General features: G+C 46.8%; 57 protein-coding genes and 4 pseudogenes (2 of these 61 only partly in view). 12 read left to right on the top strand and 49 right to left on the bottom strand.

The window, feature by feature from the left end; translation table 11 throughout:
* From PLA01S_RS07600 to PLA01S_RS07620, 5 genes are all read right to left on the bottom strand, one after another.
* Positions 1–1,272, bottom strand: the 5' portion of a protein-coding gene (locus PLA01S_RS07600; RefSeq protein ID WP_127591314.1) for a glycoside hydrolase family 3 N-terminal domain-containing protein. The gene continues 1,020 nt to the left of window position 1, outside the view; 1,272 of the gene's 2,292 nt are visible here — the first part of the coding sequence; it begins with the start codon at positions 1,270–1,272; its stop codon lies off the left edge, out of view.
* A gap of 302 nt (positions 1,273–1,574) precedes the next feature.
* Positions 1,575–4,691, bottom strand: coding sequence for an alpha-amylase family protein (locus tag PLA01S_RS07605; protein ID WP_127591316.1), 3,117 nt, complete (start codon positions 4,689–4,691; stop codon positions 1,575–1,577).
* Between the two features lie 3 nt (positions 4,692–4,694).
* Entirely contained in the window at positions 4,695–6,068 is a 1,374-nt protein-coding gene (locus PLA01S_RS07610; RefSeq protein WP_127591318.1) for an alpha-L-fucosidase, read from the bottom strand.
* Between the two features lie 356 nt (positions 6,069–6,424).
* Complete coding sequence (locus tag PLA01S_RS07615) at positions 6,425–7,942, bottom strand: extracellular solute-binding protein (RefSeq protein ID WP_127591320.1); 1,518 nt, start codon at positions 7,940–7,942, stop codon at positions 6,425–6,427.
* A gap of 125 nt (positions 7,943–8,067) precedes the next feature.
* Positions 8,068–10,344, bottom strand: a complete 2,277-nt coding sequence (locus PLA01S_RS07620; protein WP_127591322.1) for a helix-turn-helix domain-containing protein — start codon at positions 10,342–10,344, stop codon at positions 8,068–8,070.
* Between the two features lie 460 nt (positions 10,345–10,804).
* On the opposite strand from PLA01S_RS07620, the gene PLA01S_RS07625 reads away from it, so the two are divergent.
* Together PLA01S_RS07625 and PLA01S_RS07630 are read left to right on the top strand one after the other, a co-directional pair.
* Complete coding sequence (locus PLA01S_RS07625; protein ID WP_100538391.1) at positions 10,805–11,731, top strand: ABC transporter permease; 927 nt, start codon at positions 10,805–10,807, stop codon at positions 11,729–11,731.
* Positions 11,732–11,768: 37 nt separating this feature from the next.
* On the top strand, positions 11,769–12,647 hold the full coding sequence (locus tag PLA01S_RS07630; protein ID WP_127591324.1) for a carbohydrate ABC transporter permease: 879 nt from the start codon (positions 11,769–11,771) through the stop codon (positions 12,645–12,647).
* A gap of 232 nt (positions 12,648–12,879) precedes the next feature.
* On the opposite strand, the gene PLA01S_RS07635 is transcribed toward PLA01S_RS07630, so the two are convergent.
* The 5 genes from PLA01S_RS07635 to PLA01S_RS07655 form a co-directional block, all read right to left on the bottom strand.
* Entirely contained in the window at positions 12,880–13,284 is a 405-nt protein-coding gene (locus PLA01S_RS07635; RefSeq protein ID WP_127591727.1) for an NUDIX hydrolase, read from the bottom strand.
* Positions 13,285–13,452: 168 nt separating this feature from the next.
* On the bottom strand, positions 13,453–14,247 hold the full coding sequence (locus tag PLA01S_RS07640; protein ID WP_127591326.1) for a hypothetical protein: 795 nt from the start codon (positions 14,245–14,247) through the stop codon (positions 13,453–13,455).
* Between the two features lie 152 nt (positions 14,248–14,399).
* Complete coding sequence (locus PLA01S_RS07645) at positions 14,400–14,807, bottom strand: DinB family protein (protein ID WP_246059386.1); 408 nt, start codon at positions 14,805–14,807, stop codon at positions 14,400–14,402.
* A 241-nt stretch (positions 14,808–15,048) separates the two neighbouring features.
* Complete coding sequence (gene dhaK, locus PLA01S_RS07650) at positions 15,049–16,809, bottom strand: dihydroxyacetone kinase subunit DhaK (protein ID WP_127591328.1); 1,761 nt, start codon at positions 16,807–16,809, stop codon at positions 15,049–15,051.
* 1 nt (position 16,810) lies between these two features.
* Positions 16,811–17,947, bottom strand: a complete 1,137-nt coding sequence (locus tag PLA01S_RS07655; protein WP_127591330.1) for a glycerol dehydrogenase — start codon at positions 17,945–17,947, stop codon at positions 16,811–16,813.
* Between the two features lie 204 nt (positions 17,948–18,151).
* On the opposite strand from PLA01S_RS07655, the gene PLA01S_RS07660 reads away from it, so the two are divergent.
* Positions 18,152–19,198: a PocR ligand-binding domain-containing protein gene (locus PLA01S_RS07660; protein ID WP_127591332.1), complete on the top strand. Its 1,047-nt coding sequence runs from the start codon at positions 18,152–18,154 to the stop codon at positions 19,196–19,198.
* Positions 19,199–19,286: 88 nt separating this feature from the next.
* On the opposite strand, the gene PLA01S_RS07665 is transcribed toward PLA01S_RS07660, so the two are convergent.
* The 10 genes and pseudogenes from PLA01S_RS07665 to PLA01S_RS07705 all read right to left on the bottom strand — a co-directional run bounded on the left by PLA01S_RS07665 (position 19,287) and on the right by PLA01S_RS07705 (position 27,949).
* Positions 19,287–19,865 (bottom strand): GNAT family N-acetyltransferase, encoded by a 579-nt coding sequence (locus PLA01S_RS07665; RefSeq protein WP_127591334.1) that lies wholly within the window; start codon positions 19,863–19,865, stop codon positions 19,287–19,289.
* A 1-nt stretch (position 19,866) separates the two neighbouring features.
* Positions 19,867–20,421 (bottom strand): nucleoside-triphosphatase, encoded by a 555-nt coding sequence (locus tag PLA01S_RS32470; RefSeq protein WP_272868141.1) that lies wholly within the window; start codon positions 20,419–20,421, stop codon positions 19,867–19,869.
* Positions 20,419–20,880: pseudogene (locus tag PLA01S_RS32475) on the bottom strand (NUDIX hydrolase); the annotation flags it as partial. The pseudogene PLA01S_RS32475 and the gene PLA01S_RS32470, both read right to left, overlap by 3 nt.
* Before the next feature lie 142 nt (positions 20,881–21,022).
* Positions 21,023–21,781 (bottom strand): ABC transporter ATP-binding protein, encoded by a 759-nt coding sequence (locus PLA01S_RS07675; protein ID WP_127591338.1) that lies wholly within the window; start codon positions 21,779–21,781, stop codon positions 21,023–21,025.
* Between the two features lie 4 nt (positions 21,782–21,785).
* Positions 21,786–24,104, bottom strand: coding sequence for an ABC transporter permease (locus tag PLA01S_RS07680; protein WP_127591340.1), 2,319 nt, complete (start codon positions 24,102–24,104; stop codon positions 21,786–21,788).
* A 69-nt stretch (positions 24,105–24,173) separates the two neighbouring features.
* The gene (locus PLA01S_RS07685) at positions 24,174–24,833 is read right to left on the bottom strand and encodes a TetR/AcrR family transcriptional regulator (RefSeq protein ID WP_127591342.1); all 660 of its coding nucleotides are present in this window, start codon (positions 24,831–24,833) and stop codon (positions 24,174–24,176) included.
* A gap of 237 nt (positions 24,834–25,070) precedes the next feature.
* Positions 25,071–25,445 (bottom strand): hypothetical protein, encoded by a 375-nt coding sequence (locus PLA01S_RS32950; RefSeq protein WP_127591344.1) that lies wholly within the window; start codon positions 25,443–25,445, stop codon positions 25,071–25,073.
* Between the two features lie 133 nt (positions 25,446–25,578).
* Complete coding sequence (locus PLA01S_RS07695) at positions 25,579–26,133, bottom strand: GNAT family N-acetyltransferase (RefSeq protein WP_127591346.1); 555 nt, start codon at positions 26,131–26,133, stop codon at positions 25,579–25,581.
* Positions 26,130–27,239 (bottom strand): sensor histidine kinase, encoded by a 1,110-nt coding sequence (locus PLA01S_RS07700; protein ID WP_127591348.1) that lies wholly within the window; start codon positions 27,237–27,239, stop codon positions 26,130–26,132. The genes PLA01S_RS07695 and PLA01S_RS07700 overlap by 4 nt, the downstream gene beginning before the upstream one ends.
* Positions 27,230–27,949 carry a response regulator transcription factor gene (locus PLA01S_RS07705; RefSeq protein ID WP_127591350.1) on the bottom strand — a complete coding sequence of 240 codons (720 nt, stop codon included), beginning with the start codon at positions 27,947–27,949 and terminating at the stop codon, positions 27,230–27,232. Before PLA01S_RS07705 ends, PLA01S_RS07700 begins: the two co-directional genes overlap by 10 nt.
* 180 nt (positions 27,950–28,129) lie before the next feature.
* Between PLA01S_RS07705 and PLA01S_RS07710 the strand changes: the two are divergent.
* The 3 genes and pseudogenes from PLA01S_RS07710 to PLA01S_RS07720 all read left to right on the top strand — a co-directional run.
* Positions 28,130–28,858: pseudogene (locus PLA01S_RS07710) on the top strand (ABC transporter ATP-binding protein); the annotation flags it as partial.
* Positions 28,854–29,552, top strand: a complete 699-nt coding sequence (locus PLA01S_RS07715; protein WP_127591354.1) for an ABC transporter permease — start codon at positions 28,854–28,856, stop codon at positions 29,550–29,552. The pseudogene PLA01S_RS07710 and the gene PLA01S_RS07715, both read left to right, overlap by 5 nt.
* A 33-nt stretch (positions 29,553–29,585) precedes the next feature.
* Positions 29,586–30,452 carry a DUF4097 family beta strand repeat-containing protein gene (locus tag PLA01S_RS07720; protein ID WP_127591356.1) on the top strand — a complete coding sequence of 289 codons (867 nt, stop codon included), beginning with the start codon at positions 29,586–29,588 and terminating at the stop codon, positions 30,450–30,452.
* Between the two features lie 106 nt (positions 30,453–30,558).
* On the opposite strand, the gene PLA01S_RS07725 is transcribed toward PLA01S_RS07720, so the two are convergent.
* From PLA01S_RS07725 to PLA01S_RS07740, 4 genes are all read right to left on the bottom strand, one after another.
* A complete protein-coding gene (locus PLA01S_RS07725; protein WP_127591358.1) occupies positions 30,559–31,311 on the bottom strand; it encodes a hypothetical protein in 753 nt (250 codons plus the stop codon).
* A 58-nt stretch (positions 31,312–31,369) separates the two neighbouring features.
* Positions 31,370–31,891 carry a GyrI-like domain-containing protein gene (locus PLA01S_RS07730; RefSeq protein ID WP_246059387.1) on the bottom strand — a complete coding sequence of 174 codons (522 nt, stop codon included), beginning with the start codon at positions 31,889–31,891 and terminating at the stop codon, positions 31,370–31,372.
* A 183-nt stretch (positions 31,892–32,074) separates the two neighbouring features.
* Positions 32,075–32,848 (bottom strand): SDR family NAD(P)-dependent oxidoreductase, encoded by a 774-nt coding sequence (locus PLA01S_RS07735; RefSeq protein WP_127591363.1) that lies wholly within the window; start codon positions 32,846–32,848, stop codon positions 32,075–32,077.
* Positions 32,849–32,902: 54 nt separating this feature from the next.
* Entirely contained in the window at positions 32,903–33,640 is a 738-nt protein-coding gene (locus tag PLA01S_RS07740) for an SDR family NAD(P)-dependent oxidoreductase (protein WP_127591365.1), read from the bottom strand.
* Positions 33,641–33,835: 195 nt separating this feature from the next.
* Between PLA01S_RS07740 and PLA01S_RS07745 the strand changes: the two genes are divergently transcribed.
* On the top strand, positions 33,836–34,438 hold the full coding sequence (locus PLA01S_RS07745; RefSeq protein ID WP_127591367.1) for a TetR/AcrR family transcriptional regulator: 603 nt from the start codon (positions 33,836–33,838) through the stop codon (positions 34,436–34,438).
* Between the two features lie 186 nt (positions 34,439–34,624).
* On the opposite strand, the gene PLA01S_RS07750 is transcribed toward PLA01S_RS07745, so the two are convergent.
* From PLA01S_RS07750 to PLA01S_RS07760, 3 genes are read right to left on the bottom strand one after another with little or no spacing between them, the layout of a single operon-like run.
* A complete protein-coding gene (locus tag PLA01S_RS07750; protein ID WP_127591369.1) occupies positions 34,625–35,164 on the bottom strand; it encodes a DinB family protein in 540 nt (179 codons plus the stop codon).
* A gap of 45 nt (positions 35,165–35,209) precedes the next feature.
* A complete protein-coding gene (locus tag PLA01S_RS07755; RefSeq protein WP_127591372.1) occupies positions 35,210–35,902 on the bottom strand; it encodes a DinB family protein in 693 nt (230 codons plus the stop codon).
* A gap of 16 nt (positions 35,903–35,918) precedes the next feature.
* Positions 35,919–36,467: an HAD-IIIA family hydrolase gene (locus PLA01S_RS07760; protein ID WP_127591728.1), complete on the bottom strand. Its 549-nt coding sequence runs from the start codon at positions 36,465–36,467 to the stop codon at positions 35,919–35,921.
* A 303-nt stretch (positions 36,468–36,770) separates the two neighbouring features.
* Here PLA01S_RS07760 and PLA01S_RS07765 point away from each other — a divergent pair, with 303 nt between their 5' ends.
* Positions 36,771–37,025 (top strand): excalibur calcium-binding domain-containing protein, encoded by a 255-nt coding sequence (locus PLA01S_RS07765; RefSeq protein ID WP_127591729.1) that lies wholly within the window; start codon positions 36,771–36,773, stop codon positions 37,023–37,025.
* A gap of 257 nt (positions 37,026–37,282) precedes the next feature.
* Here PLA01S_RS07765 and PLA01S_RS07770 read toward each other — a convergent pair whose 3' ends face one another.
* The 19 genes and pseudogenes from PLA01S_RS07770 to PLA01S_RS07865 form a co-directional block, all read right to left on the bottom strand.
* The gene (locus PLA01S_RS07770; protein ID WP_127591374.1) at positions 37,283–37,807 is read right to left on the bottom strand and encodes a GNAT family N-acetyltransferase; all 525 of its coding nucleotides are present in this window, start codon (positions 37,805–37,807) and stop codon (positions 37,283–37,285) included.
* Positions 37,808–37,903: 96 nt separating this feature from the next.
* Positions 37,904–38,551 (bottom strand): FusB/FusC family EF-G-binding protein, encoded by a 648-nt coding sequence (locus PLA01S_RS07775; protein WP_127591376.1) that lies wholly within the window; start codon positions 38,549–38,551, stop codon positions 37,904–37,906.
* A 278-nt stretch (positions 38,552–38,829) separates the two neighbouring features.
* Positions 38,830–39,100: pseudogene (locus tag PLA01S_RS32480) on the bottom strand (hypothetical protein).
* A gap of 108 nt (positions 39,101–39,208) precedes the next feature.
* Positions 39,209–39,616: an NUDIX hydrolase gene (locus PLA01S_RS07785; RefSeq protein WP_174819198.1), complete on the bottom strand. Its 408-nt coding sequence runs from the start codon at positions 39,614–39,616 to the stop codon at positions 39,209–39,211.
* Between the two features lie 41 nt (positions 39,617–39,657).
* Positions 39,658–40,128, bottom strand: coding sequence for a GNAT family N-acetyltransferase (locus PLA01S_RS07790; protein WP_127591380.1), 471 nt, complete (start codon positions 40,126–40,128; stop codon positions 39,658–39,660).
* Between the two features lie 96 nt (positions 40,129–40,224).
* Positions 40,225–40,464 (bottom strand): annotated as a pseudogene (locus PLA01S_RS07795) (GNAT family N-acetyltransferase); the annotation flags it as partial.
* 59 nt (positions 40,465–40,523) lie between these two features.
* Entirely contained in the window at positions 40,524–41,069 is a 546-nt protein-coding gene (locus PLA01S_RS07800; RefSeq protein ID WP_127591382.1) for a GrpB family protein, read from the bottom strand.
* A 107-nt stretch (positions 41,070–41,176) separates the two neighbouring features.
* Positions 41,177–41,671: an NUDIX hydrolase gene (locus PLA01S_RS07805; protein ID WP_127591384.1), complete on the bottom strand. Its 495-nt coding sequence runs from the start codon at positions 41,669–41,671 to the stop codon at positions 41,177–41,179.
* Positions 41,672–41,826: 155 nt separating this feature from the next.
* On the bottom strand, positions 41,827–42,537 hold the full coding sequence (locus PLA01S_RS07810; RefSeq protein ID WP_127591386.1) for an alpha/beta fold hydrolase: 711 nt from the start codon (positions 42,535–42,537) through the stop codon (positions 41,827–41,829).
* 52 nt (positions 42,538–42,589) lie between these two features.
* On the bottom strand, positions 42,590–43,405 hold the full coding sequence (locus tag PLA01S_RS07815) for a GNAT family N-acetyltransferase (RefSeq protein ID WP_127591388.1): 816 nt from the start codon (positions 43,403–43,405) through the stop codon (positions 42,590–42,592).
* Positions 43,406–43,428: 23 nt separating this feature from the next.
* Entirely contained in the window at positions 43,429–44,331 is a 903-nt protein-coding gene (locus PLA01S_RS07820) for a carbon-nitrogen hydrolase family protein (RefSeq protein ID WP_127591731.1), read from the bottom strand.
* Between the two features lie 52 nt (positions 44,332–44,383).
* The gene (locus PLA01S_RS07825; protein ID WP_127591390.1) at positions 44,384–44,911 is read right to left on the bottom strand and encodes a GNAT family N-acetyltransferase; all 528 of its coding nucleotides are present in this window, start codon (positions 44,909–44,911) and stop codon (positions 44,384–44,386) included.
* 194 nt (positions 44,912–45,105) lie between these two features.
* Entirely contained in the window at positions 45,106–46,275 is a 1,170-nt protein-coding gene (locus PLA01S_RS07830) for an alanyl-tRNA editing protein (RefSeq protein WP_127591392.1), read from the bottom strand.
* A 230-nt stretch (positions 46,276–46,505) separates the two neighbouring features.
* A complete protein-coding gene (locus tag PLA01S_RS07835) occupies positions 46,506–46,835 on the bottom strand; it encodes a GNAT family N-acetyltransferase (RefSeq protein WP_127591394.1) in 330 nt (109 codons plus the stop codon).
* A gap of 111 nt (positions 46,836–46,946) precedes the next feature.
* Positions 46,947–47,099, bottom strand: a complete 153-nt coding sequence (locus PLA01S_RS32485; protein ID WP_246059390.1) for a hypothetical protein — start codon at positions 47,097–47,099, stop codon at positions 46,947–46,949.
* A gap of 207 nt (positions 47,100–47,306) precedes the next feature.
* Entirely contained in the window at positions 47,307–47,564 is a 258-nt protein-coding gene (locus PLA01S_RS07845; protein WP_127591396.1) for a hypothetical protein, read from the bottom strand.
* A gap of 91 nt (positions 47,565–47,655) precedes the next feature.
* The gene (locus tag PLA01S_RS07850; RefSeq protein ID WP_127591398.1) at positions 47,656–48,159 is read right to left on the bottom strand and encodes a DUF4275 family protein; all 504 of its coding nucleotides are present in this window, start codon (positions 48,157–48,159) and stop codon (positions 47,656–47,658) included.
* Between the two features lie 62 nt (positions 48,160–48,221).
* The gene (locus tag PLA01S_RS07855; protein WP_127591399.1) at positions 48,222–48,815 is read right to left on the bottom strand and encodes an HAD-IA family hydrolase; all 594 of its coding nucleotides are present in this window, start codon (positions 48,813–48,815) and stop codon (positions 48,222–48,224) included.
* Positions 48,816–49,329: 514 nt separating this feature from the next.
* Positions 49,330–50,535, bottom strand: coding sequence for a macrolide family glycosyltransferase (locus tag PLA01S_RS07865; RefSeq protein ID WP_127591404.1), 1,206 nt, complete (start codon positions 50,533–50,535; stop codon positions 49,330–49,332).
* A 745-nt stretch (positions 50,536–51,280) separates the two neighbouring features.
* On the opposite strand from PLA01S_RS07865, the gene PLA01S_RS07870 reads away from it, so the two are divergent.
* From PLA01S_RS07870 to PLA01S_RS07885, 4 genes are read left to right on the top strand one after another with little or no spacing between them, the layout of a single operon-like run.
* Positions 51,281–52,444, top strand: coding sequence for an ABC transporter ATP-binding protein (locus tag PLA01S_RS07870; protein ID WP_127591406.1), 1,164 nt, complete (start codon positions 51,281–51,283; stop codon positions 52,442–52,444).
* Between the two features lies 1 nt (position 52,445).
* Positions 52,446–53,111, top strand: a complete 666-nt coding sequence (locus tag PLA01S_RS07875) for an ABC transporter permease (protein ID WP_127591408.1) — start codon at positions 52,446–52,448, stop codon at positions 53,109–53,111.
* A gap of 47 nt (positions 53,112–53,158) precedes the next feature.
* Positions 53,159–54,061 (top strand): glycine betaine ABC transporter substrate-binding protein, encoded by a 903-nt coding sequence (locus tag PLA01S_RS07880; protein WP_174819200.1) that lies wholly within the window; start codon positions 53,159–53,161, stop codon positions 54,059–54,061.
* 12 nt (positions 54,062–54,073) lie between these two features.
* The gene (locus PLA01S_RS07885) at positions 54,074–54,772 is read left to right on the top strand and encodes an ABC transporter permease (RefSeq protein ID WP_127591410.1); all 699 of its coding nucleotides are present in this window, start codon (positions 54,074–54,076) and stop codon (positions 54,770–54,772) included.
* 95 nt (positions 54,773–54,867) lie between these two features.
* On the opposite strand, the gene PLA01S_RS07890 is transcribed toward PLA01S_RS07885, so the two are convergent.
* The 3 genes in view from PLA01S_RS07890 to PLA01S_RS07900 are tightly spaced (at most 43 nt apart) and all read right to left on the bottom strand, a layout consistent with a single transcriptional unit that may run on beyond the window.
* Entirely contained in the window at positions 54,868–55,368 is a 501-nt protein-coding gene (locus PLA01S_RS07890) for an alpha/beta hydrolase (protein ID WP_246059392.1), read from the bottom strand.
* Between the two features lie 43 nt (positions 55,369–55,411).
* Positions 55,412–56,494, bottom strand: a complete 1,083-nt coding sequence (locus tag PLA01S_RS07895; RefSeq protein WP_127591412.1) for a Gfo/Idh/MocA family protein — start codon at positions 56,492–56,494, stop codon at positions 55,412–55,414.
* An 18-nt stretch (positions 56,495–56,512) separates the two neighbouring features.
* Positions 56,513–57,051 carry the 3' portion of a Gfo/Idh/MocA family protein gene (locus PLA01S_RS07900; protein ID WP_127591414.1) on the bottom strand. It continues 445 nt past the right edge of the window, so 539 of the gene's 984 nt are visible here — the last part of the coding sequence; the start codon falls outside the window, past its right edge; its stop codon occupies positions 56,513–56,515.

The raw sequence follows: 57,051 nt of genomic DNA on the forward strand, positions 1-57,051 counted from the left end.
GGCGTTGGGGCCAATGACGGCAATGGTTCCGCTGCTCGTATCCAGGGGCAGCAGGTTCCCCTCGTTCTTCAGGAGCACGATGCCTTCAGCCGCAGCCTGGTAGGCCAGTGCGATATGCTCTTTGCAGCCGATGACCTGCTCTGCCCAGGCTGGATTCACATAAGGCCGATCGAAGAGACCCAGACGAAACTTCAGTTCCAACACGCGGCCGGCTGCCTGATTCAGATCGTTCTCGGTGATCAGCCCTTGCTCCAGCGCTTGGTGAAGATGTGCCCGGAACATGGTCCCGGACATCTCCATGTCGACACCAGCCTTCAGCGACTGGGCTGCCGCTTCCATGCCGGTTCCGGCCGTATTGTGACCGCATGCCAACATATCGATAGCGCCGCAATCGGTAATGACGAAGCCGCCAAAACCCCACGCCTCGCGAAGAACGTCTTGCAGCAGGTACCGACTGGACGTGCAAGGGACTCCGTCGATTTCGTTATAGGCCGTCATGACCGACAAGGCACCCGCTTCAACGGCCTTGCGGAACGGCAGCAGATCGATTTCGTGAAGCTCCCGAAGCCCCATGTGAACGGGGGCTCCGTTGCGTCCCCCTTCGGAAGCGCCGTACCCTGCGAAATGCTTCAGCGTAGCCAGCAGGCTGGTATGCGAATCAAGGCGTTCGCCTTGCAGTCCCTGCACGGCGGCAACCGCGAATTCGGCCACCAAATGGGGGTCTTCGCCGAACGTTTCTTCGGTACGGCCCCAGTGGGGATCGCGTACCACATCCAACACCGGCGAATAGGTGGCCGCTCCCCCCTGAGCTCTTGTCTCGGCGGCAACGGCCCGGCTTATTCTGCGGAACAGCTCCGTGTTCCAGGTGCTGCCGATGGTGAGCGGTACGGGAAACACCGTTGCCCCGATTGCCATATGTCCGTGGGAGCATTCTTCCCCGAACAGAATCGGAACCCCTAGCCTCGAGTGCTCCATCGCGTAACGCTGAATCGCATTAACCGCTTCCGCCCCTTCCCGCGGGGACAGTCCGTTTGCCAGCGTCACCCCGGTCCACGGATCGGCCCGCAGCGTACCGTACAAAGAACCGATTCCTCCCTCCGCAAGCTGCGACTTGAATTCCTCGGTAAGCTTGATCGTACCGTCGTCGTTCCTTATGTAAGCCTTCCAGCCGAACGGCTGGATCAGCTGTCCGATTTTCTCCTCCGCCGTCATCCGCTCCAGCAAGTCCTCGACCCGCCGCGAAACCGGCCATGCAGCATCCTTGTAGTCCATAGCGCGCACACCCTTTCTTTTTGTTAAAAGCGTTCAAATGGATGACATGCTAACCGTTAATTGGAATGTTCCCACATCCTATTGGGGCTCTGGTTTAGGCTCTTCCCCATCGGATTCAAACGCCACATAGCCCAAGCAGCAGCCCTTCCGACGTTCCCGATGGAAGAAAAAGGTTCCCCGGCACGATCCGATCGGCCGGAGAACCTCCCTCTATGCGTATCGTGCAGAAGGCGACGCCGCACCGTGACTATCCAGGTCAACAGCAAGAACCCTCTTCCAACCGTTTGAGAGGCGAGTACGCCTCAAGATGGTTGGCTCTGCCGGATCCGTACCTCCTCCGGCCGGTATACGGTCCGCACTTGTCCCCCGGCATCGGTCGTAAACATCACGGTCCGCTCCCGTTCCAATTCGAAGGCGTAGACCGTCCCGGATGCCGGGTCCTTTACCTCAACTTCTGAGCTTGCCCCATGCTCGGAGACGAAAATGTACAAGCTTCCCTGCCCGAACGCCAGCTTGCGGCCGTAGATCCCGGGCAGCTCGCCTCCCTTCAGCCATTCCAGCTCCGACGAAACGGCTGCGGAGCGGATAGCTTCCGCGTACAGCGCCTGGATCGGCTCCCAGCGCTCGTTCATTTCGACCGGAAGCGGGCACCAGATGAACCGTCCCGAACCCAAGGTCACCGTGACGGGCTCTAGCGTCCCATCCAACCGGCCCGCCGGACGATCCACCGCCAGCGCGTTAATCTTCCGTTCGCCGAACGAAACGGCGAAAGGCTCTCCCGCCAGCTCCAGCGTTTCTTCCCGCAGAACGTTAGCATGGATGGTTTCGCCGATCTCCTGCTGCAGGCGATTCGGTGCCGGCCCCCAATACGCGTCGGTCCGAAGCGGGCCTGTCCACAAGATCGTGCTCCCTTCCTTTGCCAAGTCGAGGAGCTGGGCAAACGCGGCATCGTCGAAATTATGCGGGCTCGGCACGATGATCAGTTTGGCCGGATAGCGCTTTAAGTCCCCCAGCTGGTATTCACCGATGCCTCGCGGATGGACGTTCATGCCGAACGTCAACGCACGCATGGCCCTCGTCGTCGCTTCGTAGGCCAGCTTCCGGCTGGAAAAATCATTCGAATACGGGTAAACGACGGCGATATCCTCAAGCTGACGTTCATCGTCGAACAAGCCGGCTGCTTCCTTCATGAAGCGGCCGAAGTCATAGGACACATCGGCTTCGGGCTTCTGCGTTCCGTCCGCCCGAAGCGCCCCGATGTTGGATTCGTTGGCATTATCCATGAAGTAGTTAATATTCCAAATCCACTGCACGGCACCCGCGCCCCCGGTCGAAAACGAATACGCGTACTTCCGCTCCAGGATGCTGCGAAGCTCTTCCTCCGTCCGCTTGGCAATGCCATCCGGACGCTGCACGTGCATGATGCCCGTCTCCTGGATCAGATTCGGCTTGTCCGGCGTTTTCGTAAATATGCCGTCCCAAGCCAGGTGATCGTTCTGCCACCAGGAGTGGACCGTCGTGTAATCGACGGCGGGGCCGTAGAACGAAGGCGACGGGCGCTGGGAGCAGATGCCCTCATCCTGCCCGACCGTTACCAGCTGGCTGGGATCGGAGCGGCGAATGGTGCCGATGAGCTCGGACGCCCACCGATTATGCATGTCCATGGTGAACAGCGTGAAATCAATCCACGGTCCCCACTTCTTCGGCTGCAGCACGCTGTTGAACAGCTTGTCGTCCGGACTCGGCGTAGGCGCCGACTCGAATGAAGGAAGCTCGCCCGGCGTCATGTTCCAGCGCTCCTGAAGCAGTTCAAGATCCTCCCCGTGGCGCTGCCGGAGCCACTCGGCCCAGGCCTGCCGCTCGAACCGGTCCCCTATCGATACCGGCCCCTCGAAGATTCGCTTCGGATCGAACAGCGAAGGCTCGTTGATCAGGTCCCAATGCACGTTGGTCGTGCCCCTGTGACGTCCCACGATGGAGGCGACGAAGCGCTTTTGCGCTTCCACCGATCGCGGATCCAGGTAGGGGTTCACGCCTTCCCAGGCTTCGGGCGCAAACGAGAAGAACGTGAATGTCACTTCCAGCTCATGCCGTTTGGCTGTCAGGATAAAGGCATCGATCGCCCGCATGACGTCCTCGGCCGCATGGCCGTCGGCAAACATGATCATCCGGTATCCCGTCCATATGCCCGTCCGGATCAGGTTGATCCCTGCCCGCTTCATCTCCGCCATATCCGCATCCCAACGCTGCACGTTCGGCAGATGGAGAAATTTGCGCGCGACGTCGGAGGTCATGTACGTCATGCCAACGATCGGAACCGTCCGCCCGCCGCGGCGGAAGTAATCGCGCCCACATTCCAGCCGCTCTCCCGCCTGCAGCAGCGGACGGTCGACGCCCCATACCGCTTGGGTCAGGTTGCGGCGCTCCCCGGATTCGGACTCGGCTTCGCAAACGATCCGGTACAAGCCCGCTTCTAGCCGTACCGGAACGGACAAGCGAAGCTGCTGCAGATCCCGCTGTTCCATGCCGGCTTCCGGCTTCTCGTGTCCGGACCAGACGGTCTCGCCGTCGTCTTCCTTGATAAGGCTCACCGCAAAATGCCAGGTCTGCGCCGGGGCGGACGTCCGGGACAGCCTCTGCAGTTGGATCGTCAACCGCATCTGCTCGCCCGGCTCGTAGGAGGCATAGTTCGGCTTCAGCCACAGCTCCGTCACGCCTGTTCCCGCGTATTCGGCCAGATCCTCCAGGACGTCCATCCCTTTCGTCTCCCAGAACGATGCCCTCAGCTGCTGGTTGATCAGAATCCAGCGGCCCCCGGCGTAATCGCCCTTATGCTGCTCCAGCATGACAACCGGAGCGGACCGCTCGCGTCGATCACGGTCCACGCCGATCAGCAGCGGTGAGATGACGGCGTCCATCGGACCGCATGCCCCCATCTCGGCCGGAATGTCGCTCGCTTTGGTCGGGTGCAGCGTCAAGCCCCAGGTCGGCTCTATGCCGAACAAATCCTCATATCCCTGCAGGATCGGGTATTCGGCGGATGCCTTCAGCTCCCGGACGCGCGACACGTCAACCGCCAGTGCATCATGGATATCCATTCGCTGATGATAAGCCAGCTGCTCGCGTTCGGCATGCCAGCTTCCGTTCAGCTCTCGAACCGGCCTGCGGAAAGGCACGCCCCCGGCATGAACCAGACCGCCGCCGGCCTTCAGGTGGCCTTCGATGGCCGCCCAAGCCGCTTTCGGGAAGTACGGCCCGTGTAGATGAATCAGAGCGTCCCAGACGCCTTCCGTCAGCCGCATAGCCACCTCCGCAGCACCGGCGATCTCCGCCCAGCCCCGCAATTGCTCCAGTGCCTCTGCAGATGGGCGTTCACCTTCGTAAGGAAAATGCTCGTCGTAAAATACCAGCTTTCTCATCGCTTACTCCTTTCTCGCCCGCGGCTGGCCGTCGACGTATACGGATGTTCCGCGCGTTCGGGCCCAGTCGGCGATCCGGGAAGGGTCGCCGGTCCAGAGGCGGTCCACTCCCCATTGATTGGTCTGCGGCCGTTCCTCGCATTCGATGCGGATGACCGGGAACAGCTCGGTCGGACGTTCCCGCGGCAGCCCTTCGATCCACAGCACATCGCCCTCCTGTCGGAACGACAGCTCCTGTCCCGTTGTCAGCAGCGTCACCCGTGATACCGGCGTCACCAGATCCGCCAGCCTCAGCACCGGCCTCCCATCCCAGAAGCGGATGATGAGATACAACTTGTTGTCTTTCATCGTCTGCCGCCCGTAGGTGATGAACTCTGTGAGGTTCCCGCCGTCGGAGCCGTAGATGGCCTCGCCGTGAACGTCCAGCCACTCCCCGATCTTCAGCGCCCGCTCCACGAAGGCCGGCGGAAGCTGCCCGTCGGGCTGCGGTCCGACGTTAAGCAGCAAATTGCCGCCTACGGTGCCCCCTTTTTCCGCGCACTCGCACAGCATGTCGAGCAGGACGTCTGCCGGACGCCATCGTTCGCCGTTCGTGTACCCCCACAACCTCCACGTGGTGACCTGGCTGGATTCCCACAGCCGCTTCTGATCCGGGACGATGACATGCTCCGGCGAACCGAAGTCGCCCAGCACCTCGGAATCGCCCGAGCCGCCGCCGCCGTCCGCATGCAGCTTCTCCTCCTCGGACAATCCAAGACGGTTGTTGACCAGGATGTCCGGCTGAATTGACTTCATCCGTTCCACCAGATTGATGCTGTCCAGGTCCTCCGCGGTTCGCGGCCAAACCCCGTCAAAAAAGAAATGGTCGATGCGCCCGTATTTCGTGACCAGCTCTTCCACCTGGGCATGCAAATACTGCTTCATCGTATCCCAGCCCTCCGGGTCCTTCTCCGGTCCGTCGAAGTATGCCGGAATCCGCCAATCGATCCAGGAGTAATATAAGCCGACCCGAAGTCCTTGTGCCCGGAACGCATCGGTAAATTCGCGCACCAGATCCCTGCCAGGCGCCTGCCTTGCGCTGGAATAATCCGTTGTGGCCGTATCCCACAAGCAATAACCGTCATGATGCCTTGTCGTCAAACAGGCATATTTCATGCCCGCCTTGCGCGCCGTGTATGCCCACAGCTCGGCGTCAAAGAACACCGGATTCCACTCGCAGGCTTTCCGCGCGTATTCGGCCTGGTCTAAATGCTCCCGGAACAGAACCTGCTCGCCCCGCCCGTATTGGGCATAAGGCCCGAAATGAATAAACATGCCGTACCGGCTTTCCGTAAACCATTGCCAGCCTTCCCGGATGGCTTGTGATTGCTTGTTCATTGAACAACGTCCTCCTTATGCTGCTCCGCTCTTATTGTGCGGTCAGCCTTGATCGTAATTGTCGTTTCTAGATCCAAGAGAAGCCTCGAGGCTTCGTATGACCTTTACTCTAGCCCGGGAATCCCTGTCTTGAACACTTTACTTTTGAGAGAAAACTTCGAATTTAGCTAATATCGGAGAATTGAAGCCGTAAGGCGGCGCCATGATCACTCCTGAATCCCCTTAGACTCGACTCGAAATTCCACACGACCTTCTTCATGGCTAAAGCAAGAAAAAAAGCAATTCCTTCCCGGCACTGGCCGGGAGGAATTGCCCTGTCTAAATATCATGTTCATTGCCGCTGATCGCACCTGAGCTTACGATTGACCGGCTCTCCATTCATCGAATTGCCGTTTGTATTCCGCCACGACTTCATCCAGACCGGCGGACTTCATTGCAGCCAGCATTTTATCGTAGGCGTCCTCGTATTTCACGACCCCGTGCATGACCGGATAAACGCTGGTCTTCAGCTCGGCAATGCAGTTAGCGTACTGCGATGCTACGTTGGTCGGATCGAAGGTAAAGCCGATTGTGATGCTGTTCACGGCATCGTCCGCAACCGTCGTACGGCGCTCCAGTCGAGCAGGATCCGTATTCGTCGGGTAACGGTTCATCTCGACGTGGCCGAGCAGCCAGTACGGAAGCTCATAAGCCGGGGAACCGTTCTCGTTCTTGGCCAGATAATCTTTCGTATTCTTGCCGGTATCCTTCCAATGCACGTCCTTCACGCCGCTTTGTACGAGATCCATGTTCTCCTGGCTGCTGTACACCCAATTCAAAAATTGAATGCCGGCCTCCGGATGCGGAGACGTGGCCGAGATCCCGTTGGAATTCCGGATCGCGTAGGATCTAAACTTCGGCTGGTCGGCCAAATAGTAAATATCCAGCTTCGCGTCCGGGAATGACTGAAGAATAGCGTCGCTCAAGCCGACGTCGCCCGGTCGATACAGATAACGTCCGGCCAGCTCCTCCTGATTAATGACTTCCGTCGGCGTTGTGAGCAGATCGCTCATGATCAGCCCGCGCTTGTATGCCTCATTCATGTACAACACATCTTTTTTAAACTCCTCGGTTTCAAACCAGGACTTCACGTTCCCCTGCTGATCGATGTAAATCATGTTGTCCGCCACGGTAAACGGATAGGTGTCGTACGTCGTATGCAGGAAGTAGGCAGGCTCCTCCAGCATCTTGATATACACGTTCTTGTTGTCCTGCGGCCAGTTCTTCTGCAGCGTCTCGGCTGCATCGAGCAGTTCCTCCGGCGATGTCGGAGGTTTCAAGCCATTGGCTTCGAGCAGATCGGTGCGGATCGTGAACATGCCGTCGTTATAAGCGGTATCCGCCCAGAAATTCGGCACGTACGTGATCTTGCCGTTGATTTTCGACGATTCCCAGATCCAGTCCGGCATGGAAGCCTTCAGCTCGCTGCCGTATTGATCCAGCAAATCGTCGATCGGAATGATCCCGCCGCTGCCGGCAAGCACCGTCGGTCCCTTTGTATCGTGCATGATGGCAATCAGCTCGAATTCCTCGCCCGTTGACATCATGAGGTTGGTCTTCTGATCCCATACGTCCCATGCAATGTACGTCGGTTCGTAGGTGAGGTTCAGACCATCGGCCTCAAGCTTTTCGTTGATTGCTTTGACCGCCGACTCCAGATCCTGCGGCGCGGAGCCCGGAAGCAAATACCGGACCGGCAGCTTGTCCCCGCCGCCGTTCTCCCCGCTCGCCGATCCGCTCTCACCGTCGGTGTCGCCTCCGCCGGAGCAGCCCGCGATCACCGTAACCATGAATATCGCGGCCAACCATAGTGCTAGCGCTTTCCTTTTTTTCATGCGTGTCTCCCCCTGTCTTCATTTGGTTTGGTCATGCGGTACGATTCCTATCTTAAGGAGACATTAGGGATGACGTATACTTCAAAATGATTGTTTTCGCCATTTTAAAACACTGAAAATGCCTGTCACTGCGCCTTTTTCGTCTCGATCGCATGCTGGCTGCGGAACTGGGCCGGCGAGATCTGGTAGTGCTTTTTAAAAAGCGTGTAGAAATAGGTCGTATTCAGAATGCCCACCTGCTCGCTGATCGATTGAACCGACTCTTCGGTACTTGCGAGAAGCTCCCGCGCCTTCTCCAGACGAACGGCATTCAGATAATCGTTGAACGACAGCTCGCAATGCGCCTTGAACAGCTTGCCGACATAGCTGCGGGACAGCTTCACCTCGCCAGCAACCTGCTCGAGCGACATATCCGGCCTTGCATAATGCTTGCGTACGTACATCTGGATAAAATCAACCACCTCCGCATGCCGGACCGCTCCCGATTCCTCGGACAGGCTGCAGAGTCTAAGGGCGAGATCCTTCAGGGCATCCTCGGTTTCCTGCAGCGTCTGAAAGCGCGTAATTCGCCGCGTAAAGTCGAGGAAGAGATCTGCGCTTTCCCGATTTTTCACCGTATGGACATTGAGCTGCTTGTACAGGCCGCCGATAAACTGGTTGATGAAAAACATGACTTCATGGTAGTTGTACTCGCGAATCTCCTTGATCCACTGATCGATTTCCTTCTCCAGTTTATCCCGCTGCTGCAGCTTGATGGCCTCGATAATGCGCTTCTCCCGCTTGTCCGGATACTGCGCCTCGGAATGCTCCACCTCCGCGGTGATGACCGGATCGCCATGGAGCATCTTTCCCTTGCCTTCGAAGAAACGCTGCTGGAAGCAGGACTGCGCGCAATCGAACGATTCGCGCAGCTCCTCGTATGTCTGCGCTCCCGTTCCGATGCCGACGGTGACGGACACGCGGAGCGTGCGGAGCAGCTCGCCCTGCAGCTCCTCCAGCATGCCCAATACATGGAGCGGAGGCCGGTTCTGCTTCATAGGAAGAATGATCGCCACGGTCCCGTCCCCCACCGTTGCCACGCTCGCTCCCTCCGGCTCCAGCATCTGCTGGGCCGCCCGGGCAACGGCTGCGCAGGAATACGATTGCAGCTCCTCGTCCTCGCCGCCGGGCGAGCCGTCCTGACTATCAAGCAAGAGAGCCGCCGCCAGGAAATAGGGTCCCTTGCCTTCCCCGACCAAACGGCGGAATGCCGTCTCGTCTCCTCCCTTGAGCAGCTGCAAAACATGGGCTTGGCGTGCAGCGGAAGCCGCGGACTCCATCGACTTCATTTTCTCCGTCATTTCGGCGTAGGTTGTGTCCAATATCGCAAATTCGTTGATCTGCCGACGGTCCTTCATCTTTGGAATGGCGCTCATTTTCTCCAGCAGATGGCGGATCGGGTTGTATGCATGATGCGTCAGCCAGATCGATAAAAACATGCTGACGGCGAAGCAGGCCATAGCGAGAACCAGTGCTGACGTTCGGAGGGCCTGCATGTTGAACAGCAGATTTTGATATTGGCTTACGCTGATATACGTCCAGTTCATATCCTTGGATTTGACGTAGGTGACGAGGCTCTTGCGACCGTCAATGGAGCGGGTGAAATAACCGCTCTCTGCATCCGATGCCAAAATGGACTGGACATAGGATTCCTGTGATATATCCTCCATGAACCGGGACCGATCCGAATGGGTGATGATGGTTCCCTTGTCGTCAATGACATGCAGCGAATCCACCGCTTCGTTGCGGTAGCCTCCGATCAGATCCTGGATGGTGTCGATGCTCATGTTGATCACGATCGCGCCCTTGGAGCTTAACGGCGAATAATAGCTCGGAAGGAGGACGAAGGTAAGGACGTCTTCGCTCCGGTTCGCCGAAGTGGCGGAAGAGATCTTGCGCGGGAACAGGTGAAAATAAGATGTATTCTTGCTGTTGATCTCCTCCAGCAGCGCCTTCTCCTGCTCCTTGGTAATCCCCTTCGTATTCAAATACGTATTATTCGAGCCGTTATAGATCCCGATCGAATGGATGAACGGGTATGTGGACTGGACTCGGTTAAGGGTGCCAAACACGCCATACTGTTTCACCGGATCGGCCTCTTTGTCCAACAGGGCGTTCACGATCTCCTTGTCGCTGAGCAGAAGGTTGCCCACGTTATACACCTGGTCGCGGATGACACTGGATACGGCGCTGTTTTGCTTCAGCATCGACTCGGATATTTTCCCTACCTCCTTCGCGGTGCTCCAGGAGAACATCATGTACAGGACGACGGTTACGAGGGCAATCATGGCTGCCGTGAGCAAAACAAAGCTGAGAAACATATTTCGATACACTGCATAACGGAATAATCGCTGCCGGATCATATTCTCCCTCCTTGCCATTTGGTCTGTATCGTTAAACTGAAATCTTCATTGTTCTTGAATATTACTAACATTATATGTAATCTATATGTTAATTTAATAGTATTTCCTAGCGATCCGATCACTTGGAACGGATTCATATTTTACTCTCATCTTACATTTGCTCAGGGCATTCATCAATATGAAAACGCATTCTTTATTTTCCTCTCCCATCTTTCCTTCATAGACTTCATCGGCTAAACCCCTTATAAAACAAAGGTTTTTGGGCCTTTATTCAATCCGGACGACATGCTTCAAAATACTCAAATTCAAAGTTTTTTCCGTTTTTTAAAGCAGACGTTCCTCCCTTCAATCCGTTCAAACTCTATTTTCATAGTTTACTGCACGCGGCAACTCTCTTTACACTCGAATCAGAACTGCAGAGCTTGCAACCGCCATCACAAACGAAAGGACGTGCCTACCAATGAAAAAAAGCCGCTCTGGCTTCCTGCGCGAAATCCGCTCGAACGGATCCGCCTACCTGCTCGTCGTACCGGCTGCCATCTATACGCTGGTCTTCGGTTATTTCACGCTTCCCTACATGCTCATTGCGTTTCAGAAATTCAACTTCAAGACGGGACTCTTTAATTCCGCCTGGGTCGGCTTCGACAATTTCAAGTTCTTCTTCTCGTCGCCCCGGGCGTGGGAGGTCACCTTCAACACCTTGAAGCTCAATTTTCTATTCATCATCGTCGGCACGCTCGCAGCCATGGCGCTGGCCATTCTGTTCAATGAGCTCCGCAGCCGCTGGTTCTCGAGGGTGACCCAATCCACGATTTTGTTCCCGCATTTCTTATCCTGGGTCATCGTCAGCTACATCATCTACAGCTTGCTGTCGACCGACTACGGTATTCTGAACCGGATCCTGGCGTTCTTCCATGTCGATCCCGTCAACTGGTATGCCTCTCCGCAATACTGGACGTGGATTCTTACGACCGCGGCGGTCTGGAAGGACCTCGGGATGAACCTCGTTATCTATCTGGCGGCCATTACGGGGATTGATGACAGTTATTACGAAGCCGGCCGGATCGACGGCGCTACCCGCTGGCAGCTCATCCGGCATATCACCATTCCGCTCATGCTGCCGACCATATCCATCCTGACCCTGCTGGCCTTGGGCAAAATCATGTACGGCAGCTTCGACATGATCTATGCCATCGTGAAGGACAACGGGCTGCTCTATCCGACCGTCGACGTCATCGACACATATGTGTTCCGTTCCCTCCGCACCATTGGGAATCCGGCACAGGCAATGGCCGTTGGTCTATATCAATCCGTGGTCGGCTTTATTCTCGTATGGGGCAGTAACAAAATCGTGAAAAAGGTGAATCCGGACCATGCCTTGTTCTAAAGTGAGCCGGAACCATTCGGAAAGGAGCGAAACTTAGATGACGTCCAGACCTAAATTTTTCGACGCCGTGAATGCAGCACTGATCGGCATCATCTCCATTCTCTGCATCCTGCCGATGCTGCTCGTGCTCATGGTGTCCTTCACGGATGAAGCCAGCATTAAACAATTTGGCTACCAGCTGTTTCCGACCGAGCTGTCGCTGGATGCCTACAAGCTGCTCCTGTTCGGCAGCACGCCGCTGTACCGAAGTTACATGATCTCGATCCTCGTAACGGTCGTCGGCACGATCCTTGCGGTCACCATTACATCTATGGCCGGATATACACTGGCCGCCAAGCATATCCGTTACCGCAACAGGCTCGGACTGTTCTTTTTCATTACGATGGTGTTTAACACGGGCCTGGTTCCCTGGTACCTGATCAATCTCAATCTCGGCATGAACAACACGATCTGGGCCTTGATCATTCCGTCCCTGGTGTTCAACCCGTTCAACCTGTTTCTTGTGCGTAACTACATGTCCCAAATTCCGCCTTCCCTGACGGAGGCGGCCAAAATCGACGGCGCAAGCGACTTCTATATCGCGTTTCGAATCTTCTTTCCGCTATGCATGCCCGTCCTGGCCACGATTACGCTGTTCTACGGCATTGCCTACTGGAACAACTGGTTCAACGCCATCATGCTGGTGGACAACGAGAAGCTGTATCCCCTTCAGTACCTGCTGTTTAAGCTGAACTCCGAGATCAGCATGATCCAACAGATGCAGAGCAGCGGAGCCATCCTCGGCACCCAGACGCTACCTCAGGAATCGGTGAAGATGGCCACCGCCATACTGACGATCGGCCCGGTGGTGCTGTTCTATCCGTTCCTACAGCGGTATTTCATCAAAGGGCTGTTGATTGGCTCTTTGAAGGAGTAGGGGGTTTCATCCACATGCAAGGGTCTTTAGGACATGAGCAGGGGATCAGGCTTTACCGAAAACAAAGAGGCTAGCCGATTTCACGGTTAGCCTCTTTGTTTATATGCTGGAAGTCTTTATGGATAAAACTTCTGCCGCTTCGGATGGAACATCGTCAACGGGGTTCGTTAGCGCAACCCTAATGTTGCATTAGGGTTAAACGGTAACCGGTCTTTGAAGAACAGGATGAATACTAAAACGCCCGGCTTTTGACTTCTCCTTGATAAGCCAATGCATCCATGGCCCTTAATCGCTGAACTTCGCTTAGCTCCGACAACTCGACCCATTTATACTCCGAATGCTCGGCGCTAAGGATAATTTCCGCCTGAGGCGGGATCGAACAACGAAAAATGCCGACCTGTGCATTGATGTGGCTGTGGTAATAAAATCCGGTCAAGACCGCATCTTGTATGGTGAGGCCCAGTTCTTCGCGACATTCACGAAAAATCGCTTCATGGATCGTTTCACCGGGATCCACCCCGCCTCCGGGCAAACTCCACCCCTTGTTCCCATAGGTTCGTTTTAATAAGAGCAGCTTGCCGTCGGCATTCGATATGATGGCATGCACACCAAATCTGTACGTGTCATGAAATCCCAACATTCATCCTCCCCATCCTGTCATTAAAATGCTTATCGGCTAACGCAAGCGCTCCTTCATTTCCTCCAGTACAATTCCCCACCATGAAGAGGAAAGGACGGTAGTAAGGTCCATGTCTTTCAGTTCCAGATGGCACGCAAACTTGAACCTATTGTGATAAAGTGCGATTTATAGATATTCGCCGAAATAATACTGAAGCATATCCCGGGAATACCCGTCGCTTCCTTGCCACTCCGACATCGAGAAAAAATCGTCGTTTCTCCTCGGACGCGTGCGAGGCGTATCCTGCGGAACCAGCACGCCGGCATATCCCCAAACTTCCATGAGCACGTCTCGTTCATGCTTGCTTGAAGGCAAAACATCCTTCCAGCGCTTCTCCAAATGACGGGGGCTTTCTTGTTCGGTACAGTCTTCAACGGCTTCTATCAGACCCCGCAGGATGTCGATATCTTCATCATCCACCGTTAAGCTCTCCTCATGGCTCAACAGCTCCAGATCAAGCCAGCAGTAGAGCAGGTGATTCAAGCGGATGCCTCCCCATTTGATCCGTTCGAAATTAAGCACATTCAAGTCGGCATTCATATAATCCCGGTCGGACTGCAGCCCCGCGTGATTGCGATCCCTGCAGCTGCTGTAGTTCGGCACGGCCGAGCGCCGCTCTTCGTACGAATGAAGAGGCAGGCGCGAGGTCAGCGCCCAGCTGGAGAGCGCGCTTCGCAAATGGACCTGTTTCGTGGACAAGCTGTGCAGAAAAGCAGCTGCTACCTTTTCTTTTGTAACCGTCTGATGCAGGCAGTACAGCCGCTGGACCAGTTCATCATGGCCGATTGTAATAGGATCAAACATCATCCCCATGCTTTTCGCATATTCAAAATCCTCCCCAACGAACGGCAAAGGACTGCTTTTCCAGCCGCTGGATGACCAGAACGTTTGAAGTAAAACCTTTTTCGCCTTTTTGTCCACAGCTTCTCTCACTTCCCATTATTTTGTTGTCCCTATCATATCAAAATAAGCAAAAGATTTATTTAAATCCTTCGATAATTTCATTTATTTGTTTAATATGTCTTTGTTCATGCAAGTACAGTGATTTAACCCATTCAATTAATAACATCTCTTTAAAGACGGGGTGGGTGAAATGTCTTCTGCACGGACGGGTCTTCTAATGAATGGAGCAGTTCCGTTAGCTTCTCTCTTGAATGATGCAGTTTCTCGACAATTTCTATATTTTCAAAAATCTCATCCGACGGTTTAGCAATGTCAGGAGCTTCTAACCTTTGATTTCTGTCAAGCAGTAACTCCAACGGTTTATTATCTGTGAATGAGTCTTCTTTGCTCTTTAATCCTCTCGTTATTGCCACGACATATAATTCCTCTGTCTTCGATAAGTGTTGGCAGATCTGACTGATACTCCAGCTGTCCGAGTCTTTCTTCTGGTTTAATTGATCTCCGCTCAATCCATTAAGGATTCCAAGTAATTCGTCTCTTGTTTCTTTTAACTTTTGATTGATTTCTTGAAGTTCCATGGAGAAAACACTCCCTTTCCTTGATCAAAAGAATCCAAAATTTCATATAACATCCTTGAAATCACAAAAAGCGCCCCAGCCTTAGATAGCATTGATCTTAGGCTGGGGCGCTTGCCGCCTGCTTATTCCATGATTATACATCTGATGACCGAAGGACGTAAGCCACAAAGTGGTTGAAAAAATTTTCATGTCTCTAACATATTCTTCTTCTTCTCCGAAAAGTGCATACCGCTTTTGTACATTACTTCATCACTTTGGCAAGCTCGGTGAAAATAACCCCGAGCGCGTAAGCACCCGCATCCGGGTACCCGATGCTGCGTTCGCCTACGTTGCCCGCTCTTCCCATTCGGGCAACGATGTCTGCCGTCTTCTGCGCTCCGAGCACCGCCGCTTCAGCCGCCTTGATCGCTGCCGGCTTCATCTCTTCGCCTTGCTCAGCACTACGTGTCCAGGCATCCGCGAGAGGCACGAGCGCATCGATCAACGTCTTGTCGCCGACGACGGCTCCTCTTCCGAACGATCTTTCGCCCGTATCCTGGATCCCTTTCACAACGGCCTGCATCATATCTGCGACCTCTTGAACGGACAATTCCTGCTTCTGACCGGCAGATTTACTCGCTGCACGGAATGCGGATCCCCAGATCGGTCCGGAAGCCCCGCCGCAATGCTCCATGATGATCATCGAGCAGGCGTCGAGGAAATCGCCGATATCACGAAGATGGTGGGTTAGAATATCATCCCACTCCGCCTTTAGCTGCTTGAAGCCCTTGGCGACACTCATGCCGAAATCCCCGTCTCCGGCATGGGCGTCAAGCTCGCAGAACGGCACTTCGTTCTCGATAATGACCTCGCTCATCTGATCGATGAAATATACGATATTTTGCAAGGATAGCCGACTATTCTTAATCACCGCTGCGTCAGCATCCGTATTGTTCTTATACGATGCCGCGTTCTCTGACTTCTGTTCATGGATAACCTCGGTATAGTTCACGGGCTCAAAAGATCCCTTAACCGACAGTGCCGGCGTATCGCATGGCGCAGACAGCCACTTCTTGAGCGTCTCGTCCAGCTTCATGATCGTCACCGATGCGCCAGCCATATCGATACTGGTCATATAGTTACCGACGAATACTTTGAATACCCGCTTGTTCCGAGACGCCAATTCGCGCATCACGGAATTGTTCAGCAAATACAGCTCCTGCAGCGGCGTGCCGCCAAACCCGTTGATTAAGACGGCAACTTCGTGCTCCGCAGAATCATTCATCTGCAAGTTGTCCAGCAAAGACGTGACCATCCGCTGCGCCAGCTCATCTGCAGGAACGGCTTTCTCCCTGCGGATTCCCGGTTCGCCGTGAATGCCGACGCCGTATTCCATCTCGTCATCTTCGATATGAAATGTCGGAGTTCCCTTGGCAGGCACGGTGCAGGAGGTAAACGCGAAGCCGATGCTGCGTACATGATTAATCGCATGCTGTGCCGCTTCTTTCACTTCCGGCAGGGACAGTCCCGCTTCTGCGGCTGCTCCGGCTACCTTATGAACGAGAACCGTTCCGGCAACCCCTCTTCTCCCTACTGTATAGAGACTGTCTTCAACGGCTATGTCATCGTCGACCTTCACATAATCCACTTGTATGCCGTCCTCGCTTGCAAGGTGGGCCGCATTTTTGAAGTTCATGATGTCACCGCTGTAATTTTTGATAATAAGCAGCGTTCCCTTATTGCTTGCGGAGCTGCGGACCGCTTGATACACCTGGATTTGGGATGGGGAAGCAAACACATCGCCGCACACGGCCGCATCCAGCATGCCGCTTCCAACGAATCCGGCATGGGCCGGTTCGTGCCCGCTTCCGCCGCCGCTGATCAGCGTAACTTTATTTGGGTTGATTTCTTTTTTGGAAATCACTTTAAATTTAGGGTTGAACGCCAGCTCAGGATGCGCCAGCACAAGCCCATTGCACATTTCCCGAACCAAGGTTTCCGGCTTGTTCATGATTTTCTTCATCTTATATCTCCTTACTTAATTTGTATTGACGGCCCAACTGGTCAGCGGCCATAATCGCGGATGCTACCGCTTCCTCCGAAATCGGGAATGGCATTGAATGAATGGATTCCTCGGCAATACATGCCTTCTTAGCCACTTCAAGCAATTCCTCGTAGGTCACTTGCTCTACTCCGATATCCTCCAAGCATACAGGGAGACCGATCGACAGGCAGAAGTCCAGCACTTCCTTCATTTCATCCCGGTCAGCATTCTCAAGCACCAATTGAGCAATCGTACTGAAGGCTACCTTCTCGCCGTGATAATAATGATGGGTTCCTTCCAAAGCCGTCAACCCATTGTGAATCGCGTGAATCGCTGCCAAACCGCCGCTCTCGAAGCCTAGTCCCGATAACAGAATATTCGTCTCGACGATATTCTCCAAGGCTGGCGTTACGATATTTTGATCGCAGGCCAGTTTTGCTCTATATCCGTTCTCAAGCAGTGTTTCATAGCATAGCTTCGCAAGTCCCAGCGCGGTAATCGTCCCTTTGGCCTCACCGCATACACCTTCGCGAACGCCGCACGGCAAACCGGCATTGACATTGGAATACGATTGAGCCGTCGCTCTTGCTTCGAAATAGGTAGAGAGCGCGTCCCCCATTCCAGCAACAAGGAATCTAGTCGGTGCTTTGGCAATAACCGTTGTATCAATCATAACAACGCTAGGACTTTGTTTGAAATAAGCATAATCATCGAATTCGCCTTCCGGGGTATAGAGGACCGCCGAATGGCTTGTCGGTGCATCGGTTGCCGCAATCGTCGGGACAATAATCAGAGCCTCGCCTTCGGCTACGCATTTTGCCGTATCAATAGCCTTGCCTCCGCCGAGGCCAATCGTGCAGGCACATTGATGCTCCTTGGCCAAAGCTTGCAATCTGGCAACCTCCTGCCGGGAGCATTCCCCACGGAAGCCGCTTTCAACTAGCGTTATATTAAATTTCTGTTTCGTTGACTCCAGCTTGTCTTTCACCCGTGCAACATCATCGGGATGAGCAATCAGCAGAGCGGAATCTCCGAATGTCTTTACAAAATAACCTAAATTCAACAGTTCGTTCTCACCTTGCACATATTTTGTCGGACTGATAAACGCCCTTCTCATTTTTCATTCCTCCTAGATTGACTATATTTATTATTATAGATTGCGCTCATTAGGGAAGCATGAAACAATGAGATCGGAATAAAGCGTTTTCTTATCGTGTTTTTTTGTCATTCCTATGGTAAATTGTATTATCTTGTCCTTTAGTAGAATCATTCGCTATAATATTCAATAGAATTTCTATTACATTCATAGGAGAATATCGTCATGTCCAAATCCCGGTTCGATTTAGAAGAAATCATTGATTTGGAGAAATGGGAGAAGCTGCAGGATTCCTTATCGCTCGTGACCAAAATGGCAATCCTTACGGTCGATTACAAGGGCGTTCCCGTGACAAAGCACAGCTACTGTCAGCCTTTCTGCCAAGGCGTGCGCCAGGATGGCCATCTCTCGCAGTATTGCCAAAAATGCGATGCGCGAGCCGGTATTGAAGCGGTTCGCCAGAACAAACCATACATCTATCTGTGCCATTTCAACATTATCGATATCGCCATTCCGATCATCATCGATAACCAATATCTTGGTGCGATCATGGCCGGACAGCTCAAGCTCCGGGAACCTGACGCGCCGATGCTGGAGCAGATCGTGTCTCGGCCGCCCAATGTGGAGTCGAACCGGAAGTTTAAAGAACTCGAAGCAGACTACAACGCCCTGCCAATCTTGTCTTACGAGGAAGTAACGAAGTGTGTGGACTTGCTGCTGCAATTAAGCACTTATATCGTGGAGGAAGCGATTCAAAAGCATACCACGGTTGATATGTACAAAAAAGTGCTCACATCTAACATGGACGCGCCCACTTCCGTTGAGACTTTTAACGAGTCCGATCGTGCGGTCCGCAGCATTCAATCCATACAGCAGGAGCTGTCGGGTGCGCTGATCGATACGAAATTGAAGAATGGCGCTGGGCGGTTCATCTCTTCGAATGCTGTGCTTCAACCTGCGTTTGACTACATTTTTGCGCACAAGCATGAAAATTTCAGCCTGAAAGAGATGGCCAAGCTTTGCCACATCAGCCCCAGCTATTTTAGCCGCACATTTACGAAGGAGACCGGGGAGAATTTCTCCGTCTTCATCGCCCGGCTCAAGATTGAATGGGCCAAGCAGCTGCTGGAATCAACCGATTCGCCGATCCATCAAGTGAGCGATGATTTGGGGTTCTGCGATACGGGGTATTTCATCAAAACGTTCAAAAAGTTCGAGAACCTCACCCCGGCCGTGTACCGGAACATGTATGCTGGGATATCCGCTAAGTAATTGGCTTACCTGCTGATCATTCCATGTAAACCCCCTTCGTTCATGAACGAGGGGGTTTTTACGATGAGTGTTATTCGGCCAAGGCCCGTTAAGGGACGTTATTCGGATTCCGGTAGTCATCCAATACAATCGAATATAATTTCAGATCTTCATGTTTCCCTTTAACGAGTATCGTCTGTCTTATTAAACCTTCATAGGTCATGCCGACCTTTTCCATCACTCTCGCTGAACCTATGTTTAACGGTAGACAGCTTGCTTCGATTCTTACCAGCTTCATTCTGTCAAATCCAAAAGAGATGATGGTCCTGATCACTTCGGTCATGTAACCGAGATTCCAATAATCCTTGGACAAGGCATATCCCAACTCCGCCTTAGCATGATGGACGTTCCAAGCCATAAATCCCGATGTTCCGATGATCTTTCCGGTTTCTTTGTCCACGATTCCCCAAGGTGCGACTGCATGTTGTTCGTATTTTTGCAGCACTTTGTTTAGATAATTGCGGGTATCTTCCATCGTTCGATGCGTCGGCCAAGCGGTATATCTCGATACGTCATCATCCGATCCGTAATGAAAGATATCTTGCTCGTCCTCGCTTCTTAATTTTCTTAGAATCGTTCTCTCTGTTTCTAATGTTGGGAGATCCGAAAAGATATCTTCGATCCGCATATCATTTACCCTCCAATGCCTTCAAAACATCCTTCATCAACAATTCCGGTATCACATCACGGTTGAATTCGTTCAAGATGATGATACTTACTTCCTTCTGATATTTAATTTTATCTATTTCAGGGTGACTCTCTACGGGTATCGTCCCAAGAACAATCCGATGATCACAAATAATCTCTTGTACTTTTTTTTGAAAAGAGGCAGATAGCATTTGCATAAATCCCATCTCATCGATGACGATGATTTTCTTGGAGGACAAGGCGTCCTCTAGTATGTTCACGGCAAAATCCTCGAATGCTTCTACATCCATTCCGTATCTTCCAATACGGGTGCTGCTAGGACTTTCTACATGTGCAATCTCGACGCTTTCCCCGCTAATGGACACGCATTTGAAACCTATTCGATCACTCGAGTTCGTTATTTCCTCCGTATAGAATCCACCGCAAAGATCAGGGCCGAGGTGATGTACGAGTTCCTTGATCATCGTCGTTTTACCCATCCGAGGCTCCCCCGTGAGTAAAAATGCCGTTTTGGCATTCAGCGGTTCCCCGTCCAATCTGGACAGCAGCTTATACCGAGGCGGGTTCAAATCCCAAGTCTCATACGGGGCCGAACTCTCTGCACGGATGGCATCAAACAAGCGTGATTTGATCTGAGGCCTTGTTATGTATTTATCCAGGTTCGTATCATCCAGGTCTACAAATTTCGCTTCCATAATTTCTTCCGCTTGAATGGTTATTTCTCCGCTGACGTATTCCGCATGAAAAACGACGGACAAGACATGAAGCCTCTCGTTGTAATAAACTCCGGATATGCCTAAAGGGCGTATCACCATTCCCGTTTCCTCCAGAAACTCCCGGCACACGGCTTGATCCAACGGCTCTCCAGCATCTACGAAGCCACCTGGCAGCTCCCACGTATCTGAACGCAAATGCGTGCGAACCATTAGCACATGTCCATCCTCATTTTTAACAAGCGCTGAAACAGCAACGAAATGTTTGGACTGTTCTTGCATCGTATAACACCACCCGTTTCATGTCTGATGTTTCGCTCAAATGACTGATCAAGTGTAAATTATCGTTCGCATCAAATGATTCCATAATTATACATCCGATTAACCAAGGGCGATAGCCCTGCGGCTTGAAATGAGGTTGATTTCATATTCCGATTTCCTGCATTCTTACCATAACTTTCTGGGCCCTGCCATCCATATCCGTTCCCACAAACTTTGGAAGCTTGAGTTCACTTACCATTTTCCCATCGCGCATAAACATGATGCGCTCCGTCCGCGCCGCAACTTGTGCATCGTGAGTGACAAGCATGACCGCAGTGCCGTCTGCATTGATTTCAGAGAATATATCCATAATTCCCTGAGCGGATTTTGAGTTGAGTGCCCCTGTAGGCTCGTCGCCGAAGATAATTCTCGGACTGTTCATCAGGGCCCGGCATATTCCCGCACGCTGAAGCTGACCACCCGAAACCTGGGTAATGTCGCGTTTTTCAAGCTCTGCAATGCCTACCCTTTGCATAAGCTCCCTTGCCTTCATCGAAATGTTCGCGGCGTTTTTTCGGTTATCCCGCATGGATGGAAGAATGATGTTGTCGAGGATATTCAGATTTTTCAGCATCGTCGGCTGCTGGAACACAAAACCCATTTGGGTTCTGCGTATATCTGCAAGCTCATTCTCCCCAAGCGTCGATAAATCCTTACCATCAAAAACGACTTTTCCGCCATTCACGCCATCCGTCCCGCTCAGTGCAAATATAAGCGTTGACTTTCCCGAGCCTGATGGTCCCATAACAGCAACGAACTCGCCCTCGTTAATATAGACGGACACCCCGTCCAGAACATTACGCTGTTCGTCGCTCTCGCCGAAAGATTTTACGATATGATCACCGATAATCATCTTTTCCATATGCCTACTCCTTCATATATTCGGATATTTTTATTTTTCCTGCGCCGGATATGCCGATGATCGTTGCGATAAGTACCGAGGCTATCATCATAAGCGGGCTATACAGATACGCCGAAAGCGGATGAACCGCAAAATGAAACGTCGACGCTCCAAACGAAGAGATAACCGCACCCGCAAGCATTTCTCCGAGCGTGTTTGCCAGGAGAGTTCCGAGAACAATGCCGACAACCAGAACAAATACCAAACGCGAAGCATATTGCAACTTCATGTCCGAGTTCGTAAAACCGAGGGCTTTCATAACGGCAATGGGATATCTGTCCTTAGCAATAAGCATTTTCATAAACAACAGGGTAATCAGTACCGATATCATCAGCGCAATAGCCATAGCGGTGTGCGAGGCCTTCTTAACAGAATTTATCGTTGAACCGAATGTCTGTGCAATAAATTCATCAATGTCTGAAATCTTGGCAAAATCAAACCTATCCGCAAAGTCCGAAATCCTCGCGGCGGCAAGAGATTTATCCGAAAGTTCAGCGGAGATCATGCTCCACATCATATCTGCCGAATTGTCGGTGAATACCGCCTTTGCGGTTTTGCCGCCGTTGGTAATGTCGGAATATATTCCGCTTACCGTTAGTTCCTTCTCCTGGCCCTCCATCACCAGCGTAATAACATCACCGACCTTCTTGCTCAGCTCATCAGCGTTCAAAGCCGACAGTGCAATTTCATTCTCTGCGGCGGGTGCTCTGCCGTTGGAATAGGCAATTGGGAATATGGAGTGGTCGCCTAGTTCGACCTTTATGTTTTCCTCTGAACCGTCTTCTGTTTTGATTTTAAATGCCTTTGTTGTAAGGACGGCAACCTTAGATATGGCACGGTCGCTGTCCATCGCATTTCGTAGATCAGCCGTTTTCTCTGAAATGTTATCCGTCTGCTGTATATCAGCACGTATATCGTAGTTTCCGATCCCCATATATTGGATGAAGCTTGTAGAGGAAATGGTGTTGTACATATTCTGTGGAACCATCATGATAAATGCTGAAATCGCCAGCACCGTTAGGCTTGTAGCATAAAGCCTTTTCCGTGCGAGAACGTCTTTGATACCGAGGAAAACATTCGTATTCAACAGCCTGTTTCCACTTAGATTAAAACGTTTGGCGCCTGTGTTTTTTTCCTGCGAAGTACCAAATCGTATGGCTTCTGCAGCGGATATGTTCCGAAAGCGTTTCAACACTGCGCTTACGAAGGCGATGATGGCAAGGAATACAAGCAGTACGCCGATGATTCCGAACAACAAAGCATAAGAGGAATTTTCACTTTCCCCCATATACAGCCGTATATTTTCAAGAAGTATGCCTTTGAACATAACCGACAGCGCAAAACCGAGCATACTGCCCACCGCGGCAATCGCTGCGTACTTCGCAAGATACATCTTCTTTATGTCGGAAACACGCAGCCCTATTGCCTTCATCACGCCAATCTCGCGGTAGTCGTCTTCGATTTTCGCCAGAAGCGTAAAACGTATGCACATCAATGCGATTGCCACGACAAGCGCGCTTACAAGAAGTATAACCGCAATCATCATCCCGTCGGAAAGTGCGTTCATCATTTTGAAAAGCTTATATGTAACGGTTGGTCCGTTTGCTTCAAGTCCTGCGGAGGCATAAGCCGCTTCAAATGAACCGAGCTCGGACATATCCTTTAATCTAAACTCAATCAGATACTCCGTGCTGCCAAGGCTCTTAATTTCCGCGTAATCATGTTTATGTACAAGAAATCTCTTGGAGGAGGAGAGCGTGGAGTTCATCTGTGAATCCCGGAGGAATCCTGCAACGATAAACTCCTTCCCGCTAATAACCGCTTTATCACCGACCTTGGTGGTGCCATCCTTCATATAGCTTACTGGAACATACAACTCGCCGATGGCGGGTTTAATGATGTTACCGTCGAGATCAAGAAGATAATCGAATTTTTGGCTCTGCATGCTAAATCCGTTATCCTGGACACTATTCGCAAGTGAATGTTCGCCTAATCGTATCCGCGCACCGTCCATATTGAGAAATTCCATCACCTGAACATCATCCACATTGTGATGTTGCTCCGCAAAAGCTGAAAGCCGCGCAGAATCTATTTCACCGGAATGCATCTGCATAAAATGCGGGGTTTTGGCTTGTGTCATTAATGTGTTCAGCGCACCTGAGAGATTGACGACGAGGATCGCCGCGAGCGAAACAAGCATAGCCGCAGCAGCAACAAATATCATGGTTGTTAGCGTAGTGGCCTTGCTTTTTAAAAGATCATTGCGAATTATTCTGGAGTACATAAGACACCTCTGTTTTCAAGCATTTTAACCGACTTTAACTTATACAGAATGACGAAAGACTTCCTTGATTTATTCAAGGCTGCTTTCATCTCCTCCACCAAACATCTGCATAACGTCCATAAGACTTCCGCTTGCTGCACCGAGCAGCCTCTCAACATTGAAAACAAAGGCCAGAACTCGCTTCCCACGTTCCTCGTCCGTCATAGCAACCATATCGTCATCAAACACGGTATTCGCATAGATCACCACCATTTCCATGCATTCATACGGGTACGGCGTACTGAACATCCCCTGCTCGATGCCTTCGCGGATGATGCCTGTCAGGATCGGCGGAACGCCATGGATGATGACCTTTTGAATCTTCTGATGCATCAGCGCATTCTGCGGCTTGTGAATATGCTCCATGAGTTCCTTGCTGCTTCCATTTTCATCGCTGCCACTTATGTTCAATGCCATCACAACGCGAATGATGCGTTCAACTACAGGTATGCTCTTATCCGCGGCAATTGCCTGTGCTCCTTCCAACAGCCGGACGGTATACCGGTCAATCAGCGCATCCATGATATCCTCCTTCGACTTGAAGTGATGATACAAGGTCCCACGCGCAATCTCGACCTTTTCGAGAATTTCGTTTGTACTTGTGCCGTCAAAGCCCTTCTGACCAAAAAGCTCCTCCGCCGCGTTAAGGATTTCGTTCCTGCGTTCTTCCGCTTTTTTTACGACTCGCATGATTCCCCCTCCTTTTCTAGACCGACTGTCTGTCGGTAATATAGTAACATGCTTCTTGTTATTGTCAAGAAGTTGTTAAATGAATCGATGAGGTTTTCCTAAAACTGTATTAATCATACGTTCAATCGGCATAAGGATTCTTTGCCGAATGATCCAACTAATCATACAAAAGCGGCCCATCCTCTCACGAGGAATGAGCCGCTTTTTGGTTCTTCATTTCATTCTACTATCTCAGTATTACTGTCTAATTACGAGGATGTCTTGAGGCGGTCTGGCGTTGGTTTGGATTTGAGATATTTCAGCGTCCGTAAGATTGCGTCCTACAACAATGAACGAAGATGTCACATTGTTAAAGTTGAAATTCGCCAAGTTCGCTACGTTTTGGCTGCCACGGAACACACGGAACGCTCCCTGAAAGTTAATTCTCGAAAACAATACAAGCGTTATTTCAGAGCTCTGCGCAACATTTCTGAGTCGGAAACTCGAAAGAACATTGTCAAACCGAAACGCTCCAAGGTCACGAACCGCAACGCCTCCTCGTCTGAAGAGAATCCGACGAACTGAAAAATTAGTGCCTGACCAAAGCGCAAGACGTACATCACTGTTTGCCATTTATATCACTCCTTGTTTGGGAATGATATAGTATATTACCAGAGTTATAGAATGGTTAAAGACAAAAATACCCGTTTAATCGTTTGTTTTTCGAGTCGTCCCTGTGATGCCGTTTTCCAATTCTACTAAGTCTTTAGCTGTTCTCTAAAACATATTCTTCTTTTAAAAGTCCATAATACACAAGGTCTTCATATTGATCCCCTTTTCGAACATGCTGTCTTAATCGCCCTTCATATTTCATTCCAAGGTTCTCCATGACTTTACCCGATGCAGGGTTCTTCCCCAGAAAACGGGCAAATATACGGTTTAACTTCATTTCGTCAAACGCATGTCTTACGATACCTTTTGCCGCTTCCGTGCAATATCCATTATTCTTATATGGTCTCCCAACCCAATATGCAAGTTCACCATGATCAAACTTCTTATTACATCCAATACATATAGCCCCTATTACATATTGTTCTTCTTTATGTACAATAGCTAGTTCCAGTGATCGGTCTTCATTAAAGTTATGGGCATGCGTTTCGATCCATTGTTCTGCCATCCCATCCTCATATGGATGTGGAATATATAATGTGGTTTCCGCAATATATGGATCCCCTGCTAATTGTTGAACGACTTTGGCATCATCTACATGGAATGGCCGTAATGTTAATCTTTCTAATTGAATTGTCGGCAGTTTCTTCATGTATGTCCCTCCCCTTGTTTCGGCAATCGAATCGTGAACGTTGTTCCTTGTGAAGGCTCACTCTGTACATGAATGGTGCCGTTATGGGCCTGAACAAGCTTATCGACAATGGCCATTCCGAGTCCCGTGCCCTCGGAGGAAGAATCCGTGGTGGTACCCCGGTAATATTGCTGGAATAGATGCTCCACCATATGATCCGGCATGCCTACGCCATTGTCCATGATGCGGATTGCGGCGTGCTCTCCTGTGTCCGCAATCTGTACATATATATCCGTATGTTCAGGATTGTGGAGGATGGCGTTCATCATCATATTTTGCAGGATGCGCTGCATGAATTTCGAATCAAAATCAACATAAATGGCAGGCGGATCCGCTTGAAAATACATATGATAACTGCTCGCTTGCGGATTATTGCTAATATCGGCAACCACCCTTTTTGTAAATTCGACGATGTCTTGATTCGTCTTCTGTAATGGGAAAGTGCCGTCGGCACGATTGAGCTGTGTGACAAGGCTTAAATCTTGAATCAATTCCTCCATATGCTTTCCTTTGTCGTCCATTTCCCGGATGAACGAAATCACTTCTTCCTTCGACCACTCGTACTGCTGATTCAATAAAAGCGCAGAGTAGCCTTTGATATAGGTTAAAGGTGTTTTCAAATCATGGGAAATCCCCGCAATCCATTCCTGCTTGGCTTCTTCGATTTGGCTTCTCTCGATTTCGTTCGCTTGCAGGATGACTCTCAAGGATTGAAGATGCTCAAGCACCTCCTGATACAAGCGGAACCGCATGCGAAGTTTCCCTTTTCGGGTATATATTTTGGTCAAATCGGCAGGTTGCTTGTAGTTGTCCTGCGAGAGTCGATGAATCCAGGCCATGATAAATCCGATCGGGCCGCCAAAATACCATCCGAACAAGGCAATGCACAGCAGCGTACTAGCCCCGAAGAACCCTCCTACAACAAGACCTTCATTATCCATGCTGATATCGATACCAAGCAAGGGAAAAAGGCCTTCAAGCATAATCACGAGGAGGATACCCGTCCCAAGCATCCATAGGATAATCCCTAATGCCAAATGAATCGTAAATCGAGTTTTTATTCGCATGACAGCGCCTCAGTCGGGGGGATGAATTTATACCCGATTCCCCGCAAATTCACGATGATTTTTGGTTTTCGGGTATCATCGCCGAGTTTTTTTCGCAGCTTGGAGATATGGATCGTGACCGTTTTTTCTTCCCCGTACACATCATTTCCCCATACCAATTCGTACAGCTGAGCCGTCGTGAAGATATGATTCGGATGTTTGCAAAAGAACTGCAGCAGTTCAAGCTCCTTTGCCGTGCAATCTATAGGTTGCCCCTTCACGGTTAACGTTGCCGATTCCGGATGAAATGAGAAGTACCCGTAATCGTATGCCGTGCTTTGTTGATGTGCATTCTCCATAAACCTTTGCCGGCGAAGGATCGCCTTGATTCGGGCAATGACCTCCAATGGATTAAACGGCTTGGTAATATAATCGTCTCCGCCGATCCCTAAACCCGTTAATTTGTCGAAGTCGGTGGAACGCGCGCTAATAAAAATAATCGGTGCATTCGTATGTTTCCGGATCTCCGTACAGAGCTCAAAACCGCTTAGATCCGGGAGCATAATATCAAGCAAAATCATATCATATGCCTTTTCTTTGATGCGCTGCAGCGCGCCTTTGCCCGATGATGCCGTGTCAATATGAGTAAAGTTCTCTTTACGAAGCGTGATCTCCAATAACTTCAGAATACCCATTTCATCATCGACAGCTAGTATGGATGCAGATTCCATTGCAATTTTCCCCTCACTTCAAACTTTATCCTGTGAATTCACTTTTCTATCTTACTCTATTTACAATATCCCGAGTTTACTCTAGTTAAAATGTTACGTCTTTTTTCCGCTGCGTTTACTTTATTTTTACTTTCATTCTCTAAGCTTAGTGTAGCACATCATTAAGGGAGGAAATTAGAAGTGGAAGTCGCCATTCAAATCAATCAAGTAAGCAAGGCATTCAAAGGCACGGAAACCATTACAAACGTCAATATGAGTATCCGCAGAGGAGAAATTTACGGGTTTTTAGGTCCGAATGGGGCCGGTAAAACAACCATTATGAAAATGATCTTAAATCTGGTCAAACCGTCTTCTGGTGATATCCAAGTATTCGATCAGCTGGTTCTGCCAACATCGGTTCAATACTTAAAAAGAATAGGCAGCATCATTGAATACCCCGTGTTTTACGACCGGCTGACAGCAGAGGCAAACTTGGAGTTTCATTGTAGTTACATGGACTATCGCGATAAGACTGCGATCAAGGAAGCGCTGGAGATCGTCGGTCTTCAGGGTGTGGGGAAGAAAAAAATTCACGAATTCTCTTTAGGCATGAAGCAGCGGTTAGGGATTGCGCGCGCGATTGTTACGAAACCGGACATTCTCATTCTGGATGAACCGATCAATGGACTTGACCCAATCGGGATTAAGGAAATGCGGGAGCTCTTCTTACATTTAAAGGAGAGATACGGAACGACCATTTTAATTTCGAGTCATATCGTATCCGAAATCGAATCGGTCGCCGATACGATTGGCATCATTCATCATGGTAAATTATTAAATGAAGTCAAGATGGAGGACATTCGAAGACAACATGCCGGATCGTTGGAAGAGTATTTCATCAATCTCGTTCATGGAGGCAAACGCTATGCTTAAACTTATACAGCTGGAATGGCAGAAAAATAACCTGTCTGGTTATTTCAAAGGATTAGCCGTTTGTATTGTGGTTATTTTCTCCGCCGTTACGTTGATGGCGTTTGGTTCTCAGAGTGAGAACGAACCGATGAGTTACACTGATTTCATGTCGTTATCGGATATTCTGGTTCGAATCACCTATATCATTTTCTCAAGCGTTATTTTGTCCCCTTTAGTGATTGACGAATACAAGAGCAGCATGATCCAAGTATTGTTCACCTACCCGTTGCAGCGAAAAAAAATCATTCAAGCCAAATTATCGATTGTGTTTGGGTTCTGTTTTTTCAGTATTATCATAACGACGTTCATGATTAATCTGTTAACGTACCTCTTGAATCCGATGATCGGTTTATTTGACGCTTCTATTGCCGTTGATGCCATGATGGCCGCCGTTCCGGCAACGGTGCTGAACGCCTTTATGATGGCCGGCATCAGCTTGATTCCTTTATCGTTTGGCATGAGAAAAAAATCGGTGCCTTCCACGATTACTTCGGCAGTCATTATTGGTTTCTTGATTAACGCAACAGTGTCCGACGGGGGGAGCTCGGCCAGCTTGTTCCAATTCATCGCCATCCCGATTGTTCTCTGCCTGCTTGGCCTGATTCTCGGCTATCTTGCTTTTTACAAAGTGGATCGAACCGATGTGGCTTGAAAATTCAACCGTACATGAATGGAGGACTAGAGCATGAGAAAAATCATATCCACTTCGCTTGTTTTGCTTTCCGTTGCCGCGTTAGCTATGGGCTGCCAAGGCGTAGGGAAATCAAGTTATCACCATGAAGCATCCTTTGAGGCAAAACTCATTGAAGAAATTGAAATTAACAACGATTCCTGGGAAATTGAGTTTAAGCGTTCGGATTCCTCGAACATTACCATCGCTTGCGATGGCAAGCGTCAGGACAACAAGAGCGACCCTGTAACGATTGACCAGGAAGGGAAGAAAATTGTCGTTACCCAGAAAGACCAGGGTGGTGCTATGGCTGGGTTCACTTTTGGCAAAAAAGGTACGATCTATATCTCTGTTCCCGACCATAAAGTCGATACGATTACATTGAATAATGATGCGGGTGACATCAAGATGAAGGATTTATCGGCCCAAAACATCGTCTTCACCAACCATTCGGGCTCTGAAACCATCGAAGGACTTTCAGCTGACAAAGGGAATTTTACATCCAAAGACGGAGATCTCAAATTGAAAGACAGCTCGCTAAACGAATTAACCGTAACCACAGGCAGCGGCGGCAGCTATATTACAGGCGTGACCAGCCCCGTGATGAACATCACTTCAACTTATGGGGAAGTAGCCGTCAAAGAAATCGAAGATGGAGAGTTGCTGCGAGTAGAAACACAATCAGGAGATATCGCTGTATCTTATAAAACACCGCCTGCTTCGTTAAAGCTTACCGCAAGCAGCAACTCATCCGATATTAGCGTGAATTTGGATGGTTTCAAGGAGCAACACCGCACGGAAAAAACAGTGGAAGGCACTATAGGGGATGCATCCCATACATTGGAGCTAAGCAGCCATGCCGGAACGATCACTGTAAAATAAATGAATACGGAAGGAAACCGAAACGGACTATTGCCGGCACCCTAGCCTGGGAAAATCCCCTGGAGCCGCACGGCAATAGCTGTTTATTCCTTTTTTGGGTGCCGGGCTAAGGATGCGAAGACTTTTTCAAGTATACTTCCAATGCCCGTATGACGACTTCTACATGGATCCCGCTCATCGTATGTATTCGTTCTGCCCATTCCTCGATACCCTTCAGCTGAGGCTCCACTTTTCTGCCTTCATTGGAACTTAGGTAGCTTTCATAATTATCAAATTCCCAATGGAGAACTTGCCCATCGGTGAACATACGTTTTTCCACAAGCGGATCGCTGAACAGGCGCTGCGTTTTTTGCCCGGCGATGATCAATGCCTTATCGGATACAGGCGTCAGGTCGAATTCTTGGCTGCTTTCCTTTCCGTTTGGTCTTCTGTAGGTTACCAGGAGACGATTCGCTCGGGTGTTCAGTTTGATACGGGAACCTGGAAAAAAACCATCCACAAACTCTTCCGTATACGCTTCATGGCCCGGCTTCAACAAAATAGGCTCGATCCATTGATCTCCAAGATCGCAGAAATATTTGTTACCCTCTTCGTTGACGGCGACCACGGCAACATGCAAATGCTCCGTTAGCACCCCATAACAGGGTACTTTGTTCTGTCTAAACTCATCGATTAACCAAATCGCCAAATCAAAACAATTGCCCGACGTTCCATATAATGCTCGATGCTCTTTCATGACATCCGTTGTTCGTTGTTTGCATTCCGGGTCGATTAAGCTGTGCCAGGCTTTCGTTAAGGTTTCCATTGGAAAGTCGTTGAACTTCCTCCATACCTGCATGATATCTTCAGTCGCGCGCATATTACCTTCCTCCCTTCACAGCTTCTGTCACATATGATACATGCTCGAATATCCATTCCTATCCTTTCGGATAATAAATTTCCGTTACGCCATTCGGCTGCAAGGTGTCGTTAAATGTTTCAAATCTTGCCTTGGCAGCATTGACGCCATATTTGCTCCGATGATCGGTTTCGCAGAAATACTGCCAGAATGAACAAATATGTTTCTCCTCAAACCGGAAAACCTCGTATTCCTCTTCCGGAAGATTCAACGATACCATGCCCTCCGGGATCTCCCCGATACGACTTACCATCAATGCTACCGTCATCTTCGATCCGTCATCATGGATCACCATATACGTATTCGGATCGGCAGTTTGATGCTGTATTTCATCTCTTCTGGCTTTAAGGGTTGCAAACAAGCGCTGTTCGTCCTCATAAGACTGTGGAAGCTGATTTTGAACGCCGATTAACCATCGATTACATAAACGTTCTCTTCGAACCGACCACAGGTCTTCCATATGGACTTGGCTGATCTCCGTCATTTCATATCCCCTTTCTAATTCCAATTTGCCGTGCACTACAGCCCCGGTTCCTTCCATTCCTCATCCGGGAGCTAGTAACACCATTATATTCCAAAATCCGCATGACCCCAATATGAAAAATGACCCACCTTTAAACGGGGAGAATAGGCCGCTGCACCGCTACTCCTAATGAATGTAAAAAAGGGCTTGACCGGTATAAACACCGGACCAAGACCCTGTATATTAAGCTATTTATTAACTTTACTGGTTGATTTGGCCGCCATCCACGGTATAAATGGATTGCGTTACATAGGACGCATCGTCGGACAGCAAGAAGACTGCTACGTTGGCTACCTCTTCCGCTTCCCCATATCTTCCGAGCGGAACGGCAGCGCCGAATGCTTTTCTTGCACCTTCCGCATCCTCAGGAACGGTATTTTTCTCAATTTGGCGCATCATGCGGGTATTGATCACCCCAGGTGCTACAGCATTTACTCTGACGCCGAACGGAGCAGCTTCCAATGCCACCACTTTCGTCATGCCGATCACAGCATGCTTGGAGCTATTATATCCGACAAATCCCGGCGAACCGATAAGGCCTGCACCGGAGGAGGTATTTACGATGCTGCCATACCCTTGTTTTTTCATCACCGGCACAACGTATTTCAATCCAAGGAAGGCCCCCTTCACGTTGACATTGAAGACCATTTCAAAGGTTTCAGTCGGATAATCCTCTACATTGGCCGTGATTCCTTCGATCCCCGCATTATTGAAAAAGCCGTCGATTTGGCCGAACTTCTCAACCGTGGCATCCACATAGGCTTTGACTTCTTCTTCTTTAGCGACATTGGCTTGCAGTGCAATCGCTCTGGAATCATCCAGGCCCAAATCGGAGATCACTTGTTTAACGGCTTCCAGATTCAAATCGACCAGGGCAAGCTTGGCCCCCTGTTCCGCCAGCTTTTTCGCGGCTGCCGTTCCGATCCCGCCTGCTGCGCCAGTAATCACAATCACTTTTCCATCAAATTTGCTCATGGTGTGTACCTCCTAGTAAGTTGTCATGATTCTCTATACGTCTAAGCTCACCCATTATTGGGCTGTATATCCACCGTCAACCGTCAGGGTATTACCCGTCATGTACGAAGAGTCGTCCGAAGCCATAAACAGGACGGCCTTTGCCATTTCCTCCGCTTGTCCCAGACGTTTCATTGGAGTGACTGCAGCTAAGGCTTGTTTGCTCTCCTCCGGAATGATCGGTGTATCAATGAAGCCCGGGCATAGTGCGTTGATCCGGATATTTTGCTCCGCATACTCCAGTGCCAGAGAACGGGTCAAGTTGATTACTCCGCCTTTAGCTGCATTATAGGCTGCGGAACCAGGCGAGCCGACCCATCCGTACATGGATGCGGTATTGACGATGGTGCCTCCGCCAGCTTTTAACATTTCACGGATAGCTTCGCGTGCCACCAGGAATACGCCGTCCAAGTCCACGTTTACGGTGTTGCGCCACTCGGAGTACTCTAGATCATGCGAAGAATGAACGCGCCCGATACCTGCGTTGTTAAATACAACATCGACTTTACCGAAGGTGTCAATCGCTTGTTTGAAGATGCCGGCTACTTCTTCCTCGCTTGTGATATTCGCTTTGACGAACAGCGCCTCGTGATGATTCGCCTTCAGTTCGGCCTCAAACGCCTTACCTTTTTCCTCATTTAAATCAACAAGCACTACCTTGGCTCCCTCTTCAACGAAGAGGCGTGCTGTTGCCGCACCGATGCCGGATGCACCACCGGTAATTACAGCCACTTTGTTTTGTAATTTTCCCATCTTGGATACCCCCGTATAATGGATTAAAATAGTACTATATTAATTAGAACCAATTTAAGATATTAAATTTAGTACTATTTTTGCTACAATTCAATTGTACTATTCTGTTCACATTTCACAATCATTAACCTGTTATGAAGTGTCGATCTAGTCAACACTTAGAACAAAACTGTCTTTTTGGGGGGCGCTCTTTTCGTGAATCATGAACAAATCGTGACATCGGCGCGAAGAAATCGTACGAAAGAACATCTGAAATCAGCCTTTATTCAACTTGTAAAAGAGAAGGGATATCATGCCGTGACGGTGAAAGACATCGTGGATAAGGCCTCTTATAACCGCAGCACCTTTTATGTCCATTACCAGGATAAAATCGAGTTAGCCGAGGATTTGCTGGATTCCATGCTACGTGGCCTGGAAGAATCGGTGGGCAAGCCTTACATCCCGGGGCACAAAGTATACACGGCAAACCTCAGTGCACCGTCCTTCAATATCGTTGCCTACATTTATGAGCATCGTGATTTTTTTGAGCTTATTAAATACGAGGATACCTTGCCGGGACTGCACACGGAATTCCCTCAAACGATCGTAAAAATCTATAAGGAACGATTTATATTCGAAACGATTAACCATACTCCGGTTAACATGGATTACTTTAAACGGTACACGGCCTACGGCTTCCACGGACTGATTCTGAACTGGATCCGAAACGATTTCAGGGAATCCCAAGAGGATTTTATTAAAGAGGTCATTGATTTAACGAGGACGCATATATACTCGGTGGAGTATGTGAGGGAGTAAGGCGGACGGAATATAAATAGGCTGCCCTAAAGGGTAGCCTACTTGATTACGGTGATAGGGTCCTCCATTCAGAAACAAGGTTTATTCATCATAGCTTTTAAAGATGCTTATGCCAGATATAACGCATACGACGAGATAAGCAACGATAGCAAACTCAAGGAAAACACGAGGATGGATCGTATTCTTTTATTCATGATCGAAGGCTATCCTTTGCTCAGCGTACCACTTTCTAAGCTGATTTATATGGGCTTGGTGATAACGGTTATGGTCGGCCATATGCCATAATCCCCATCGTATGGTGGCTTGCTTTTCATTTTCGTGACCAAATGCGACAATGTTATCCAGATCAGCATCCGTTAATTGCGTGCATGTTTCTTTCAACATATTTAATACGACTTCATATTTAGATATAAGCGTATCCAGAGCCATCCCTGTAACCATCGGCAGCCTGTCATGTTCATCGATCATCGGGCCGTATTCGTCTTTGAATGACTGGGGAAGCGCCTCCCCTTTAATCCTATAAACCCAGTTCAGGTCGACGTACATGATATGTTTTATTAATTGAGCGGCACTATTGAATTTGTTATCAGGGCCTTTGTAGTCTATTTCCTCTCGCGACATGCACTTTGTTATGGATTTTAGCCTTTGGCTGTTCTCTTTGACAGCGCCATATAACATTCCCACGATCGTTGACATATTCTCTTCGCCCTGCAAATCGTATAACATCCTAGCACAACCTCTCTTGTAAAAATAAATAGCATCCCAGCCTCACTATTTGGACTTTTGAATTTTTTGTTTCAGCCGTATCGATTTATTCAAGTGAAGAAAAATATGCCTTGTCGCCGGCATGAGCACTAATCCCGCAATCGTTTTGTTTCCCCAGTATTCAAGCAACCACGATGCTTCTTCCTTAACCGCATGCTGTACTTTAAGTTGATGGATTCTTGCCGCTTCAACTTTTTGCTTAAAGTCGCCTGGCAATAAACGGGATATGACTTCACGAGTGTTCCGCCCAACTTGTATCCGATAAGCTAATAATGAATCAATATCAAGAGTCGCACTCAAATTAGCGATTTCTGCTTCCGTCATTTCATTTCCGGAATGAACATCATCAATGTGGAGTTTCTTGTTCCATTGGCCTGAATGCAATACTTGGTCATCGTTATTTACGAGTACGCTCATCGTCATGTCTTCAATACGCGTGATATGCCACATATGCCATATTATGGAGTTCTTTGTATCAGGAGCCCTAACTGGATATTGACGGAATGTTTGCTCTTGTAGATCTTTAACTAATTCATCCTCAAGGGTCGCAATGGGTGAATGGCTCATTCTTGATGAATGTAACAAGCGATGCTGCTGCAAGAATAAGTCAACTGCACTCTGATGCTTAGCCGAATCCAAAATGATCTGGGTTAGCTTTTTGTGATTTTCATTCCACTGTTTTCTTTGACTCAAATCCATGAAGAACCATCCTTTTTTAGCCGCCCCCTAATATCCATATCACGGCTTCATTAAAGTCTGTTGCGATATAATCAGGATACGCTTCTTTCCATTTTCCAAAGTACTGGTTGTTATTATATTTTTCCAGTTCCTTGGCGCCGGCTCCCGTCTTCACTAACACTTTCTTGCAACCGGCTTCTTTGGCAGCAACCATATCCGTCCATCTATCCCCTATGACAAAGCACTTCCTTAAATCCAGATTATTTTCTTCTGCGGCTTTCAAGAGCATTCCAGGGGACGGCTTTCTACACGGACAACCCGCTCCATGCTCATGAGCACAAAGATAGATTTTATCAAAACCAAAGCCTAATAATTCCGATTCGAATTCGTCCTTTGCTGCTTCGCCCCGAGTTATTCCAGGTTGATTCGTAAATGAACAAATCAGCATGCCTGCAGCTCTGAGTGAATCAATCGAATTCTGTACTTGCGGAAAAAGCTCAAATTCACCGGGCAAAACACCCCGATCGGTTCCTCCAAGAGTTCCGTCCCTGTCGATGAAAACCGCCTGTCTTGAGGACTCTAGCATTTGGTCAGGCTCCTTTCCTAATTGATATTTTGCAGATGCTTTTATTCGTACCGTCATTCATCCCCTCAACTTATCAAATCCATGATTGAAATTTCATCTATATGAATCAAAATTGGCACTTTGTGACGCCCTTGGCTTTAAACACAAAACCCCATTTTTCAACGTGATTGAAGACACCAAAGGAATAGATATCCTCGTTCATATTTAGTTCTATAAATACAGAACTCCTTAAATTAATAGTTGAATAAGTGATAAGTTCCAGTTAACATATATTCATTATTTCTAAGGTGGGAGACGTATATGATGAAAAAAACTATTATCGTTTGTTCTGTTTTATTGTTAGCTCTAAATGTTTCTTCTGTTAATGCAGCTGCAAAAGGTAAGTCCTATAAAAACTGTACAGAGCTACGAAAGGATTATAAAGGCGGAGTTGCCCAATCGTCCTCCGCAAAAAACAAAGGTGGTAAAACCAAACACAAGCCTCATGCTTCCAAAGAACTGTATGATGCCAATAAGAAACTTGATCGGGATAAAGATTTAATCGCTTGTGAAAAATAAGCCGTTTATTGTAAATTTCAATTAACTCCATATATCCTTAATGAGAGCCAGGTGCATCCAGCAGCGTAGATACCTTGTTATAGGATACTAGGCACCCGACAGAGGCGATACCATCCGAGGCCAGTTCTGTGCATCTTTGCTGCTTCGCAATGGATCGCAAGTGTTCGATACATGGGGGCTCTGCCTTCATCAAATGAAAAGCTGAGCCCCGATAGTATATCCTGTTTGCTTGTAGAAACAGACCTTGATCGCTACTATTACGTATTCTTAATCCAGTATCTTTTAACTACGTTTCCGTCTTCCTCTATGTAATCGGTATCCGGCTTCCCACCGTTCCTGATAATGGTTCTTTCCGATCCCACATTATCGGCATCACAGACAACTAAGACATCGTTTATCCCCAGTTTCTTGGCCTCAATCAAGGACAATTCCAATAGTTTCGTCGCATAGCCTCTTAATCTTGCTGACGGGCGGATACCATAACCAATATGCCCGCCAGCATTATACAAATGTTCGGTTAGTTGATGTCTAATATTAACCGCACCTAATACTCTATGATGATTATCGACTAACCAAAAGGTTGAATCCGTGACCCAGCCTTCCTTTACACTAATCCCCTTCTCTTGATTAGAGAGTTCCTTCAACATTCCCAGAAAATCACTTGGATCCTTGCTGATGACCCAAGGAACCATATCCTCACCGGATTCTTTCCATTCTTGATAAAATGATAAATATTCATTTTTCAGCTCTTGCTGAGGCTTAACTAATCTTACATCGTTCATATGTTTCAATGCCCTTTCCTGGTTTTTATGCTCTTCAAACGGGAATATAGTACAAAATAGGCTGCCCTTGAAGGCAGCCTATTCTTGATATTGTGTTTACTTGCTGGCGGAGAGAATGAATTTTTCAAGCGCCCCTGTATCGGTAATGCTGTGATTACATGCTGGGCTATCCAAACATACGTATTGGCCAATGAACGAAAGATTATCCGGTGAAGCAACGGCCGGCTTGGTCTTGACCGAGAACAAGGCAAGCTCTTGATGCCGGTTGCAGAACAGACAGTACCCTTTCTTGTTGGTCGGCGTAATTCTTCCCTCAATCCCGATGAATCTTCCTTCGAACGGATATACGATAAATAACTTGTTCGTGGCTATATCCACCCAGCCCAAATACGTTACATATCGAAAGTCGATCGATTGTAGATCCGGAACTTTCAGCTTCTTATTTTTAGGAAATAGCTTCTGAATCTGTTTCAGCGTAATCGTCGGATAAGGCTCCAGATAAGGTTCTAACGCATTAAGATATCTCTGGAAATTCTCGGCCTTCTCGATGGTCGATATTTCTCCCAGCATCCGCTTCTGATCCTCTGTCAGAGACGGAAATGCTTCCAGAATATTCGTTACGGCAGAATACTTAACCGTTTCCAGGACTCTTCTATCCGCGACGGTTCGCAACGTTTTCAGAAGAAAGTCCGCTTGTTTTTTAATCACGTTAAACTGGTGGTTTCTAATAAATGGTGTACTCATAGCTTTCAGCCCCTTATTTTTATTAAAAATGAAGGTGCAAAGCCTGTTATTAGAAACGATAAAGTTAAGGTTGGGCGATCGAATTCATCCTATCGCACCCCACGCAAAGTATCGCCCCAGATCAGGCTTTGCATGAGGACTTCCTAGCTAATGAGCAATCCAGCATTGCCATCGGTATAACCCCCAATCACATGTCATACGCAAAATTATAACAGCAAGTGCCAAATGGCGCAATTTATTCCGCTGGAATGGAATACCGTCTATCTCAAACTTAAAATCTATTTAATGGTGTCATACAAGTCTGCTTCCATATCATTCACTTCCCCATGTCCCCATTCATCCGAAATCTCAAGATGCCAGGATCTCAGCAGTCGTTCATGGTTATTTTCTAGTATCCAGTGATGGAGCTTTTCATATGTATTTCTAATTTCGTAATTAGGCCCCTTTAAGTTCAACAGAAGCCTTGGGGATCTCATTGACATACTGGTCCCCTTCACATACTACTCTTATTCCGACTAGTTTCATTTCAAGGAGCTCGACTACTTTCACAGGGCTCACCCTCTTTCGTTGAATTTATTTATTTATAATGGCCAGTGTGTGAAACTGTTGTTAAATGAAGCATTTGTATTTCTTGAACTACCTTCACGCTTTTTCCCTCTAGAACTCAATATATACCGGCTCTTCAACTGGTTTTAAGCAGACTTCTATTCTCTCTCTAAAATTCATATATGTTACCATATTCAATGCTTCATCCATAGGGAAGAACCCTGATTCAAGACTTTCTGTTGTAGCTACGGGGGTCCCCCCAATGTATTTGGCAAGAAATAATGTATTGCAAATACTTGCCTTCACATTTTGGAATATCCCGCAAAACCTTATAATCTCAATATCCACTCCAGCTTCTTCTTTGGTTTCCCTGATTGCTGCTTGTGCCAATGACTCTCCAACTTCAACGACCCCACCTGGCATTTCCCAACCTCTTTGCGGACCCCGAATAAGTAATATTTCATTCTTATCATTCAAAACAACCGCAGCAGCAGAGACAAAATGTTTAGGTAGATTCATCATATTTCTCCTTTGTATAAATTTCTTCCGTATAAACTGCTTTACTCACCAAACATATTTTCCATTGGCTCTTTGCAATGCTGGTAACCATTCTTTTTGTAAAAATCAACACCTTCATCACTGGGCCATACAATAATGAATTCATATTTGTTTTCTTTTGCCCATTCGTTGATTTTTGATATTAATTTACTTCCTATTCCTTTACCTCGATAATCAGGTTTTGTATATACATTCGTCATATATGCGAATGGATGTGTGATTCTCCCTGGTCTCGGTACCTTGTGAATAAGTTCTATATAGATGTTGGACACGACCATGCCGTCTTCTTCAGCAACCCAAATACTCCAAATATCACTTTGAAAAGCATTTAATAAAAAATCATAACACTCCTCGTAGAAGTCACTATAGGTTTCATTTTTAAATTTGCCATCTAGATCATCCTCAAGTGTAAAATCCCACCTCATTCGAATGAGTTGATCCATATCTTCCTTTGTCGCAATTCTAATTATCATTAAATCACCCCGGAATACATTAAAATCACTTCACTTTTCAACTAAGATAAAGAGATCTCAGTATGCTAGTTTCCACAGCGTGAAAGCAAAATGTTACTACTTTGTACTGAACTCCTGAATGTATTTCTTTGAATCTTCCCTGTATCTCTCCGTGTAATTATTCTTGGAATATTCACTGATTACTTTTCTCCAAAAAGATATGGCAGAAGTATTACTCTCCATTTGAGCTACTTTCCAATTTGCTTTGAATAAGCTAAATGCCTGTTTGGCTGCGGTGCGGCCTATCCCATTTCTTCTATATTTCTTCAAAATTATAAAATCATAAATTACATGCGTTGGGTCTGGATCCGTATCTAAGTCACCCTGCTTTTTCTGAAAGTTTAAATAGGTTCGGCCTACAGATCCGGTTTACCTGGTTTCCAACCTATTTCTTGTGACCAAATATGTGCCTTTTGTATGATCTCCCACACAATCGGACCTTTGCCTTCAACATATTTTTGTCTTTCATGTTTATATAATCCCATTAACCGGTGTTTCTCTGCCGAATATCTTATGCAATCCTCTTTATGTTTTCTTAAATAATCTCTAAATAACAATGTCAATTGCTCTGAGTAACTCCCCGTTTGTCTGACATGAATATGTGTTCTTCGATGTCCCGGAACTTCACGAAAATACCTTTTAGTTTTATCAGGATTTTCTTTACGATATACAAATCCTATTGATTCTAATTTATTCTTATATTGACTCACATCTTCGAAATTCCTAATTGAGATTTGAATATCAATAATTGGTTTAGCATCTAGTCCAACAATCGATGTAGATCCTACATGGTCAATTCGATCTGCTATGTCCCCTAAAACTTCTCGTATGTTCCTCCCTACCTCCAAGAACAAGCTTCGCCATTCCGGATCATACTCAGCTATTCCCCATTGATCATCCATGTCATTGTCTCCTTTGGTTTAACCACTTTTGGTAGTGGTTTGGTTTCGTGGTACGTTCGGTATTCATCTTGTTCTCAATGGTTCTACTGCATACTTTGAGGGATCGGTTAATAATCATTGTTGTTGTTCATGTTTCCATCCAACCTATGCAACAACTTATAATTGGGTTTTGCTTCCCAAGCTTCAAAGGGCACAAAACATGCTGCATTCATCGCATCCAATAATCTAGATCTTTGCTGCGGTCTCGTTATGTATTCCTCGATATTAGATTGATCAATTTTTATGTATCTAGCTTCGAGTATCTCGTCTTCTTGTATTGTTATTTCTCCACTTATGTATTGAGCTCTAAAACAAATAGACAAAACTTGTTTGGTTGTATTCATATAAATACCGGTTATACCAATTGGCTTAATAACGATGCCCGTCTCCTCAAGAAACTCTCTGCAAATTGCTTGATCAAGGGGTTCCCCTAATTCAACATTTCCACCTGGCATTTCCCATGTATCTGAACGCCAATGTGTTCTAAGCAACAATACCTCACCACGATCATTAGTGACTAGAGCTGAAACCGAAATACATTGTTTAGGTGCCTGGTATTCCAAACCAATCACTTCCTCTATTTTAACTTTAAATATGAAAACTGGCCGTGACGCAGTGTTCGCAGGATCCCGCTGACCACATCCTTCGAAATGTCTTCGGTAGACCGAGCAGCCTAATGACGGCAATGAGTGTGAATATAAGAGAATTCTTTCCCCAATTATTCTACAAATTCTTTTATGATTTTATATAGCTTTGATTTTTCCGTGCTTCGAATGTCATGTCCGCTATTCTTTAGTTCAGTTATATGCAGATTAGAAAATTGTCTTTTATATTCTTCCAATGCCTCATTAGATATCAAAGAGCCTTCCAATAGCCCTCTCATAACAAGTACAGGCTTTTCAGAACTAAACTTTATGGACTTTTGTACCGATTCTCGTTGAATTCCCATAACCGCTTCCGGGCGGATATGAGACAAACGTTTAAAGAGTACTAAATAATTTTCTATATAGTCTGTAGCCCAATCCCTGGGCATCGCTTTGTGCTCAGGCGGATAGTCCAAGATAATCAATTTGCCAATTTGATGAGGATGTAATCTGGTATATTCCAAAGCGTAAGACACACCTCTTGAAAAGGCGTATAAATAAAAGTGATTTATCCCGGTACTTTTCACTACAGATTCAATATCTGCAACATGGTCTTTCAAATCATAACCGGTCAGCGGGGTATCACTTTGGCCTCTCCCTCGAAAAGATAATACAATACATCTTCTGGGCATTAGGTATTCAAGTAAATCTTGATACTCTTCTGCTGTTTCGGAGAGACCAGGACATATAAGAAGTGGAGTTAGGGAAAAGTCTGATTCAGGATGAGAATCAAGGTAGTGAATGCTTACACCATTATTTATTGAGGATTGAGAAATGATCTTCATTGAATCACTCCTTCAATTCGATTTATCTTCGAGTCAACTTACAACAGCGCCATTAGGATAAACCATACCAGGATATTTGGTAGTCAAAATCAGGGGACATTCCCACTTTCTCTGCAAGTCGAATCGACCCTGTATTTCCTGGAGTACAGTCCCAGTAAGGATGAATTCCTTTTTGTAAGCATTCCTGAACAAAAGCTCGAGCGACTGCAGCGCCATAATTTCTTCTTTTATACTCTTCAAGAGTTTCGATATCAATCGCATGCGTTTTATCCACAATAAATGCTGAAAAACATAAACTCACCACATTGTTATTATCCTCAACAAAGTATCCAAATCCTTGCTCTAAGAAAGAGTCTGTAGAATCCCAAAATCGTAATATCTTCTTTTCTAAAAACGAATGGTTTTCCCATCGTCTTGACTCCAATAAATCACGATCTATCCGTTGAATATTCACCTCTTGATTTTGAAATTCAATGGGTTGTGGATTCCCTCTTAATGTGAACACATGTTGAGTATCACTCGAAATGCCGCGCGTGTTAAAAATGTTTTGTATCGCTCTATCCCAAGGATCAGGATCTAAACCAATCTCGACACAATTTATATTTTGCTTCTGTAGTTTGGGTTCTATATGCTTTCTCATGTATTCTTCTAATCCTGTTAAAAAAGATATACTCTGCGGATCTCCAACAATCTGAAAACCTTTTTGTCCTTCAATCCAAATTAATGCTGCTGTGGGTTCTGTTGAATGATCTACATAGACCCCACCCGGGTTATTTCCGCTAACAACAGCCCTAACCTCGATATTTTTACACTTATCCGTAATGTGTCTTATCTTATAAAACTCTGATTTATTAAGTTCTGTTATCATTTTTATATCACCGATTCTATGAATTATTGATTATTCCCTCGTATAAAGGGAGCATCTACTTTTTCAGATAGTAATTCTTTATAAGTTTTTACTTTCCTAAACGTATTGCCCATCATTTCTTGATTACGATATTTACGAATTTCATCCAGATCAAATTTTGCAATAAATACGCCTTCCGACACATTATCCGCCAGCATAATGGTGTTATCGATCGATTTCCCATCAAGATCCCACATAATTGGACTATACGCACAAGAACATCCCGCATTTTCACCAGGAGGGTTCGCCATCGCAATACCAACCATATTTTCATATGCTCTTGTTGAGAGTGCCTGTAATCTAGGCTCCATGGTTCCACAATCATTGGGAACCAAAATGATTTCTGCCCCTTTTAACATCAATACTCTCGCGCTTTCTGGGTACTCTCTGTCGTAACAAATCATGACCCCAATCTTCACACCGTCAAAATCACATACTTTAAATTCAGTACCAGGCTCAAGCATACGTTCAGTATCAAAATCGCATGTATGGACTTTGCTGTACTTTAATAAAATTTCACCGTTACGATCAATTACAAATGCTGAATTTTGAGGACGCTTTACCCCTTTTGTAAAACCCGTGATGACAATTCCAATAGATAATTCTTCAGCAATTTCTTGAAAAGCTTTTAAGGCTGTACTATTTTCGTCTAATGCCGCCTCATACCAAGCTTTGAAGTCAGGATGATTCTCTATCTCTTCTTCGGGGAGCTTGGTTTCAACGATGTCGGGAAAGGCATATGCTGTTATCCAACACTCCGGAAATAATACAATATCTGCTCCAAGGTCTTTGGCTTTTTTTACGTATCTCAATCCAATTTCCGTATTTAGTTTTTGATCAGGTTCACTGCAATTATATTGCACGGTTGCAACTGTAAAGGTTTTCATCATTCTGCACCTCACATTTATAATCTTTTTTACCGTCACTTCTTTCAAAGATTTAACAGTTGCTCTTTAAATTCTTAACTAAATAAATCAATAAATCATCATCGACCATAACGGATTCTCCCGGTTTTACCGGAATATTTTTATAGCACATGCCCCTACCATCCATGACGTATCCACGAGAAGTATACATTCTTTGGGCATTTCCATAATCTCTGTACAGCCCTACACCTAGCCCTATGTATTTAGAGGTCTTTGACGCAATAAGCTCTAATTCATCAAATAATCTGTTGGCTATATGCTTTCTTCTATACTCAGGAAATACGTTCAAATCATTAATCTCCGGGATATTATTATCAAGAAAATGAGAATACTGAGATTCATAGATTAAATGACAGCATCCTGCTAACGAATCATTGTAATAAGCAATCATGGTTACTCGCTTATTGGTATTGTTCTCATTTAGGCACTTGTGAACATAATCTCCTTGTCGATACCACCCATAACGCTTAGCAAATTCTTGATCCAATAATTCAGCTTCTTCTAATGTAGTTAGTCTCTTTATATTTATGATGTCCCTCATGTTTTATCTCCTTCTCGGAACTCATTCACGAAACGCTCAAGCCTTAGATACATGTCGGGGCTAAAACTGCCATCAGCCAAGCTTTAGCCCCGAATACATGAAATCTACGCGCATGCTCGACATCATCATAAAAGTGCATGCCGCTTAACCCGCTTGAATGCTTTCTACTTATAGACCGTTTACATCTCTTCAAGCTAACTTAATGACTGTGCTGCAAAATGGTAAAACGCCATGGCATCCTCTCCGGTGGCAAAACCGGCCTGTGCTATCTTGTCGCTGCCTCCGCCTTTACCGCGGTAATCGGCCAGATACTGCTTAAAGAACGCACCGCAGGCGAGTCCGCTCTGTCCTCCTTGGGCGAGGACAACCTTTTGGTCCGCGGTGGACACGAAGAGCACGATAACTTCAGCTTCTTCGGTAAGCTTGTCCGCCAGGTTCTGCATATCCTTCAACGGCTTGTCCGCAAAAACATGTTTGATCAGGCTGCCTTGACGTTCGGCCAATAGCTTCCCGGCCAGGTAAGCGTCATTCTCGGCCTTCACGACGTTCAATTCTGCCTGGAGCTGCTTCTGCTCCTGATCCCATTTTGCAATCCGATCCAGAATCTCTTCCTTTGCGGTATTAAACCTAACCGAAAGGCTGCCGAGAATCTCCATTCCGGCATTAAATTCTTTTAACGCTCGATATCCGCATTTAAAATAGAGACGCATATGCCCCTTCTGCTTCTCGGCTCTCAGCAGTTTGATCATTCCGATCTCACCGGTTGCAGATACATGTGTACCGCCGCAGGCGTTATATTCGATACCTTCGATTTCTACGATCCGGATATCGTCGGTTACCTTCGGCTGCTTCACCAGCGGCAGGGCGGCAGCCTGCTCCCGACTCACAACATAATTCGTTATCTTTCGATTAAGATAAACCTGGTCATTGACCTCCAACTCCAGCATCATCAACTGGTCCTGAGGCAGGTCAGATCGAGCGATATCAATGGTGGCGTAATCCTGACCCAGGTGGAAACTGAGCGTTTCCGCCTGGCATACTTCCAGACATATGGCAGACAGGAGATGCTGGCCGCTATGATGCTGCATATGGTCAAATCTTCTATTCCAATCCAAACGGCAGCCAACCTCTTCTTTCTCAGGAAAACGCTCGACTTTATGCAGAATTTCTCCTTCCACCTGAACGACATCAAGAACGGGAATTTTATCGATCCACCCTAGGTCACAAGGCTGCCCTCCGCCGTGCGGATAAAAGGCCGTCTCCTCCATTACCAGATAGGTTCCGTCTTCCCGCTCCAGTTTGTGTATGATTCGTGTCTCCCACTCCCGAATATGAGTGGATTCGTAATATAACTTCTTTGTCATTTTCATATCCTCGCAGTTCTCAGGTTAAATTAACTTTAGTCACAGCTTGCTAGCACTCGTTAGTTTTAAGTACATTCTACTTCTTCTTCCCTTTTTCTTGAAACTAAAATCATGCTTACTATATTTAATAATAGAACAGCAAAAAACATATACAAGGTAATTGGGTCTCCTCCAGATGGAACTTCATCTGCTATATATCCAGAGATGATCAATTTATTCCTGATACAGAACTAGACAGTCTTCTCGAAAATGTACAGATCATCTTCTTCTCTGACTTTGGTAAATCCGCACATTGTATAGAAGTGATGATTTTTGACACTCCAGCTAGGAGTATCCAACCACCATTTTGTGCTATCCGGAAAACTTCCTTCAATTTCTTTCATTACTTTTTTACCGATTCCTTGATTCTGATATTTTGGGTCAATAAAAATTCGCCCTAGATTATGTACTTGATTGCTTTCTATAAATATCATAGCCTTTACAAACTCTGTTAAAATAAACACTTTATTCAATGATTCAATATTTCGCTCAGCCCAAAGCTTAAACTTTAGCCTTATCATGGATAAGCCGCCTTCAATAAAAAATATATGATGCTTAACGCCCCGCAACTATGGCGCAACCCGACCTTAGATAACTCTTATCTTAGGTCGGGTTGTGTTGTCTGAATAAGTTTAAATACGTAATTCTAATGTTTTCAAGTCAATAATAAAATTTTGTTGTTTCAATATATCCAATCCGAGTAGCCCTTTATGATCTTTAGGCAATATGCCTACATCTATTTCTATATTTTCAATGCTTCTTGCACCTATTTGAATCCTGTCCATAATTTTTGTGTAGAAAGGAATGCTTCCACCAATCCCGCATGCTTCATATATGGACCCCCTGTTTCGTAGGTCACACCGATTTCCTCTAAAATATCAGGACTAATTATAGTATGTGAAGATCCTGTATCTATAATTACATCATCTATATTCAACACGCTTCCTCTGAACGTAACGATAAGTGACGTCGTAATTAACTGTCCGTCATAGTTAATTTTCATTACGATTACGACTCACTCTCATTAATGGATCCCGGCGAAGATGAATCACAAAGTCTTTATTTGAAGTATGGTAAACTAAATCCCCAGGCTTTGCTTGAAAAAACTCTTTATTAGCATCTTCTTCTGATATTGTACGAATCGGTGCAACTTCATCTACTATTTTTTTGTTGCCTTCCTCATGATAATCAAGTATGGAAACCAGAACAAATTGGTCAGGGAACATTTCTCTTACTTCTTGCCACTTCATTCGTTCTACCTCCTACAACTTCGTTCTAATTCTTTTTTCTATCATGATTTTATCATACTTAAAGTAGAGCATTCTCAATCTATTTGTGTATTCATAATACTTTGTAAAAATACGGCCCACACATGTCTTCATGGGTATTCACATACGTCCAAGTAAAGTTTTTATCAAAAATATATATATCTTGTTGAGAATCAAAATCCTCCGCGACTACTGCATTTGCGTTACTGTATAGAAATACATCGGGAGAGTTTTGGTACATTACATATAATTCATCTTTTATTTCAATATTAAAAGCATTTCTTGCTGCATTTTCTTTCAAACAACCTTGTATTTCATAACTAAAAATATGCCACTTATATTGACTGTAATAAATGCTTTCTTTTACATCTTCACTAATGTTTAGTGTAAATGTCTTATCCCATCTATCAATAATTTCTGTTGCTCCATCAAATACATCTGAGATGTTTACGGCTTTTTCAATTAATTTTTCCCTGTATAAATAGTTTTCTTGAAATATTTTTATTGACCAATATATTTTTTGCAATTCTCTTTCTGGTAAGCTATCTAAAATCAATTGAATCTCTTTTCTGACCAAGTTCTCTCCCCCTAAATAAGTGTAATCCTTTATTATACTTATGGGCCCTCTTCTCGATTTACTTACAAAAGGCTCTTTCCTAGCATCGGTTCAACTTGTTCTATCCATTTATGCTCTTTATCTGCTAACAAGGTTTTCCATCCAAGTTCGATAACCGGGTTTAAGTTCTTTTCTTGATCATCAATATAAACAACCGTTTGGCCGGATTCAAATTGTTTCCCGACATGTTGAAATATTCGTATATCGGGTTTGCTTAAACCTACTTGATTTGAAATCGTTATGCTCCTGGAATACGGTTCTACTCTTTCTAATATCGGTTCCAACCATTCCTTACAATGGTTACTTAATATGTGGATATCTGCGATTTCACTCCACTCAGCCAAGTAATTTAAGCCAGGGAGTGGTTCCAGTGATTGCATTAATAATTCTCTGGCTTGCTCTTTGTTGATCTTCTTCATTCGCTGGCTCATCCATCCCCAAAATTCCTCTTCTTTGATCTTTCCTGTCCATAAATCTTTTCGAATCTCGTCAAATTGTCCTCTGATGTCTTGAAACGAGATTTCGGAACCCTCAGATAATTTGAGCCAAACCACAGGTGAAAAATTACTTACTAATACACCAGCTAAATCTAATACCAGTTGTGGCTTGGCAGTCATCGAATCATCTCCATATCTTTTGCATATTCACGAACTACCTTTTATAATTATTCATTGGTCTTGTTTAATTCTTGATTTAGTCTATCAATTTTGTCTTCTATTCTTCTCAAGCTTTCTTTTGTATTTTTTGTGTGTAGAATGAATCTATTTACAAATCGAAATAATCCCACAAAAAACAGTATAACTAATAAAACAACAATGAATATTTGAAATAACATTGCCATCGAAAAAAAGCCCAAGATATTACCCCCTTAATAAACTAAAAACTAAATTACGCTTTCTTCCATGATTATACATCCGGCAACCAAGGCGCGGTAGTCCTGCAGTGTGAATACGTTGTTATCTGATGTAATTTCTTCGCTCGAATCAACTATCTTCCCTCGCTAGTTCAACCATTTATCGACTGACGTGTTGCTGCCAGTTGGCACAGTAAAGCTGCCGAATATCTCTGCAGCAGCTTCTTGGCTGTGCTCTTGGTCCTGCGGAGCCCCGTGTTACTTAAAGTGCAAACTCTTTATTCAGATCTATATTGACTTTTAAATTCGAAAATCTCATCAACAGCTTGATGATACCCACCCGATTGTCGAAAAGATCCACTAATATTTGTTGCTGCTTTCTTAAAAGATGAGGAGTTTAACACATGATCTGCAGCTTCACGTAGTTGATTGGCAGTCAAATTTTGCATGTGTAATGTAATGCCTGCTCCGATATTGGCGACTTGCCCCGCAATGATCGGCTGATCCGCGTTTTGTGGAATTACAATCAGCGGAACCCCATAATACAGACCTTCATGGGTGCTGTTCATTCCACCATGTGTAATAAATAATTTAGCGTATTGCAGTACATCGGTTTGTGGAACGTAATTTTTTACGATGAAGTTTTTAGGAATTTCCCCTACATCAGAAATTTGGACTTTACTCCCAATCGACATGACAATCGTATGCTCCGTGTTTCCAAATGCCTCTAAACAAAGCTTATAGAAATCCATTGCATGATTAAACACGGTACCCAGTGATATGTAAATGGGGTTTTTCCCCTCGATGGCAGTAAAGTCGAAGTTATCTTGCGTTAATCGTGAAGAGATGGATGGCCCTACAAATTGATACGTTTGGTCGAATGCTTCTTCTTCAGGTTGAAACTCCCTTGTTGTATAAACGAGCGTAAGCGGCGCTGGATTGCAAAACACTTCGTATGGCGAATCGATCTCCACCTCATATTTTTCCTTCACCATTGCCGTCAGGCTTTGAAATGTATCGTTTATCGGTTTAACGATGTCTTCAGGGACATTTTTAAAAAATGCTTCCAGCATTTTATCGAATGATTCTCGTGTCTGCGCAAAAGTAGTACAAGAGTTGATTGCAGGAAGCTTAAGAATTTGAGCAAGTAATCGTCCACAGCCAAACATCGAATCATGGATGATATAATCAAAATGCTCTCCTTTGATCTGTTCAAGAACGCTTGGTATGACGATATCTGCCGTAAGTAAAAGACCGTTGATTCTTTGGAGCATATAATATCTTCCACCTGAAATAAAGGCTTTTATAAATTTTTGATCGTCAAATGTTCGAACGGTTGCTCCCGTCTTCTCCATACGCTCCCGAAAAGCTTCTATACAAAAGTACACGACCTCTTCCCCGCGTGAAATAAGCTCCTGCACAACACCAATCGTTGGATTGATATGTCCCTCTGATCCGCCATTAATAAATAATACACGCGCCATTTCAACCACTCCTTTAGGTATGCTGTTCTCTAAACGATGAATGAGTAAGGGGCACTGTCCCATACCATTGTTCGAATCCATAATGGAATCACGTTTATCATAGTACAATACTTGAAAATCTCAAACTTGGATCGCCATATTTTTGGTTTAAGCAATGTCGTTACAGAGCCGGTCTTACTTCATGGACAGTTCTGGACCTGGGGTACCAAAAATCAAAATCGTTCGATATACATGTTTCTTTCCAATGCGAAGTGGGTAATTGTATTAAACATATTATTGCAGTTATACAGTCCTACTCGAAAGGGACTCGTTGCCTGCTTACGCATTTTGCATATATCCATTTGGGCCGAGGGAAGTAATACGAACAGGGGCATACAGGCTTGGAATACTTCTTCGGATGGATGTAACAAGGGATTGCACAGTTTGGAAAGCTATAATGCATATAAAGGTGGAATTTTGGGTATGTAAGTCAATGCCATAACGAAGATTTTCAACTTAAATTGTTAGTACCCTCAGGGCTTCCTCTTAGATTGTTCTCCACCCCTTAATCATGCGCTTAATCCTATTCCATTTTGATTTCTTTTGATGCTAACTTGCTTAGCTTCATTTTCCATTTCTACATAACAATGCTGAAGCCTTCCCTTAACTCTAGCGCCACATTTCCCCCAACAGTTTTTGGGTCCCCAATGGATGATATGCCAAATGCTCCGCATAATATGGATACTGCTTGCAAAGGGGCGATTGGATGATAGTACTGGAGCATGTGAACAAGGTTTACGATAATGGCTTTCACGCGCTGAAAGACATTAATCTTGAATTCAAAAAAGGGGAAATTACCGTCCTCATCGGACCGAGCGGCTGTGGCAAATCAACTACCATGAAGCTGATCAACGCGCTCAATACGCCATCGTCGGGTAAAGTACTGATTGACGGTAAGGACATCTCGAGATTGAATCCGGTTGAACTGCGGCGCAATATCGGGTATGTCATTCAAAGCGTTGGTTTATTTCCGCATATGAACATTTCCAAGAACGCGGGTGTGGTTCCACGTCTGAAGAAGTGGGATAAAGACAAAACAGATCAAAAAGTAAATGAATTGTTGGACATGGTCGGACTGGACCACACCATTTATGGTACGCGCTATCCATCCGAGCTTAGCGGTGGACAACAGCAGCGTGTAGGCGTAGTGCGAGCGCTGGCAGCTGAACCTGATATCATCCTGATGGATGAGCCGTTCTCCGCACTGGATCCCATCAGCCGCGAGCAGCTTCAGGATGAGCTGATCCGGCTTCAGCAGGAGCTCAATAAAACCATTATCTTTGTTACGCATGATATGGATGAAGCTATTAAAATTGCGGATACCATCGTTCTGATGAAAGATGGTGAAGTGATTCAAACGGGTAAACCGGACACCATTTTACGGCATCCCGCAAACGAATTTGTACGTGACTTTATCGGTTCCAAACGTCTGCAGAATGAGAATGAAAGCGCCTATGAAATTCCGCTTGTGGATGAAGTGATGATTACGAATCCGGTCACGGCATTCCCGAGCCGGGGATTAGCCGAAGCCATCAAGATGATGGAAATGAAGCGGGTCGATTCGCTGCTGATCGTGGATCGGAACCGTCAGCTCCAAGGAGCGGTTTCGATCTACCGGGTGCTTGACCAATACGGCGAGGAAGGCAAAACGGTGGCGGACGTGATGCATCCGGTCCGTTTTTCCGTAGCTTCGGGAAGCACGCTTCCGCAGGCCATCGAGATCATGGACAGCCACCAGCTCAGTAATCTCCCTGTCATAGACAGTAATAACCGGTTCCTCGGATTAATCACTAGAGGCAGTGTGGTTAAACATTTGGCCGAAGTCTACCCAACGATGGCTCCTCCGGTGCTGAACGGAGAGGGTGAGTGATATGAATGCATTTTGGAGTTTCATCACAGATCGTTATCCGGATATTCTGAAGGCATTACAGGAGCATCTGGTCCTCTCATTCTCTGCCGTGCTGCTCGGGACTGTGATTGCCGTACCGATCGGAATCCTGCTGGTCTACAACCGGCTTGGCTGGGTGAACAGCATCGTGTTTTTCATTACGAACCTGTTCCAGACGATTCCGAGCCTGGCACTTCTGGCCATACTGATTCCACTGCTCGGCATCGGCATGAAGCCGGCCATACTGGCACTGTTTCTGTACTCCCTGATGCCGATCCTGCGGAATACCTATGACGGTTTTCAATCCGTGGATAAAGGCGTACTCAATTCGGCCAGGGGGATGGGATACAGCACCGCCCAAACGATTTTGAGAATTCAGCTCCCCTTATCGCTTCCTTACATCATGTCCGGTGTCCGCATTACGACCGTGTACATCATCAGTTGGGCAACACTGGCTTCCCTGATTGGTGCTGGCGGTTTAGGCCAGCTTATTGTATCTGGACTTGGTGTCAACAAGCCCGAGATGATCTTCATCGGTGGTATTGGCGCTATACTCCTGGCACTTGTAGCTGACGGTCTGCTTGGGCTGCTTGAGGGCTGGCTAAGCAAACACTACCATCAGACTCAGACCCGGGACGCTGTGATATGAGTTACATCAACCGTAACCAGCGGGCCGGACGGAACAAGGAAGGCGTGATGAAACTGAAAAAGCTGAAGAGGATACCGATGTTAGTCTGCATGCTGGCTCTTGCCGTTTTTACCTCCGCATGCGGAATTCAAAGCGACATTACGATCGGCACTCAAACCTATACCGAAACCAAGATTATTGCCGAAATGTATAAAGCACTGATTGAAGACCAAACCGATCTGAAGGTGGATATTATCCCTGATCTGGCATCAAGTTCTTTGGTCATCAATGCAATGAAACGAAACGACGTTCAAATGGCGACATTGTATACCGGAGAGATTTTCAACAACCATTTCCCGATCAGCGGTACCAAAGACCGGGCTAAAGTCTTGCAGGAGGCGCAGGATGGATTTCAGGAATACTTTGGGTTTACCTGGATGAATCCGCTGGGTTTTGAGAACACCTACGCATTCACGGTAAGAAAGGATCTGGCCGAAGCCAACGGGTACACCAAAATTTCCGATGTCAAAAAAGACATGTCCTCCATGAAGCTTGGGGTGGATACGACGTGGCTGGAGAGAAGCACGGATGGATATCCGGCGTTCTCCAAAGCGTATGACATCAAATTCGGTCAGGTCTTCCCCATGGAAATCAGCCTGGTATACAGCGCGGTAGCCAATGAGCAGGTGGATATTGTGCTGGCCTATTCAACGGATTCCCGGCTGAAAGCCTACCAATTGCAGACGCTTCAGGATGACCAGCAATTCTTCCCTCCATATGACGCAAGTCCGGTATTGCGTTCCGACCTTTTGAAGAAGTATCCTGAAATTCAGGATACGATAGCGCCTTTAATCGGTCATCTGGATGCAGATACGATGATATCGCTTAATTATCAGGTGGACATTGAGAAGAAAAGCGAGCGGGAGGTCGCCATCGCGTATTTGAAAGAGAAGGGCCTCTTGAAAAGCTAAAGGAGGGTAAGCATGGAAAGTGAACAGTTAACATTTGCCGACTTTTTGTCGTATATATCACGAAATCAAGGATTGCTCTGGGAGTATTTCATCCAGCATATTACGATGGTCGTTATCGGTCTGGGACTGGCATTCATCGTCGGAGTGCCGCTTGGCATCCTCTGCTCTAAGAGCAAATGGGCAGCCAAAATCATTTTGTTTATCACCAACATCCTGCAGGTGGTACCGAGCTTGGCCATGCTTGTAGTTCTCATGTTATGGATGGGACTCGGAACGACAACGGTCATGGTGGGACTCTTCCTGTATTCCCTGAATCCCATCGCGCGGAATACGTACGTTGGGTTAAAACAGGTGGATCCCAGCTATTTGGAATCCGGAAAAGGTATCGGGATGAGCCCTTTCCAAATGCTTGTGAAGGTGCGTTTTCCGCTGGCGCTGACGTATATCATGTCGGGCCTGCGTATTGCAGCCGTCATTGCCATCGGCGTGGTAACGATCGCTCCCCTCGTGGGGGGAGGCGGGTTGGGACGTGAAATCTATGCTGGACTGAACAGCAATAACTCCCTCCGGATCTTTGCAGGCGCCATTCCTGCAGCGGTGCTGGCAATCGTTGCGGATATCGTGCTCGGCATGCTGCAGCGTAAGATGGATCTGGCCAAACGCAAGTCAGGTGCGGCTCCATCGCCTGCTAAGATACAAAATATGAACTGAGGATTGTAGAGGGTACATTCCAAAGGGGCATTCCAAAAGATCTAAGATCTTTCGGGATGCCTCTTTTCTTTTAATTGTTAGCATGAGCGACATCCTTATTTTAGAAAATCCAGATATATCCTTGCAAGTTTACTTAGAATCTCCATGCTTTCCTCAACATTATTAGTCTCTAAAGAATGATTTGCATTAGGAATTTCAATGACCTCTCTGACTTTGTCTATGTTAATTTGGTCTGCAAGTTCACGATTAAACACTTCATCTTTTGTACCATAAACCACAAGTCCATTAAACTTGTTGATATAGTGAATGGTGTCTTTAATTGGTGTCAAAAATAAATGTTTTATAGGAATTTCAAGTTTCCCATGAACTTCTCCAGCAACTATTGTCCCTAAGCTTTTACTAATAAAAACAACTTGATTATACTTGCCAATGATTCGTTGAACCGATTCGTGGCTTTCATCTATTACTCTTTGCAGATCATTAACATCCAAATTCGTTCTCGCAGCTTGATATCCATACTCCAGTACCATTAAGTCAAAACCACTTTGAAGTGCGGAAGTTCCAGCTACCACGAACTCTTTTTCACTGTCTACCATGAGGGGGAAATTACCACGGAATAGCGCTCTTTATTTCACGTCCTTATTCCTTATCAAAATAAACGGTTTTTCCTGTATCTGCGGATACATACACCGCTTCTAATATTTGTGAAACAATCATAGCTTCCCTCGGTTTAACCAAGGGTTCGGTATCGTTCACGATACTGTGAATCCATTGTTTGGCTTCATACTCGAAATCGGTCATTTCTTCTCCCCTGAATTGTTCCCTTGCATTCGGATTCACTTCGATTTTATTCAGGAATAAGCTCCCGTCCCTCTCGCCATTGATCCGCAGTTCATTTTTAGCAAAATCCGCTCCCCCCTTCGTTCCGCAAAGCAGGTTGCCGCCGCCTTCCGCAATGTTAAGGGCCCAACTGGTTTCAATGATGACCGTAGCTCCATTTTTAAATTTCACATACCCGAACGCCGAGTCTTCTACCTCGAATTCGTTTGGATCCCAGGCCCCCCATTCGTTCGCGGCATTTTCGGTAAACTTCAGTTTATGGAAGACACTGCCGACAACACTCTCCGGTTCATAGTTATCCATCAACCATAGGATCAGATCAAGGGAGTGGGTTCCAATATCGATCATAGGACCGCCCCCCTGTTTCTCTTTATCCAGAAACACGCCCCATGTTGGCACGCCTCGTCTTCGGGTAGCGACAGCCTTTGCAAAATAGATATCTCCAAGTTCCCCATCGGCGATCATCTTTTTTAGCAGTTGGCTTTTGGCGTTGGAACGATTCTGGTACCCGACGGTGAGTTTCTTGCCTGTTCTTAAGTGGGCTTCGTACATCGCTTTGGCCTCGGCACCTGTGACGGCCATTGGTTTTTCACACATGACATGTTTGCCGCTTTCAAGCGCATCAATGGAAATCGTCGCGTGAGAGCTGTTCGGTGTTAGCACATGTACAACCTCAATATCTGCCATAGCAAGCAGATCTTTATAATTGGTAAACACCTTTGCGTCAGGTGTACCGTATTTTTTTGCGGCGTCCTCGGCTCTTTCCGGCTTCAAGTCGCAGAAGGCCACCATCTGTACATGATCTAACTTGGACAAACACGGCATATGTTTGCCGTTCGCAATCATTCCGCAACCGATGATCCCTACTTTTACGGTTCTCATGGCATTCCCTCCCTCGCGTTATTTGAACTCTACCGTTCGGTTTTCTTTATGAGCGATGTATGCCGCTTCCAATAGCTCCGTCAATTTCGTGCCCTCTTCCAGTCCGAAAGGCATCGGCTTGTCATGAATCAATGCATCTGCCCATTGGATGATCGGGAGCGGCTGCTCTTTAGGGAGTTGATTAGGTGAAATCCATCCGGAAAAAGGAACATCGAGTTTCTTCGAGCTGACTCTAACGGTATCATCTGAGATCATCAAGGTGCCCTCCGTACCGTAAATCTCAAGGGCAGAAGGAGTTTTGTACGTAACAAGGCTTGTTTCGACCAGCGCTACCGCGTTGTTTACGAACTCAATGGAGCACTGCGCATTATCTTCCACTGCCCGATTGGTGAAATAATGAAACATGGATGTGATTCTTTTGGGCTTACCGAGCAGCCAACTGGCGATGTACATCGGATGACAGCCCAAATCCATCATGGCTCCACCCCCTGTTTGCTTCTCATCATACCAGTAATCGGGGAGCCAATTATTCAAAGCACCGTCGTGGCCGTTACGAA

It is taken from the genome of Paenibacillus lautus NBRC 15380 (genome assembly GCF_004000945.1).
Lineage (GTDB): Bacteria > Bacillota > Bacilli > Paenibacillales > Paenibacillaceae > Paenibacillus_AQ > Paenibacillus_AQ lautus.

What these genes read in the sequence shown, in the direction of transcription:
- PLA01S_RS07605 (WP_127591316.1), bottom strand. Translation starts at nt 4,691, where the DNA reads ATGAGAAAGCTGGTATTTTACGACGAGCATTTTCCTTACGAAGGTGAA.
- PLA01S_RS07610 (WP_127591318.1), bottom strand. Translation starts at nt 6,068, where the DNA reads ATGAACAAGCAATCACAAGCCATCCGGGAAGGCTGGCAATGGTTTACG.
- PLA01S_RS07615 (WP_127591320.1), bottom strand. Translation starts at nt 7,942, where the DNA reads ATGAAAAAAAGGAAAGCGCTAGCACTATGGTTGGCCGCGATATTCATG.
- PLA01S_RS07620 (WP_127591322.1), bottom strand. Translation starts at nt 10,344, where the DNA reads ATGATCCGGCAGCGATTATTCCGTTATGCAGTGTATCGAAATATGTTT.
- PLA01S_RS07625 (WP_100538391.1), top strand. Translation starts at nt 10,805, where the DNA reads ATGAAAAAAAGCCGCTCTGGCTTCCTGCGCGAAATCCGCTCGAACGGA.
- PLA01S_RS07630 (WP_127591324.1), top strand. Translation starts at nt 11,769, where the DNA reads ATGACGTCCAGACCTAAATTTTTCGACGCCGTGAATGCAGCACTGATC.
- PLA01S_RS07645 (WP_246059386.1), bottom strand. Translation starts at nt 14,807, where the DNA reads ATGGAACTTCAAGAAATCAATCAAAAGTTAAAAGAAACAAGAGACGAA.
- dhaK (WP_127591328.1), bottom strand. Translation starts at nt 16,809, where the DNA reads ATGAAGAAAATCATGAACAAGCCGGAAACCTTGGTTCGGGAAATGTGC.
- PLA01S_RS07655 (WP_127591330.1), bottom strand. Translation starts at nt 17,947, where the DNA reads ATGAGAAGGGCGTTTATCAGTCCGACAAAATATGTGCAAGGTGAGAAC.
- PLA01S_RS07660 (WP_127591332.1), top strand. Translation starts at nt 18,152, where the DNA reads ATGTCCAAATCCCGGTTCGATTTAGAAGAAATCATTGATTTGGAGAAA.
- PLA01S_RS07665 (WP_127591334.1), bottom strand. Translation starts at nt 19,865, where the DNA reads ATGCGGATCGAAGATATCTTTTCGGATCTCCCAACATTAGAAACAGAG.
- PLA01S_RS07675 (WP_127591338.1), bottom strand. Translation starts at nt 21,781, where the DNA reads ATGGAAAAGATGATTATCGGTGATCATATCGTAAAATCTTTCGGCGAG.
- PLA01S_RS07680 (WP_127591340.1), bottom strand. Translation starts at nt 24,104, where the DNA reads ATGTACTCCAGAATAATTCGCAATGATCTTTTAAAAAGCAAGGCCACT.
- PLA01S_RS07685 (WP_127591342.1), bottom strand. Translation starts at nt 24,833, where the DNA reads ATGCGAGTCGTAAAAAAAGCGGAAGAACGCAGGAACGAAATCCTTAAC.
- PLA01S_RS32950 (WP_127591344.1), bottom strand. Translation starts at nt 25,445, where the DNA reads ATGGCAAACAGTGATGTACGTCTTGCGCTTTGGTCAGGCACTAATTTT.
- PLA01S_RS07695 (WP_127591346.1), bottom strand. Translation starts at nt 26,133, where the DNA reads ATGAAGAAACTGCCGACAATTCAATTAGAAAGATTAACATTACGGCCA.
- PLA01S_RS07700 (WP_127591348.1), bottom strand. Translation starts at nt 27,239, where the DNA reads ATGCGAATAAAAACTCGATTTACGATTCATTTGGCATTAGGGATTATC.
- PLA01S_RS07705 (WP_127591350.1), bottom strand. Translation starts at nt 27,949, where the DNA reads ATGGAATCTGCATCCATACTAGCTGTCGATGATGAAATGGGTATTCTG.
- PLA01S_RS07715 (WP_127591354.1), top strand. Translation starts at nt 28,854, where the DNA reads ATGCTTAAACTTATACAGCTGGAATGGCAGAAAAATAACCTGTCTGGT.
- PLA01S_RS07720 (WP_127591356.1), top strand. Translation starts at nt 29,586, where the DNA reads ATGAGAAAAATCATATCCACTTCGCTTGTTTTGCTTTCCGTTGCCGCG.
- PLA01S_RS07725 (WP_127591358.1), bottom strand. Translation starts at nt 31,311, where the DNA reads ATGCGCGCGACTGAAGATATCATGCAGGTATGGAGGAAGTTCAACGAC.
- PLA01S_RS07730 (WP_246059387.1), bottom strand. Translation starts at nt 31,891, where the DNA reads ATGGAAGGAACCGGGGCTGTAGTGCACGGCAAATTGGAATTAGAAAGG.
- PLA01S_RS07735 (WP_127591363.1), bottom strand. Translation starts at nt 32,848, where the DNA reads ATGAGCAAATTTGATGGAAAAGTGATTGTGATTACTGGCGCAGCAGGC.
- PLA01S_RS07740 (WP_127591365.1), bottom strand. Translation starts at nt 33,640, where the DNA reads ATGGGAAAATTACAAAACAAAGTGGCTGTAATTACCGGTGGTGCATCC.
- PLA01S_RS07750 (WP_127591369.1), bottom strand. Translation starts at nt 35,164, where the DNA reads ATGTTATACGATTTGCAGGGCGAAGAGAATATGTCAACGATCGTGGGA.
- PLA01S_RS07755 (WP_127591372.1), bottom strand. Translation starts at nt 35,902, where the DNA reads ATGGATTTGAGTCAAAGAAAACAGTGGAATGAAAATCACAAAAAGCTA.
- PLA01S_RS07760 (WP_127591728.1), bottom strand. Translation starts at nt 36,467, where the DNA reads ATGCTAGAGTCCTCAAGACAGGCGGTTTTCATCGACAGGGACGGAACT.
- PLA01S_RS07765 (WP_127591729.1), top strand. Translation starts at nt 36,771, where the DNA reads ATGAAAAAAACTATTATCGTTTGTTCTGTTTTATTGTTAGCTCTAAAT.
- PLA01S_RS07770 (WP_127591374.1), bottom strand. Translation starts at nt 37,807, where the DNA reads ATGAACGATGTAAGATTAGTTAAGCCTCAGCAAGAGCTGAAAAATGAA.
- PLA01S_RS07775 (WP_127591376.1), bottom strand. Translation starts at nt 38,551, where the DNA reads ATGAGTACACCATTTATTAGAAACCACCAGTTTAACGTGATTAAAAAA.
- PLA01S_RS07785 (WP_174819198.1), bottom strand. Translation starts at nt 39,616, where the DNA reads ATGAATCTACCTAAACATTTTGTCTCTGCTGCTGCGGTTGTTTTGAAT.
- PLA01S_RS07790 (WP_127591380.1), bottom strand. Translation starts at nt 40,128, where the DNA reads ATGATAATTAGAATTGCGACAAAGGAAGATATGGATCAACTCATTCGA.
- PLA01S_RS07800 (WP_127591382.1), bottom strand. Translation starts at nt 41,069, where the DNA reads ATGGATGATCAATGGGGAATAGCTGAGTATGATCCGGAATGGCGAAGC.
- PLA01S_RS07810 (WP_127591386.1), bottom strand. Translation starts at nt 42,537, where the DNA reads ATGAAGATCATTTCTCAATCCTCAATAAATAATGGTGTAAGCATTCAC.
- PLA01S_RS07815 (WP_127591388.1), bottom strand. Translation starts at nt 43,405, where the DNA reads ATGATAACAGAACTTAATAAATCAGAGTTTTATAAGATAAGACACATT.
- PLA01S_RS07820 (WP_127591731.1), bottom strand. Translation starts at nt 44,331, where the DNA reads ATGAAAACCTTTACAGTTGCAACCGTGCAATATAATTGCAGTGAACCT.
- PLA01S_RS07825 (WP_127591390.1), bottom strand. Translation starts at nt 44,911, where the DNA reads ATGAGGGACATCATAAATATAAAGAGACTAACTACATTAGAAGAAGCT.
- PLA01S_RS07830 (WP_127591392.1), bottom strand. Translation starts at nt 46,275, where the DNA reads ATGACAAAGAAGTTATATTACGAATCCACTCATATTCGGGAGTGGGAG.
- PLA01S_RS07835 (WP_127591394.1), bottom strand. Translation starts at nt 46,835, where the DNA reads ATGATAAGGCTAAAGTTTAAGCTTTGGGCTGAGCGAAATATTGAATCA.
- PLA01S_RS32485 (WP_246059390.1), bottom strand. Translation starts at nt 47,099, where the DNA reads ATGGACAGGATTCAAATAGGTGCAAGAAGCATTGAAAATATAGAAATA.
- PLA01S_RS07845 (WP_127591396.1), bottom strand. Translation starts at nt 47,564, where the DNA reads ATGAAGTGGCAAGAAGTAAGAGAAATGTTCCCTGACCAATTTGTTCTG.
- PLA01S_RS07855 (WP_127591399.1), bottom strand. Translation starts at nt 48,815, where the DNA reads ATGACTGCCAAGCCACAACTGGTATTAGATTTAGCTGGTGTATTAGTA.
- PLA01S_RS07865 (WP_127591404.1), bottom strand. Translation starts at nt 50,535, where the DNA reads ATGGCGCGTGTATTATTTATTAATGGCGGATCAGAGGGACATATCAAT.
- PLA01S_RS07870 (WP_127591406.1), top strand. Translation starts at nt 51,281, where the DNA reads ATGATAGTACTGGAGCATGTGAACAAGGTTTACGATAATGGCTTTCAC.
- PLA01S_RS07875 (WP_127591408.1), top strand. Translation starts at nt 52,446, where the DNA reads ATGAATGCATTTTGGAGTTTCATCACAGATCGTTATCCGGATATTCTG.
- PLA01S_RS07880 (WP_174819200.1), top strand. Translation starts at nt 53,159, where the DNA reads ATGAAACTGAAAAAGCTGAAGAGGATACCGATGTTAGTCTGCATGCTG.
- PLA01S_RS07885 (WP_127591410.1), top strand. Translation starts at nt 54,074, where the DNA reads ATGGAAAGTGAACAGTTAACATTTGCCGACTTTTTGTCGTATATATCA.
- PLA01S_RS07890 (WP_246059392.1), bottom strand. Translation starts at nt 55,368, where the DNA reads ATGGTAGACAGTGAAAAAGAGTTCGTGGTAGCTGGAACTTCCGCACTT.
- PLA01S_RS07895 (WP_127591412.1), bottom strand. Translation starts at nt 56,494, where the DNA reads ATGAGAACCGTAAAAGTAGGGATCATCGGTTGCGGAATGATTGCGAAC.